Raw genomic sequence first — 56,020 nt, 5'->3', positions numbered from 1 at the left:
ATGGAACTGGACGAACTCGATGTCGGCCACCAGCGCACCGGCACGCAGGGCGAGCGCGAGCCCGTCACCGGTGGCGATCTCGGGGTTCGACGTCGCCTGGTAGAGCTGACCGAATCCGCCGGTGGCCAGCAGCACCGCTGGCGCGCGCAGGACGCCGGGCACGCCGTCCGGGTCGAGCACGGTCACGCCCGCGACCGCCCCTGCCGGGGTACGCAGTGCGTCGACGGCGATATGCCGCTCGAGCACGGGAATCCCGTGCTCGCCTGCCGCCGTGACCAGTGCCCGCTCGACCTCGGCGCCGGTCGCGTCCCCGCCGGCGTGGATCACGCGGAACGCGCTGTGCCCACCTTCACGGGTCCGCGCGAGGCCGGCCACACCCGCGTCGAACACCGCGCCGAGCCCGCGCAGCTTCGCGACCGCGGCCGGACCCGCCGTAATGATGTCGTGCACGGCGGTCGTGTCGCAGAGCCCCGCACCCGCGGTGAGGGTGTCGGCCGCATGCGCGGCGACCGTGTCGCCTTCGTCCCGTTCGCCATCGAGGACGACCGCGACCCCACCCTGCGCCCAGCGGGTGTTGCCATCGGCGACCGCCGCTTTCGTCACCACGAGCACGCGCAGGCCGAGCTCCCTGGCCCGCAACGCCGCCGTCAGCCCGGCCACACCACTGCCCAGCACCACCAGATCAGCGGCGGCTTCCCACTGCGTGGTTTTCGCCTCCTGGTCGCTAACCGGGTTGCTCATTCCCCGCCGCCAGGCTTGCCGATCTCGATCATCCGCTGGACCGAGGCCCGTGCACGGGCAGCCGTGTCCGGGTCGACGTGCACCTCGTCGGCGCCGTCACGCAAGGAGCGCAGCAGCGCGGCCGGAGTGATCATCTTCATGTACCGGCAGGACGCGCGGTCGTTGACGGCCCGGAAGTCGATCTCGGGTGCGGCCTTGCGCAGCTGGTGCAGCATGCCGACCTCGGTGGCGACCAGTACCGAGGTGGCACGCGTCTCCCTGGCCGCGTGCAACATGTCCCCGGTCGAGAGGATCTTCACCCGCTCCGGCGCGACAGTACCCTCGCCTGCCAGGTAGAGGGCCGAGGTGGCGCAGCCGCATTCGGGATGGATGAACAGGTCCGCATCCGGCGCCGCCGCGGCTCGCTCGGCCAGCTCGGGGCCGTTGATCCCGGCGTGCACATGGCATTCCCCTGCCCAGATGTGCAGGTTCTCCCGCCCGGTCACCCGCTTGACGTGCGCACCGAGGAACTGGTCCGGGCAGAAGAGCACCTCGCGGTCTTCGGGGATGGCGGACACCACGTCGACAGCGTTCGACGACGTGCAGCAGATGTCGGTCTCCGCCTTGACCTCGGCGGTCGTGTTGACATAGGAGACCACCACCGCGCCGGGATGCTCGGCCTTCCACTCGCGCAGCTGCTCGCCCGTGATCGAATCGGCAAGCGAGCAGCCCGCTCGCGCGTCCGGGATCAGCACGGTCTTGTCCGGAGCGAGGATCTTCGCGGTCTCGGCCATGAAGTGGACGCCGCAGAAGACGATCGTGGCGGCGTCACTGGCGGCCGCGATGCGGCTCAGCGCGAGCGAGTCGCCCGTGTGGTCGGCGATCTCCTGGATCTCGGGAAGCTGGTAGTTGTGCGCGAGCAGCACCGCGTCGCGTTCCTTCGCGAGCCGGCGCACCTCGTCGGCCCACGCCGCGTCCGCCTCGACTCCCCCATAGGGCACGAGTGCCTCCGCCTGCACTGTCATTTGGAGCCTCCGATTGCGTGCGTTAGTTTTCGCCTTATAATCGAAAACCGTGCGGTCTCATATTAACAGCACCAGCCCACTGGCACACGAGGTTCTTGCAGCCGTATTGCAGGTGCGTTACGACACACTGCAGGTGCTGCTGTGGCGCCGCGCGCTCGATCCGCACGTCGGACGCTGGTCACTGCCGGGCGGACGGCTGCGCCCCGACGAGGACGTGGAGACCTCCATCCGCCGCCAGCTCGCCGAGAAGGTCGACATCCAGCAGCTCAGTCACGTCGAGCAGCTCGCAGTGTTCAGCGATCCTCATCGCGTACCGGGGCCACGCGTGGTGGCGACAGCCTTCCTCGGGCTCGTGCCCGCAGGCGCCGATCCGGAGGTGCCCGAGGACACGGCATGGCATCCGGTCGACGCGCTCCCACGCACGGCGTTCGACCACGAGGCGATCGTGTTGCGGGCGAGGGACCGGCTGCGCGCGAAACTGAGCTACACCAACCTGGGTTTCGCGCTCGCGCCGCAGGAGTTCACCATCTCGGCCCTGCGCCGACTGTACTCCGCCGCGCTAGGTTACCGCGTCTCCGCGACCAACCTGCAGCGGGTGCTGTCCCGGCGCGGGCTGCTCGTGCCGACCGGATGTACCGCGCCCTCCGGCAAGGCAGGCGGCAGGCCGGCGGCGCTGTACTCGTTCGCGCACGGGGACATGCAGGTCACCGACCCGTTCGCGGTCCTCAAACCCCCGGCGCCCCCGGCGGGGGCCCGTTCGCGAGCGCGCGTATCCCGGCCGGACACCGTACCGTGAGACCGTGGCAGACACGAGACCGGACAGCATGCGGACGACGCTTCCCTTGTTCCCGCTGCAAACCGTGCTCCTGCCCGGCGCGCACCTGCCGCTGCACATCTTCGAACCGCGGTACCGGCAGCTGACCATCGACCTCGTCAACGAGACCCTGCCGGATCACCTTTTCGGCGTCATCGCCATCAGGACGCCACTGGTGCGGGAAGTGGACACCGTCGAGCACCTGCACCCGGTCGGCTGCGCAGCGCGACTACGGCAGGCAAAGCGCTTGCCCGATGGGCGCTTCGACATCGTCACCACCGGTCACCGTCGGTTCCGGTTGCTGGACCTCGACGCGCAGTCGGCGCCGTACCTGCTCGGGACCATCGAATGGCTCGACGACCTGCCGCTGCCAGAAGCCAGCGAGGAGCCGACCGCCCGGCTGAGCGAGCTGGCGATTGGCGCCTACCGCCGCTATGGCGAGGTGGCCTGGGAACAGGAGGGCTGGCGCGCACCCCCACCGGAGTCCACCACCGGCGAACTCGCCTACCTGCTCGCCGCCGACTGCCTGCTGCCGCTGGCCGACCGGCAGGCGCTGCTGGAGGATCGCCACCCGTTGCGGAGGCTCAGCACAGTGTGCCGTTTGCTGTACCGGGAAGCCGGTTTGCTCGCAGCGCTGCGCGCGGTACCAGCACCGATCGTGGAGATCAACAGCGACGCCAGGCCCAGCCTCAACTAACCCGCCCCGGCTGGGATCTCAGCCCAGTCGGCGCCCCAGGTCGTCCTGGCTGTTCCACATCGCCAGCAACCCGTAGGCCAGCGCCGTCGTCAGCGGCTGGGCGACGAGTACCCAGGCCGTCTCCAGCACGGGCGCCCGCTCGACGATGGCACCGAGCGCAGGCGCCTCGGTGACGGCGTAGCGACCGTCGGCGAACGCGATGCCCATCCGCGCTGTGAGCCAGGTGGCGAGCAGCGATCCGGCAACGGCGGCAAGCAGTATCACCGGGCCCCGCCGCTCGCGCAGGAACCACACCGCGACACCGACGATCAAGCCCGCGACCAGTGCCATCAGCACGAAAATCGCCAGATCGTCGAAACGGTGCCAGCTCTCCAGCTGCAACGGCACCATGGCGCCGTCGGACCGCACCACCCGCATTCGCTGCGGCGGCGCCACAACGGACCAGAGCCAGCCAAGAGGGATACCGAGCAGGCCCACCAGCGACAGCACACTCACCGCGGGTAACAGGTCGGCCTTGACGACCACCCTCGATTGCTCTCGCCGCACACCCGCGAACGCCTGCGCGAATCGCACTGATTCGGCCTGCTGCTCCGGCACCCGGGCCTCCCTTTCGCACCACGCCCGACGTTCGCCACACCCTAACCGGCCGGTGCCGCGCCGACGGAGGTGGAGTCGCCGTCTCGGTTACAACGGACCGTCACTGGGGCACCGACGTGCCCCGGCGAAGAGATCGGGGTCGAACTGCCCACCGAACCACGGCGAAAGCCCGCGCCGGGCCTCGATGAGGAACTCGTCCCGGCCCGCCCGCGCGAGCCCCGCGGGCAGCACCCCCAGCAGGGGCGCGCCCGCCGCGACCGGAAGGTCGGCGACATTGCTGCGGGCCGCGAGATCCGGCTCAGCGGGCCAGGAACCGATGACGATGCCGATGACGTCCAGCCCACGCCGCACGGCGACCTCGGCGGTGAGTGCCGTGGCGTTGAGCGTGCCGAGCCCGGCCTCAGCCACGATCAACACCGGCGCGCCGACAGACCAGGCGACGTCGGCGACGGTTCCACCCGTTGGGTCGAACCGCACGAGTAACCCGCCGACACCCTCGACGAGCACGAGGTCGTGTGCGGTGTGCAGTTCCGTGGCCGCCTGCGCGGCCTCCGCCGGGGTCACCGGTGGCAGCCCGTTGCGCCGGGACGCCGCTTCAGGGGACAGCGCGTCCGGATAACGGCGCAGCTCCCGGGTGGTGACGTCGCCCGCGAGGCGGCGTACCTCGGCGAGGTCACCAGGCTGGTCCGGGGCCACACCGGTCTGGGCAGGCTTGAGCACCGCGACGGCATCGCCGCGATCCCTGGTGAGCGCGGCAATAGCCGCGGTCACCACTGTCTTGCCGACGCCGATCCCCGTTCCAGAGATCACCAGCACGGTCACGTCACACGACATTAATACCGGCAGGCGATTCCGCATCACCCGGTCTTGACCACCCGTTCGGCTCCGGCGGGCACGAACGCGCCGGTTTCGGCGTCGAACAAGTACACCTGCGCGTTGCCGACGTCGAAGTACATCCCGGTCAGATGCAGCTCACCCTGGCTCTCGGCCCGCGCGATCATCGGGTATCGCCGCAGGTGTTCGAGCTGCTGCAGCACGTTGTGCAAGGCAAGCCGGTCGCCCGGCGTTTCCGGCTCCCGCCCGTCCAACGTCACGGCAGCCTGCGCGGCATGCCTGCGCAGGCTCGGCTCGCCGTGCCGCAGCCACTGGCTCAGCGACGGCAGGCCGCCGGGTGCGTCGCCGCTCAGCGCCTGCATCGCGCCGCACGACGAATGCCCGCACACCACGACCTCACGCACGCCGAGGAAACTCACCGCGTACTCGATGGCTGCGCCGACGGAGCTGTCCTCGCCGGCGAACTCCCCCTGCCGTTGCGGGACGAGGTTGCCGACATTGCGAACCGTGAAGAGGTCGCCGGGACCGCTCGTGGTGATCACGTTCGGCACGATCCGGGCATCGGCACAGGTGATGAACAGTGTGTGCGGCTCCTGCCCGGCGGCGAGCTTGCTGAGCGTCTCCTGCACCAGTGGCGCGGTGCGCGCCTGGAACTCCGAGGTACCCCGCCGAAGCGGGCCGGTGCGCTGATCGGGGATCTCGACACCGAAGTCCTTCGCCATCCACTCCGACCACGATGCGAGCCAGCGCGGCAGCGGCGGTTTCGCCTGACCTTTCCTGACAATCGGACTGTCCGACTTGCCACGGGCGAACCACGGGTGGCCGATCTCGTCCACGACGACCGTGCCACCGGCGCGCTCGTGAGCCTGCTGCCAGCCGGAGAGGCATTCGAAGGCGGCATGGTCGAGATAGTCGACGACGAGCTCGAGCGTCACGGTGCTGCGCCCGGGCAACGAGTTGAGCACAGTGGACAGACGCGGCACCGAAAGGAACGTCAGCGCACCCTCGATGACGACCCGTCGCTGCTGCCCGTCGCCCTCCGCGTGGATTCCCGACCACATCATGCGGCGCAGCATCAGGGCGAGGGACAGCGCGATTCCCATGAGGACGCCGCTGAGCAGATCGACCGCCACGACACCGACCAGTGTCACGAGGTACAGCGGCAGGTCACCGTGCTTGAGCACCTGCCGGATGTGCTTGATGTCGACGAGCTTCGCGCCGACGTAGACGAGCAGACCGCCGAGCGTGGCAAGCGGAATGCTCTCGATGAGACCGGCCAGCGCCACCGTGAACAGCAGGATCCACAGGCCGTGCAGGACCGCGGAGGCCCGGGTGCGCCCGCCGACGCTGACGTTGGTCGAGCTGCGCACGATCACGCCGGTCACAGGGAGGCCACCCAGCGCGCCGGAGGTCATGTTCGCCACGCCCTGGCCGACGAGCTCACGGTTGAGGTTCGCCCGCGGCCCGGTGTGCAGGCGATCCACGGCGACGGCGGAGAGCAACGTCTCGACGCTGGCGATGAGCGCGATGGTCAGCACCGCGACGCCGAAGTCGAACCAGCCGCCGGCGGGCAGCTGGGGCACCAGGTCGAGGGCAAGCACGTCACCCGGCAGGTCGACCCGCTCCGCCGACATCCCGAACACCGTGGCCAGCACGGTCACGACCGTGATCGCGGCCAGCGGTCCCGGCACCTTGCGCACGGCCGCGGGGAGCCTGGCCCACAGCAGCAGGATCGCGATGGTCAGGATGCCAAGGAACGCGGCCGTGTCGTGGTGGCTGACGATCTGACCTGGCAGCGCGACGATGTTGTCGATCGCCGAGCTCTGCGGGGTGCCGCCGAGCACGATGTGCAGCTGGCCGAGCACGAGTGTGACGCCGATGCCCGCCAGCATGCCGTGCACGATGGCAGGCGAGATCGCCAGCGCTACCCGTGCCACTCTGCTGAGTCCGAAAAGGACCTGCAGAAGGCCGGCGCCCACCGTGATGGCGCAGGTGACGACCCAGCCGAACTGGTTGATGGTCTCCGCCATCACCACAGTGAGCCCGGCGGCGGGCCCGCTCACCTGCAGTGGCGCCCCGCCGAGCAGGCCGCCGACAACGCCGCCCACGACGGCGGCGATCAACCCCGCGACGATCGGCGCTCCCGACGCGAGCGCGATACCGAGTGACAGCGGCACCGCCACGAGGAACACCACCAGGGAGGCAGGCACGTCGTAACGCAGGACGCTGCCCAGCTGCCGCGGCCGCACGCGTACGTCTTCACTCCTCTGTTTCTCGTGACCGACGTTCCGCGCCATACCTGACCCTCCAGCTTGGTGACGTGCGGCGGCGGGGACTTTCCCGCGCACACGCGGTTGACTTGTCACCAGATAACAGAAGAGTGCGTAGTTTGTCCGCTATGGAAAGGCGTTCTCACGTTCTCGGCACTGCCGCGTCACTACAAAGAGGACAGCCGATTGTGCACGGCGACAGCGTGACGTGTGCCAGCTCTCACCCGACTATTGACCGCGCACGAAGTTTCGATGGCGCCCCGTAGTCGCCGTGTGCACAAACCGGGGACGCCAGGCCGGATCAGGTGATCTTGATGTGGCCGCGTCACTCGCGACGCCACGACCTGTCGCTTCCGGTGCGTCCCGACGCCTGCGTGCCGCCCGGCGGCACACAGGCGTCTACTTAGGACGGATGGCTAGGGCCGCAGCGCGAGTGGCAGCGTCTCCAGCGCGCGCACGAGTGTGCTCTGCCGCCACCGCAGCTGCTCCGGTTCGGTCGCCAGGCGCAGATCCGGGAAGCGCTCCAGCAGCCTGCTGATCGCGATCTCGCCCTCCAACCGGGCCAGCGGAGCGCCGACGCAGTAGTGGATGCCGTGCCCGAACGCCAGATGCCCCGCGGTCTGCCGGGTGATGTCGAGCCGATCCGGATCGTCGAAGCGCTCACTGTCCCGGTTGGCGCCGTGCAATGAGATGAGCACGAACTCGTCCGCCGGGATCTCCACGTCGCCGACCTGGACCGGTTCGGTGGTGAACCGCAGGGTCGCGAGGTTGACCGGCCCGTCGTAGCGCAGGAACTCCTCGACCGCGTTGGGTAGCAGACCCGGATCGGCCCGCAGCGCGGCGAGCTGCTCGGGGTTGCGCAGGAGCGCGAGGAGCCCGTTGCCGATCAGGTTCACCGTCGTCTCGTGCCCGGCGACCAGCAACAGGAACGCCATCGAGATCAGCTCCGGCTCCGAGAGCTGGTCGCCGGCGTCGGTCACGTGTACCAGTCCGGAAAGCAGATCGTCGGCCGGCTCCTCCCGCTTGCGGGCGACCAGCTCCGAGAGGTACCCGGCCATCTGCTGCGAAGCCTGCCCGGCCGCGTCGGCCGACGTCGGCGCGATCACCATCGTCGACCAGGCCCGGAAGCTCTCCCGATCAGCGGCAGGGACGCCGAGCAGCTCGCAGATCACCGTGATGGGCAACGGGAACGCATAGGCCGTCAGTAGGTCCACCTCGGTGGAACCGGCCATGTCGTCGAGCAGGTCGGCGGCGATCTGCTCGATGCGGGGGCGCAGGCTGGCGACTGTTCGCGCGGTGAAGGCCTTGTTCACTAGCTTGCGCAACCGGGTGTGGTCCGGCGGATCGGTGTTGAGCATGTGCGCGGCGAGCATCTCCGAGAACGGCGTCGGCTCGCTCCCTTCGACGGTCAGCGGCGCCGCGAACAACGCAGGCCGTTTCCTCGCGTCCTTACTCAGGCTCGGGTCGGCGAGCAGCGTCTTGGCATCGGCATAGCCGGTCACCAACCACACCGCCAGCCCGCGCGGCAGCGTCACCGGGCGCACCGGTCCCCCGCCTCGAAGCAGCCGCACTATCGCGTGCGGGTCCTGGAAGAAGTCGTCGTCGAGCTGGGTCCGGTCGTACGCCGTCTGACTTGCCCCCATTGTGTCTCCCTGTCCGATTCCGGGGTCAATTTTCCCAGTGCCCATGGTTGGACAACGGCTCAGCGGCCGCGAGCGTGCCCGAACTCGCCGATTCACAGGTCTGACATTGGTCGAGACCACGGCGTCTGTCTAGGCTTGCCGGCATGGTGGGAGCGGATCGGTGAGCGTTCAGTTCCGACCGGTCAGTCCCGAACGGCTCGTCGACGAGCTGGCCGAGCGGATCAGCGAGCTGCCACAAGACACGTGGGCGCGGATCGCGGTGGACGGCGCCGACACCGCCACGGACACCACCGCGCTGGCCGACGCACTGACCGGCCCACTGCGCCTGCGCGGCCGCGAGGTCCAGCGCGTATCGGCACGGGACTTCCTGCGCGCCGCGTCGCTGCGGTTCGAACGTGGCCGGTACGACCCGGATGTGCGGTACACGGACTGGCTCGACACCGGTGCGCTACGGCGCGAGGTGCTCGACCCGCTGGCTCCCGATGGCAGCGGAACCATGCTCCCCGCGCTGTGGGACCCGGAACGCGACCGCGCCTACCGGCTGCCGCGGACGACACTGCCGGCGGGCGCTGTGCTCCTGCTGGACGGCGAGCTGTTGCTCGGCCGCGGGTTCGCCTTCGACCTGACCGTGCACCTGTGGCTCTCCGCCGCAGCGTTGCGCCGCCGGCTGCCCACGGAGCAGCAGTGGGCGCTGCCGGCGTACGACCGCTACGACCGGGAGGTCGATCCAGCCGGCACCGCCGACGTCGTGGTGCGCATGGATCATCCGCGCCACCCGGCCATCCGGAACAGCTAGCCGGCGAGGGTGATGGGATCGCCGTCGAGCATGGCGACGAGGCGCCGCGCGAGGATGTCCCACCGCCAGTGCTCACTCACCCACTGCCGGCCCGCCGCACCCATACGGCGTGCGCGCACCGGATCGGCGAGCAGCGCGGCGAGCGTTTCCACCAGCTGCATGAGCTGGCGCCCGTCGACGACGTGCCCCGTGACCTCGTCGAGCACCGTCTCCGGCGCGCCACCGGAATTGCCGGCGACCACGGGCAGACCGGTGGCCGACGCTTCGAGGAAGACGATGCCGAGCCCCTCGACGTCGAGCCCCTTGCCGCGTGTGCGGGCCGGCATCGCGAAGACGTCCCCGGCCGCGTAGTGCGCCGGAAGCTCCTCCCAGGGCACCGATCCGGTGAGGATCACGTGCTCCGCCACACCCGCCGCCTCGGCCAGCGCCGCGAGCTTCTGGCGATACGGGCCGCCGCCGACGAGCAGCAGGGTCGTGTCCGGGACACGCTTGCGCAGTTCCGGTAGCGCCAGCACCAGCATGTCCTGCCCCTTGCGGGGCACGAGGCGGGACACGCAGACGACTGTCGGCCGGTCGCCGAGCCCGTGCCGGGCCCGGATCTCAGCGCGCGCGGCGTCATCCGGGCGGAAGACCTCGGTGTCCACTCCGGACGGAAGGTGTTCCAGACCTGCCATCGGGCCGAACGCCGATGCGAACCGGCCACGTGTGTAGTTGCTGACGAACGTCACCACGTCCGCGGTGTCGCCGATGCGCCGCAGTGCCTGGCGTGCTGCGGGGAGCATCGACCAGCCGACCTCGTGGCCATGGGTGCAGGCCACCACGCGCTCCGCACCGGCCGTCCGAAGAGGACTACCGAGCAGCGCGAGCGGTGCTGCTGCGCCGAACCACACGGTGTCGCAACCGCGGGCACGCAGGATGTTCTTGGCGCGCCGCAACACCGCCGGGGTCGGCACCATGAGGGACGTCGGGTGCCGGACCACCTCGAACGGCGCCTTGGCGTCGAACTCCTGGTGCGAGCCGGACTCCCGCTCCCACGACGGGGCGTAGACCACCAGGTCGTCGGCGGGCAGCCGGGTGGCGAGCGCGTGCAGATAGGACTGGATGCCGCCGGGCCGGGGCGGGAAGTCGTTGGTCACCAGCAGAGTGCGGCGCATGCGTGGAGACTATCCCGCTCCGGTATGACGGCCCGCCCGCGTCATGCGACGCGGCGTGCCCCGCTGTACTGGTCCTGCAGCGGCGAGACCTTCACGACGTCACCCGAGGTCGGGGCGTGCACCATCATCCCGTTGCCGACGTAGATCCCGACGTGTGAGACCGGCGAGTAGAAGAACACCAGGTCGCCCGGCTGCAGCTGGCTGCGCGAGACCGGCGTGCCGAAGGTCGACTGCGAACCGCTCGTCCGGGGAATGCTGATGCCTGCCTGGGCGTAGGCCCACGACGTCAGGCCCGAGCAGTCGAACGAGCTGGGTCCGGTGGCACCCCAGACATAGGGGCTGCCCCGCTTGCCCAGCGCCGCGTTGACGGCCTGTTGCGCCGCCGCCCCGGGTGCCGTCACCGGACCGATGTCGGCACCGGTGTCCTGCTGTGCTGCCTGGTCCGCGGCGGTGAGCTGGTCGGCCTGGTCCTTGACGTCCGCGACCTGCTGGTCGAGCCGCTCCTTGCGGGTCTCCAGATCGGCGGTGAGGCGGGCGGCGGCGTCCTTGGCGTCCTGGGCCTTGCGCTGGGCGCCTGCGGCCTGCTTCTCGGCCGTAGTAGCCGCGTCGACGGCGCCCTGCAGCCTGGACAGCGCCCTGTTCCTGTCGTCGGCGAGCACCGCGAGCGCGGAGGAACGGTCCAGGAAGTCCTGGGCCGAGTCGCCGGTCAGCAGCGCCGACAGCCTGTTCAGCTGGGCGCCGCTGGTGAAGGACGCACCGGCGAACCGGTCGACGTCGACGCGGTAGCGGTCCTCGTCACCGGCGGCCCGAAGCTGGGCCCGCTTGGCGCCCGTCAGCTCGTCGTTGGCGCGCCTGAGCTCGCCTTCCTTGGCCTTGAGGTCCTCCTGGGCCGAGAGGTACTCCTCATTGAGCTTCTCAGCCTGCGCAGCGAGCTCACGGTACTTCTCGAGCGCCTCGGAGGCGGTGCTCGGGGGTTGCTGAAGGGCGGGGGTGGGAGCTGCTGTGGCGGGGGCCTGGGTGAAGGTGACGACGGCGATCACAGCGGAGGCCGCCAGCGCGCTCGAGACCACGCGCCTCACGGGATGCGACTGCACGTCGCCTGTGTCTCCTTTGCTTTCAGCCGCCTGCTGGAACTGACGCGCCTGAGGTCGGGGGCCCTCGTCGCGTTCCAACGACACAGGCAGGACGTACCGCAGGTACATCACAGTCCTGGTGTCGCGCACTTGTCCGGCACAGCTCCCCGACAAAGCTGCCACGGCGGCGACCCCGCGTCGCCGACCCGGTGGAACGGCTACCTGGCGCGAGATCTCGGCTAGGTTACGAAAGCTCGCGGCCCACGTCCACTAACGGCGTAAGGAAAATCGTTCACCGTCCGCAGTTCCCCCTTCGGACCAGCGCTTAGTTGATCGTTGTGACAGAGGTAACAACGCGGGACTGTACTGGTCAGGACCGTTCACCTGATCGGATGGACCGTTCGTCGCACGGTGTCTGCCTGAGTAGTCATCCGACACGCCGATGATGGCGCGGCACGCCGGGCACGAGCCGAAGCCGGGGCACCATTCCGGCCTCCGCGAGCGCGTCCACGGCACGCTGCTCGGCACCGTCCCACTCCACAGCGGACGGCGCGCCGAGCAGCACGCTCACCACGCAGTCGGAGCAGGCGTCCCCGCGAACCTGGCACCGGCCACAGTCGATGACCAGCGTGTCTTCGTCGATGTAGTCCATGTCCGGCACGGTAGGGACCACCACCGACATTTTCGGAACCCGCTACCGCGTGCCCACGAACTCCCAGTGCCACGGCTCCTCCCGGCCGTGCCCAGTCCGGGTTGACGCAGCCGAACGCGCGAGCGCGGGCCGTGAGCCAGCCGTGGTTGCTCGTGCCCGGTACCGCGGCCAGCGCGGGCTGCGAGCGGGCACGGCCTTGAGCCGTGAACTCGCCAGGACCACTGCCCTCATCCACGACACCCAGTGATCATCAGGTGCCGGGTGGTAACAATGGTTGCCGCGGTGTCACGGCGAGGAGACAAGGTCCTCGCTACACGCGGCCCAGCCTGGTGAGAAAGACGGCGGACGCCACCGCGTGCGCTCCGCCCGTACGCACGGACGTCGCAACAGCCTGGTCCGACGTCGCGACGAGCAGCGGGCGGCCCCGCGGCTCCGCGGCGACCAGAGAGCGGATGACGTCGTCGGCGAGCACGCCGGGATCGGAGAACAGCACACGCACCCCACGTGGCGACGTGGCTGGGATCGAGGTCACGCCCGCGCCGTCGAAGACCACGGTGATCTCGGCTCCGGTGCGTGCGGCGAGCGCGGAGAGCTGGCTGCTGAGCCGGTTGCGCTGCTCGGCCAGCGTCAGGTCGGGGTAGCCGGTCTTGGTGACGTTGTAGCCGTCGACGATCAGGTGAGTGTTCGGCAGCGTCAGCAGCCGGTCGAGCGCCGCCGCATCCGGCACCCGCCCGCCACCGCGGGGTCCCCCGCTCGCTCCACGCACGGTGTCGGCCGGCCTGCGCCGGGTCTCACCCACGGAGAGCTCGCGGCGCAGCCCGTCCACGGCTCCGCCGAGTGTGTCGAGCAGCAGTGCGAGCCGGACCTCGTCGGCGTCGCGTGCCTCGCGCGCCGACTGTCGTGCGACCTCGGCGTCTGCGGCGGCACGCTCAGCCCTGGCCCGTTCCGCGGCGACCCGCCCACGCTCGCGTTCCAGCTGCGCGGTCAACGCCTCGACCTCGTCGGCGCCCGCGCCACTTGCCCGCTCGGCCTCGGCCTTCGCCTGCGCTGCCGAGTCCTTGGCCTGCCGCAGCACCATGCCCTGCTCACGGAGCCGGCCACGCAGCTTGTCCAGCTCCGCGTCGCGCTCCCCCCGCGCCTGCTCCGCCGCCGTACGGGCCTGCTCCAGCTCCGCGCGGACACGGTCCAGCTCGGCCTCCAGCCTGCGGGCCCTGGCCAGCGCGGCGTCCCGTTCCGCGCGCAGCGCCGTCTCCTCGGCGTTCTTGGCAACCAGCCGGATCCGGGAGGATGCACTGGATTCGCCGAGCAGCACCGCGGCCGCGGCCGCGGCGACGGAGTCCTCGGCGTTCGGGTCGAGTGCGTCATGCCGGTGCTCACGCAACCACTCCAGCACGGCGGTCCGGAACCGAGCGGAATCCCGCAGGCCGGTCAGCAGGGCGTTACCGCCCACCTTGGCGCGTTTGGCAGGCGCGAACCGCGCCACTGGGCGCAGCTGGCGCGGCACATCGTCGGCTGGGAGCCTGCCGAGCGCGGCGGCGGCAAGCTCGGCGATCCGCTCCCGCACCGCCTCCGGAAGCCCGAGCCAGTCGAGCTGCTCGGTGTCCGAAATGTCGTCCGGCACACCGGCAGGCGGCCCGGGAACATCCTCCTCGGGCCGATCGGGGTGCGCAGTGGACGGCAGCATTCGTCAAGCTTACGGCGCGTCCGCGCCAACGGCCGAGGAGTGACCGCATGATTACGTTCGTGGCGACACCACAACGCGGCTCGCGACCGGGAGGTGATCCGATGCGGCCGGTTCGATGTGCAGCACGCGCGTCCAGACCGGGCGCACCCGGTCACCGGTGTAGACGTAGTCGATCCGCCGGTCCGGCGTCTCGGCGGGGTACGTGGCCGAACCGCCGATCCCGGCCGCGGTCCACGCGTCGGTGAACGCGGCGTCGAGGGTCTCGATCTCTGGGGCGCCCGGCAGCGCGTTGAGGTCGCCGACGAGCACGGCGGGCGTGGTGTCACCGATGAGCTCGACGATCTGCCGGGTCTGCTCGGCACGGTCGGTCTGCGAACTCGCAGCCAGGTGGGTGTTGTACACGTGGACGGGCACGCCGCGCACGTCGAGCTCGGCATGCAGCAGCCCGCGCTGCTCCTGGTTCGGTGAGCGGAAGAGGTGGGTGTTGGCCCAGTCAGTGATCGGGAACCGGGACAGGATCGCGGTGCCGTACTGGATCCGCGGCCGGTCAGCCGCGGGCGGATCGCGGTCGATGTTGGCGCCGAAGACCACGTGGTAGCCCAGCAGCGCGGCGAGCTCACCGGCCTGGTCGGCCCAGTCGCTGCGCGCCGAGTAGTGCCGGTCGACCTCCTGCAGCCCGACGACGTCGGCCCCGCTGTCCCGGATCACCCGCGCGATCCGCTGGAGGTCGAGCACGTCGTCGCTGCCCTGCGCGTGATGGATGTTGAACGACAGGACTGTGAGCACCCGCGCCCCTGGCGCGCTCGCTCCGGCCGGCCCGGTCGTCGCCGCGAGCATTCCGCACACCACCAGCACAATCGTCAGCAACCGCCGCATCGGTAGTCCTCCGTCCGCCCGGTTCATCGCAGTGATCATCGCGGGCGAAAACGCCGCGCGGGTGATGCTGCGGTGAACCGGTGGCGAAGGATTGTCGGTGGGCCTGCCTAGGGTGCCGATCATGCAGCTCACGTTCGACGAGCTGGGCACACCGCTGCGCGACACCACCTTCGTGATCGTCGATCTGGAGACCACGGGTTCGGCGCCGGGGCCCGCTGGGATCACCGAGATCGGTGCGGTCAAGGTGCGCGGCGGCGAGGTGCTCGGCGAGTTCGCCACGCTCGTCGACCCGCGCGCGCCGATCCCGCCGCAGATCGTCGCGCTCACCGGCATCACCACCGCCATGGTCCAGGCCGCGCCGCGGATCGAGCGCGTGCTGCCCGCGTTTCTCGAGTTCGCCGCGGGCAGCGTGCTGGTGGCGCACAACGCCGGTTTCGACGTCGGCTTCCTGCGCACCGCCTGCCAGGCACACGGCTACGCATGGCCGCGCACCTCGGTGCTCTGCACGCTGAAACTGGCGCGCCGCGTGCTGGCACCACAGGACACCCGCAGCTTCCGGCTGTCGGCGCTGGCGACGCTGTTCGGCGCCAGGACGAAGCCGACGCACCGGGCGCTGGCGGACGCACGGGCCACTGTGGACGTACTGCACGGGCTGCTCGAGCGCGTCGGCTCGGTGGGTGTGCAGTCGCTCGAGGAGCTGCTGGACTACCTGCCGGATGTCACGCCTGCGCAGCGGCGCAAGCGCGGGCTGGCGGCGCACCTGTCGGAACGGCCCGGCGTCTACCTCTTCCGCGGGCCGAGTGAGGAGGTGCTCTACGTCGGTACCGCGAGCAACCTGCGCCGCCGCGTGCGGCAGTACTTCACCGGGTCCGACAGCCGCGGCCGGATCCGCGAGATGGTGGGGCTGGCCGAGCGGGTCGACGCCATCGAGTGCGCGCACGCGCTGGAGGCGCAGGTGCGGGAGTTGCGACTGCTCGCCGCCCACCGGCCCGCCTACAACCGGCGGTCGAAGAACCCGCGGAAGGCATGGTGGGTGGCGCTGACGGACGAGGCGTTCCCACGGCTGTCGGTCGTCAGGCAGGAACGCGACGGCGCACTCGGCCCGTTCGGCTCGCAGGCGCGTGCGAAGGTGGCGGCCGACACCCTGGCCGGCGCGGCGGGCCTGCGGACGTGCACGCAACGGATCCCGGCGGCCGGCGCGGACGACAGGCCCTGTGTCCTCGCCGAACTGGACCGTTGCGGTGCGCCGTGTGCGGGCAGGCAGAGCGTCGACGAGTACGCGCCCGCGGTCCGGTTGGTGGCGGACCTGGTGGTGGGCACGGACAACGCCGCCCTGCATGCCGCGCGCCAGCACGTCGACGCGCTCGCCGAGGCCGAGCACTTCGAGCAGGCGGCACGGAGGCGGGATGAGCTGGTCTCGCTGCTGCGCGGGGTGGACCGGGCACATCGGCTGGCCGCGCTCGCCGCGATCCAGGAACTGATCGCGGCGGCGCCGGACGGCGCTGGCGGCTGGGAGTTCGCGGTCGTCCGGTACGGCAGGCTGGCGTCGGCGGGGGTGGCGCGGCGCGGTGTGCCGCCGATGCCGGTCGTCGAGGCGCTCGTGGCGTCGGCGGAGACCGTCCTACCCGGACCGGGCCCGCTGCGCGGTGCCCCCGCCGAGGAGACCGGTGTGCTGCTGCGCTGGCTGACCCGCCCCGGCGTGCGCCTCGTCCGTACCGCGACGCCGTGGGCGGAACCTATGCACGGAGCGGGCGCCTGGCGCCCCTGGCTGGACCGCGCCGCAACGGCAATAACCCTGGAAAACGTGGGCTGACACCTACCCCAGGCACGCGAGTCCCCCGCCCCAGCGCGCGAGTCCCCCGCCCAAGCACGCGAGTTGCCCGCTCGGGCGCGAGTCCCCCCGTCCGGTTCGCGAGTTGCCCGCACCTGCACGCGAGTCCCCCGCTCCGGTTCGCGAGTCCCCCGCCTAAGCACGCGAGTTGCTCACTCCCGCTGCGGCGAGCCGACAAGTCTGACGGCAAACCGAAAGCCCGCGAACAGGCAACCTCGTACACCCCGCCGGGCAATCCATGGCAGCTAAGCGGGCCACTCACGAACCGGAACGGGCCACCCGCGCATCCCAACAGGCAACTCGCCCACCTGGACGGGAGACTCGCCGACCCGAGCGCGCAACTCGCCGACCCGAGCGCGCGCCTCGCCGACCTGGACGGGCGACTCGGCGGCCTGGGCGGGGGACTCGCGGGCCGGAGCGGGGGACTCGCGCGATGTGCGCGTTACCATCACGGCGCACGTGCAACTCTCTCCAGGAGGCCACCGTTGATCACCGCGATCGTCCTCATCCATGCCGCCGCGGACAGCATTCCGGAGACCGCGCAGGCGATCGCGGACATCGAAGGCGTAGCGGAGGTCTACTCGTGCGCCGGTGATGTCGACCTGATCGCAATCGTGCGAGTGAAGGCGCACCAGGATCTCGCCGACCTGATCCCCACCCGGATCAGCAAGGTGCCCGGCGTACTCGACACCGACACCCACATCGCGTTCCGGTCCTACTCCCGTGCCGACACCGAGTCGGCCTTCGAGATCGGCATCGACGACAACTGACCCACCCGTCGGCGCCAGGGCCAGAAAACACCCAAGGCCACCTTGGTTGCGCTGAACGCAACCAAGGTGGCCTTGGGGGACGAATCGCCGGCTAGTGTTCGCGGGAGCCGGCAGGCGTGCCCGCGGCTTCCTCGCCCTCGGACGCTTCCCGCTCACCGTTGCCCAGCCGCGCGACCTCGCGGGCGCGCGCCGACTCGAGCGCAGCGGTCTCGTCCGCCGGGTCCGGCCCCAGCCAGCCACCCGGCACCGGGTGACCGGCCGACCCGAGCTTGTTCATCTTCTTCGGCACCGGAGCGCCCTGGTACTCCAGGGGCAACGGGTGGCCGTGGTCGTCCACCGGGCCGAGCGGCTGGTGGATCTCGATGAACTCACCGTGCGGGAGCCGCTTGATGATGCCGGTCTCCACACCGTGTTCGAGCACCTCACGGTCGGACCGTTGCAGGCCGAGACAGATCCGGTAGGTGATGAAGTAGGCCAGTGGCGGTGCGAGAAGCACACCAATCCGGCCCGCCCAGGTCGTCGCGTTCAACGAGATGTCGAACGTGTAGGCGATGATGTCGTTGAAGCCGGACATCTCGATCACCATGAAAAAGGTGATCGCCATGACGCCGAGGCTGGTACGTACCGGTGCGTCCCGCGGACGCTGCAGCAGGTTGTGATGCCCGGTGTCCTTGGACAGCTTCCGCTCGATGAACGGGTAGGCGATCAGCACCGTGAACAGGATGCCCATCCCGATCGCGCCGGCGAAGAACACCGGCGGAACGGTGTAGTTCCCGATATAGAGCTCCCAGGCGGGCCAGATCCGGAGTATGCCGTCCGCCCACGCCAGATACCAGTCTGGCTGTGAACCCGCGGACACCTGTGAGGGGTTGTACGGCCCGAGGTTCCACACCGCGTTGATCTGGAACAAGCCCGACATCAGCGCGACCGCACCGGTCACGACCGCGAAGAACGCACCGGCCTTGATGGCGAACATCGGCATGATCCGGACGCCGACGACGTTGGTCTCCTTGCGCCGCACACCCGGGAACTGGGTGTGCTTCTGGTACCAGACCAGCGCAAGGTGCACCGCCACCAACGCGAGCATGATGCCCGGAATAAGGAGGATGTGCAGCGCGTACATGCGCGGCACGATCACCATGCCGGGGAACTCCCCACCGAACAGTGCCCAGTGCAGCCAGGTACCGGCGACCGGGACCGACAGCACGATGCCCGACAAAGTCGCCCGGATACCCGTACCGGAGAGCAGGTCGTCCGGCAGCGAGTAGCCGAAGAAGCCCTCGAACATGCCCAGGATGAGCAGCAGCGCACCGATGATCCAGTTGGCCTCGCGCGGCCTGCGGAACGCTCCGGTGAAGAACACCCGGAACATGTGCACCATCATCGCCGCGACGAAGATCAGCGCCGCCCAGTGGTGCACCTGCCGCACGAACAGGCCGCCGCGCACCTCGAACGAGATCTCGAGCGTGCTCTCGAACGCCCGCGACATCTCGACGCCCTGCAGGTTCGTGAACGGCCCGTTGTAGACGACCTCCTCCATGGAGGGGTCGAAGAACAACGTGAGGTACACGCCCGAGATGATCAGGATGATGAAGCTGTAGAGCGCGATCTCCCCGAGCAGGAACGACCAGTGCGTCGGGAAGACCTTGTTCATCTGGTGCCGCAGGCCCTTGGCCAGCAGGTAACGCTGGTCCGCGTTGTTACCGGCCTCGGCGGCATGCCGCTGGAGTGCGGTAGAGCCCTTGGTCGGCGTCGTGAGTGAACTCATGACTTGCGCTCCCAGTAACCCGGTCCGATCGGCTCGATGAAGTCGTGCCGCGCGATGAGGTACCCGTCGCTGTGCACCGTGATGGGCAGCTGCGGCAGCGCGCGGGTAGCCGGCCCGAAGACGGGCTTGGCGTACTGCAACACGTTGAACTGCGACTGGTGGCACGGGCAGAGAATCCGGTTGGTCTGCTGCTCGTACAGCGACGTCGGGCAACCCACGTGCGTGCAGATCTTGCTGTAGGCGTAGTAGTCGCCGTAGTTGAAGTCCTCCTGGCCCTTGCGCTTGATGACGCGCGCGGCGTCGTCGGGCCGCAGGCGGAGCAGCATGACCGGGCTGTCGGACCGCTTGAGCGCACGGGCCAGCGTGTCGTGGCTCGCCCGGTCGGACTCCCGGAACGGCCAGACGGTCTCCATGCTGCCCGCGTCCAGCTCCTCGGGGCGGACCAACGAGACCTCGCCCGGGTCACCCGTGTTCCGGCGCAGGTAGACGACCTCACCGGGGACCCTCGGCTGCCACGCGGTGTGCGCGAGCGAGTCCTCGCCGTTCGCGTCCTTCCAGGGGTTCTGGATGAAGGACGCCACCGGCAGCGCCACCGCGCCGAGGCCGAGCACGCCGGCACCGAGGCCGGCGCTGCGCTTGATCATCGACCGGCGGCCGATCGTGCTGCGCTCGCCTGCGTCGGCGAGGTGCGCGACGATCGTCTTGCGGTCGATCTCGGCGGAGCCCCCGCCCATGTTGTCGGTGCGCTGCTGCACCGCGACCTCGGCGGGGATGAACTTCTTGCTGTACAGCAGCACGCCGATGGAGAGCGCGAGCACCGAGACACCGAGCGTGACGCCGAGGACCGGCGTGTACAGGCTGTACCAGAAGTGCCCGTTCTCGTTGTTGGCCGGCTCGTACTGCCACGGCCACCAGATGAGTGCGACCACGAACGCCAGGCCGGTGAGCGCCGAGATCAGGAACCACAGCGAGACAAGGCGCTCGGCGCGCTTCTCGGCCTTGGTGCCCTTGACCGGCCACGGGTCCGGATAGCTGACGAGCTCGACGCCGTCCAGCTTGCCGCCAAGGCGCAGGAGCTGCTCGCGGTCCATCGCCGCGAGCTCCTCGTCCGTCGGCCGCGGTTCCAGCTCTTTACCGCTGCTCATGACCCTATGCCCTCGATCCGATCCACAGGGTCGCGCCGATCAGCGCGCCGATACCCACGACCCACGCGATGACACCTTCGGAAGCCGGCCCGAACCCGCCCAGCGGGTTACCACCCGGGGAGTTGCCACCGGTCGACACCGACTTGATGTAGGCGATGATGTCCTCCTTCTCCTCCGGCGAGAGTTGCCGGTCGGAGAACTTGGGCATGTTCTGCGGCCCGGTGAGCATGGCCGTGTAGATCTCGTCCTCGTTCGCCGGCCCCAGATGTGGTGCGTACTTACCGGCGGACAGGGCGCCGCCCTGGCCTGTGAAGTTGTGGCAGGAAGCGCAGTTGAGCCGGAACAGCTCGCCACCACGCGCCGGGTTGGAACCCTGCAGCGCCGCGCCCGTCGCGGCCGGGCGCTCAGGACCGCCGCCGTGTGCCTGGACGTACGCGCCGAGCGCGTCGATCTCCTCGGGAGTCAGCTTGGCCGGCTTGCGCGCGGCCTGCGCCTCCTGGCGGACCATCGGCATGCGGCCGGTGGAGGTCTGGAAGTACACGGCAGCGTCGCCGACGCCGATGAGGCTCGGACCGCGCCCCTCGACGCCCTCCAGGTTGGCGCCGTGGCAAGAGATGCACGTGTTGTTGTAGATCTGCTCACCCTTGCGCAGCAGAGCCGGATCGGCCTGCGCCTGCGCGGTCTGCGGCTCGGGGGCGAAAACGGCGTAGAGCGCGCCTGCGCCGAGCAGCGCGAAACCGAGCGCGAGCGCGCCCGCGAGCCGCCTGCGGAACTTCGTGCGGCGGCCCGCGCGCCGCTTCGACGCGGTGGCGGGGTTCTTGCTGGTGGTCATCTTCTGCGGCAACCCTTGCTGTCAGTTCGGCCGAATGCTGTCGAGATCAGGGGACGATGTAGATCACCGCGAACAGGCCGATCCACACGATGTCGACGAAGTGCCAGTAGTACGAGACGACGATCGCTGACGTCGCCTGTGCCGGAGTGAACTTGCTCAGCCGGGTTCGGATGAGCAGGAAGACGAATGCGACCAGACCGCCGATGACGTGCAGACCGTGGAAGCCGGTGGTCAGGTAGAAGACCGTGCCGTAGGCGCCGGACGGGATGGTGACGCCCTCGCTGATCAGCGTGACGTACTCACCCGCCTGCCCTGCCACGAAGATCGCGCCGAGGATGAGCGTGACCAGGTACCAGCGGCGCAGCCCGAACACGTCGCCACGTTCGGCGGCGAACACGCCGAACTGGCAGGTGAACGACGACGCCACCAGGATGATGGTGAACGGCAGCGCGTACGGGATGTTCAGGTGGATCGGCTCACCCGTCACCGGGTTCGGCGGTGGCCAGTGACCCGAGGCGTTCTGAGCCTTGACCGTGAAGAACATCGCGAACAGCCCAGCGAAGAACATGAGCTCGCTGGACAGCCAGACAATCGTGCCGACACTGACCATGTTCGGCCGGTTCAGCGAGTGCACCCGCTGGCTGATGGTGGGAGCTGCCGTTGTCACGCGTCGCATTATGTCTCCCTGCGCCTCGGCCGCGCAGCTTGGGGTCCTACAGAGAGTCGTGGAACACGGAAGTCGTGCGTTACCCGCTGGGTACCGGGCCGGTTCGCCCGATAGCATCTGACCAATCCACCACCAACGGCGCGGAGGACGTGACCATGACCGAGCAGGCGATGAGGATCCTGGTTTTCAGCCACCGGCCCGAGGTACGGGAGGCGATCATCAACGCCATCGGCAGGCGACCCGCCACCGATCTCGGCAAGGTCCGGTACGTGGAGGCGTCCGGCGTCGCCGACGTACTGGTGGAGATGGACTCCGGTGAGATCGATCTCGCCATCCTCGACGGGGAGGCCCAGCCCACCGGCGGGATCGGCCTCACTCGCCAGCTCAAGCACGAGATCGAGGACTGCCCGCCGATCGTGGTCGCCGTCCGGCGCAAGGACGACCGGTGGCTGGCGACCTGGTCGCAGGCCGATGGGGTGCTGGTGCACCCGCTCGACCCGCTGACCGCCGCCGAGACCGTCGCCGATGTGCTGCGAACCCGGCGGGTGCCGCTCGTACGCGGCTGAGCCGCGGGCGGGGCGAGCGCGGCGGAATGATCGGAAGTGAGCGCGCTCAGCCTCTCGCACGAGGCGACGGCCGGGCGCTTGACCAGCGGAGATGAACATGGGTGAGCAGGCAGAGCCCCGGCAGCACGACTCCATGGCACACACGTGGCCTGCCGTTGTCGGGAAGCTGATCGAGCGCGTCGACCTGTCCGAGGCCGAAACCGAATGGGCCATGGACCAGGTGATGTCGGGTGCCGCCACGCCGGCGCAGATCGCCGGGTTCGCCGTCGGGCTGCGCGCCAAGGGTGAGACGGCCGCCGAGATCGCGGGGATGGCGCGCGCGATGCTCGGCTACGCACGCCGGGTGGAGATCGCGACACCGTCCGTCGACATCGTCGGCACCGGCGGCGACCGCTCGGGCTCGGTGAACATCTCCACCATGACCTCGCTGGTCGTGGCGGCGGCGGGCGCCCCGGTGGTCAAGCACGGCAACCGCGCGGCCTCGTCGAAGTCGGGCGCCGCCGACGTGCTGGAAGTGCTCGGTGTGACGATCGAGCTGTCTCCCGAGCAGGTCCAGCGGTGTGTCGCCGAGGTCGGTATCGGGTTCTGCTTCGCCCCGGCATTCCACCCCGCCTACCGGCACACCGGGCCCCCGCGGCGTGAGCTGGGCGTGCCGACCACGTTCAACCTGCTGGGACCGTTGACCAACCCGGCACAACCCGCGGCGGCGTTGATCGGTTGCGCCTACGCCGACAAGACACGGGTGCTGGCGGAGGTCTTCGCCGGCCGCGGGCACAGCGTGCTGGTGGTGCGGGGTGATGACGGTCTCGACGAGATCACCACCACGACCACGAGTTCGGCGTGGTTGGTCTCCGGTGGCGAGGTGCACGAGGAGCGGATCGACCCTGCGGCGCTCGGGATCCCGCGCTCGACAACGGCTGATCTGCGGGGCGGTGACGCGGCCACGAATGCCGAGGTGGTTCGCGAACTGGTGGCCGGCAAGGCCGGTCCGGTGCGCGACGCGGTGCTCATCAACGCGGCCGGCGCGCTCGCCGCGTTCACGGGGTTCTCCGGCGACCTCACTGCCGACCTGCATGCGGGGCTGAACCGCGCCGCCGAGGCCATCGACTCCGGCGCCGCGGCCAGCACGCTCGCCCGCTGGATCGACTGGTCACCCGCCGTGTGAGTCAGGAACCGGCGAAGGCTTTGCGGTAGGCGCTGGGCGAGGTGCCCCGCAACCGGCTGAACTGATGGCGCAAGGCCGCGGCCGAGGCGTACCCACACGCGACCGCAATCTCCTCAACCGAAAGCCCACCCGCCTCCAGCAACCCTTGTGCGCGATCCAGCCTGCGCTCGGTGAGCCAGCGGTGCGGGGTCGTGCCGGTCGCGGCTGCGAACCGGCGCAGGAACGAACGCTGCCCGAGCCCGCTGCGCTTGGCCAGCTCGGCCACCGTGACCGGCTGGTCGAGACGGCGCTCGATCCATTCCAGCACCTCGGCGACCACGGCATCGTCGGATGCCCGCGACTCGGGCACGGGCGCCGCGACGAACTGGGCTTGCCCACCGTGCCGATGTGGCGCGGCGACCATCCGGCGGGCGAGTGCCGTCGCCGCGTCCACCCCGCGCACTCGTCGCACGAGGTGCAGGCACAGGTCCACGGCGGCCACCGTGCCCGCACTGGTGAAGACGCCGTCGTCCTCGGCGTAGAGCGCCGTTGTATCGACGCGAGCGGCGGGGAAACGGGCGCTGAACTCACGCTGGTAGACCCAGTGCACGGCAGAGGCCCGCCCGTCGAGCAGTCCGGCGTAGCCCAGCGAGAACACGCCCGCGCAGAAGCCCGCGACCCACGCGCCACGGTCGTGCGCGGCCCGCAACACGTCCAGCACCGGTTCCGGCGGCGGGGCGGTGCGCGGTGCGCACGTCGGCACCACGACCAGGTCCGCCGTCGCCGCCCAGTCCAGCTGGGACAGCCCCGTCACCTCGAAGCCGGACCAGCTGCGGGCCGGTTTCCCATCGGGCGAGCAGACCGCGAAATCCCACCCGGGTATCCCGTCGGCGGCACGGTCGGTGCCGAACACCTCGCAGGCGACCCCGAGCTCGAACGGCGAGACCTCGTCGGCGACAACCACCGCGACCCTGTCGAGAAGCATCCGCGAAGTGTGTCACAAGCTTTGCGGCCGTTGTCATATCTGCCACTCGTCGCAACGTCAGGCCCACTCGATGCTGGAGCCCATGGCAACCAGCACCGCCAGCACACCGGCCCCCACGACCACGCGTGGCTCCCGAGACCCTCTGCCGCGCTGGACCGCGGCGATGGCGCTGTCCGGCACGATCGGCGCCGTTGTACTGGAGAGCGGCGCACAGGCACCCGCCGTCGCGTTCGCACGCTGCCTCGTCGGCGGGCTGATCCTCGCCGTGTGGTGCGCGGCGCGCGGCTGGCTCCGGCCCCGCGCCTGGACGCTGACCAAGCGAGATCTCGGCCTCGCCGCACTCGGCGGCGTGTTGCTGGTCGGCAACTGGGTACTGCTGTTCGCGTCCTATGCGCTGTCGTCGATCTCGGTCAGCACAGTCGTCTACCACACCCAGCCGTTGCTGCTGGTCGCATTGGCGGCGCTGGTGCTCGGCGAGCGGTTCACGCGCGGGCACCTCGCCCGGGCCGCTGTCGCATTCGGCGGCGTGACGCTGATCTCGCTCGGCGGCCAGGGCGTGGACGGTCAGCCGGTCAACGTCACCGGGATCGCGCTGGCTCTCGGCGCCGCGGTGCTCTATGCCGGGGCGTCACTCGTCGCGAAGCAGCTCAGCCACGTGCGGCCGCACCTGCTCGCTGCGATCCAGTTGGGCATCGGCACGGTGCTGCTGGCTCCCGCGCTGGCCATCACTCCCCTGCCCGCCGACCCTGGTGGGCTGGCGTGGCTGGTGCTGCTGGGCACTGTCCACACCGCACTGCTGTACGTGCTGATGTACAGCAGTATCGGCAAGTTGCCGACGGCCTCGGTCGCTCTGCTCTCCTACGTCTACCCCGTGGTCGCGGTCATCGTGGATGTGCTCGCCTATGGCCACCGCATCGGGGCCGCCGAGGGACTCGGTATGTGCGCGGTCCTGCTCGCCGCAATGGCGCCCGCGGTGAAACGGCGTTGAACTGCGCGATCGGAAGCCGGCGCGGATCTGAACAGAACCATTGTGGGAACCCAGAAAACACACAGGTTCTGCACAGCGCAGACCCAGGCCCACAGGCCTTGCCGGGAGTAGCGTCGTTGGTGTCGGAAGAAAATCCGAAACGAGCTGAGCAAAGGAGGCGGGAAATGACCTTCGATGGTAGGGGCCACCGTCGCCGCAGGCGTCGCCGTAGGCGTCGCAGCAGGCGGCGTAGGCACTGGTAATTGGTTGGTTGTTTACCCCTCGGGCCCAGCATCGGTGAGGTGCTGGGCCACTGATGTGTTCAGTGGTGGCTCGGCCCCGTGTGGTACTCGAAGACGAGACCGCCGATAGCGATGAGCAGCGCGACGATCGCCAGGATCAACAGCCACACCTGGAAGAACGCGAGTGCAACGCCACCGATGGCTGCGCATGCCGCGAGCGCCACCGGCCAGTAGCTGCCAGGGCTGAAGAAGCCGAGCTCACCGGCACCATCACTGATCTCGGCCTCCTCCCTGTCCTCGGGGCGCGGCTCGATACGCCTGGCCACGAACCGGAAGTAGCTGCCAACGAGCAAGGCCAGCGCGCCAGTGAGGATCAGTGCGACCGTGCCGATCGGCTCGACACCGTCGGGCGTCATGGTGCCGGTCATCACCGCGTAGACGATCGCTACGAGGAAAGCGAAGACCGTGACGATGTCGAAAACCCGGGCTTCGACCTTCATTGCCAGTCCTTACTCGTTCGCTGGAAGTTCTTCGCTGGGTGCGCCGCCGCGTCAGCCGGTCGCGGTCCGCAGCGTGCGGTCAGTGGCGAACGGCTGCGTGGTCGTCGCGGTCGGGCTGCACACCTCGCCACAGCCCTCACCCTGCATGATGCTGAGTGCTTCCGCAGTGGTGTGCGGCAGACCGGTTTGGGGGTTCACCTGGGTGCGCAGCTGCATGTAGCGGTCGAACTTGTCCGGCGACAGCGCGCGCACCTCGAAGTTCATCATCGCGTGGTAGGTGCCGCAGAGTTCGGCGCAGCGGCCGACGAAGGCACCCTCACGGTCGATGGTGTTCTGGAACTGGTTGTCCTGGTTGTTCTTCTCCGGGAAGGGCAGGACGTCCCGCTTGAAGTGGAACTCCGGCACCCAGAACGAGTGGATGACGTCGGTCGACCGCAGGTTGTACTGGATCTTCCGGTCGGTGGGAAGCACCAGCAGCGGGATCTCGGTCGAGCTGCCGACCGTGGCGACCGGCCGGCCGTCCGGGGTCTTGGCCTCGTCCGGGTAGGAGAACTCCCAGTTCCACTGGAACGCCGTCACGTCGACGCTCACATCGGGATCGGGTTCCTTGGCCAGCACCGAGTTCTCGGTGGTCGCGGTGAAGAAGAACAGCACGCAGACCATGACGACCGGAAGGACGACGCAGAACAGCTCCAGCGGCACGTTGTACTGGAACTGGCGTGGCAGCGCCTCGACGGCGCCCTTCTTCTTCCGGTGGAAGACGATCGTCCAGAAGATCAGGCCCCACACGATGACACCGACCGCGAGAGCCGCGATGACGGACCACGTCCAGAGGGTGCGCATGCGGTCGGCCTCGGGCGTCACGCCTTCAGGCCAGCCGAACCGCAGTACCTCTTCGCCGGAACATCCGGTCGCCAGAATGGCGACAAGTCCGGCAAGCAGGGCAACCTTGGCGACCTTGCCCCGTCGTTTGCCCCGGGTGCGCTCTGGAACGCCCACTCCGCGATGCCTCCTCGCCCGATCCATCTGACGCTGATGGACTTTAGCCGAGATAGCCGGGCTCGCTGCCCAAGGGGTGTCCGCCACCCGCTCGGCCCCCTCTCCCGGCATACTGCTCACTTCGGAACACTGTCTTCAGAAACAGTGACTTCAGAACACCGGCGACGAGCAATGAGGTGTGTGAGAACGCGTGTGCGGCCTGCTTGGACTGGTTTGTCCCAGTGAGAACGACACGGCGAGCGCGAGAACCGCGGTCGGCCAGGCACTGCGCTGTCAGCGGCATCGCGGTCCCGACGAGACCGACACCTGGGCCGACGCCGAGGTCGTCTACGGCTTCAACCGGCTCGCGATCATCGACGTCGAGCATTCCCACCAACCGCTGACCTGGGGCCCGCCGGAGAATCCGACGCGATACACCATCAACTTCAACGGCGAGATCTACAACTACCTCGAGCTGCGTGCGCAGCTGGCCGACGAGTACGGTGCGACGTTTGCCACAGAGGGTGACACCGAGGCGATCGTCGCGGCCTACCACCACCTCGGCCCGGCCGCCGTCGGGCGGCTGCGTGGCATGTTCGCCTTCCTGATCTGGGATTCCGAACGCAAGGTCGTGTTCGGCGCGCGGGACCCCTTCGGCATCAAGCCGCTGTACTACTCCGCCGGTCCCGGCGGCATCGCCTTCGCCAGCGAGAAGAAGAGCCTGCTGGAGCTGGCCGACGTTCTCGGCGTGGCCAAGGAACTGGACCGCACGGCACTACAGCACTACCTGGTGCTGCAATACGTTCCGGAACCCGAATCGCTGCACACCGGCATCCGCAGGATCGAGTCGGGCACGTCCTTCACGGTGACGCCGGGCGGCGAGCTGCGCACGGAGCGGTACTTCTCCCCCGAGTTCAGCGCCAAGCCGGTCTCCTCCGCCGCCGAGATCGCGGCGTTGCACGAGGAGATCGCCGAGGTGATGCGCGACTCGGTGGCCAAGCACATGCGGGCCGACGTCACGGTTGGGGCATTCCTTTCCGGTGGCATCGACTCGACCGCGATCGCGGCACTGGCCAAGGAGCACAACCCGAACCTGATCACCTTCACGACCGGGTTCGAGCGCGAGGGCTACTCGGAGGTCGACGTCGCCGCCGAGTCGGCGGCCGCGATCGGCGTCAAGCACGTCGTCCGGACCGTGTCCGCCGACGAGATGATGGACACGCTGCCGCTGATCGTCTGGTACCTCGACGACCCGGTGGCCGATCCGGCGCTGGTACCGCTGTGGTTCATCGCCCGCGAGGCACGCAAACACGTCAAGGTCGTGCTGTCCGGCGAGGGATCGGACGAGCTGTTCGGCGGCTACACGATCTACCGGGAACCGCTGTCGCTGGCGCCCTTCGAGAAGGTCCCCGGCAGTGTGCGCAAGCTGCTGGGCAAGGTGTCGACGAAGCTGCCGGAGGGCCAGCGCGGCAAGGACCTGCTGCGGCGCGGTGCGCTGACGCTGGAGGAGCGCTACTACGGCAACGCCCGCATCTTCCGTGACGACCTGCTGCGCGGCGTGCTGCGGACGTTCACCGACGGCGTGGGGCACCAGGACGTCACCGCACCGTGGTACCGGCTCTCGCAGGGCTGGGACCCGGTCGCACGGATGCAGCACGTGGACCTGTTCACCTGGCTGCGGGGCGACATCCTGGTCAAGGCCGACAAGGTGACGATGGCGAACTCGCTGGAGCTGCGGGTGCCGTTCCTCGACGCCGAGGTGTTCCGGGTCGCCGCCACCATCCCGCTCGACCAGAAGATCACCAAGGAGACCACGAAGTTCGCACTGCGGCGGGCGCTGGACGGCATCGTGCCCGCGCACGTGCTCAACCGGCGCAAGCTCGGCTTCCCGGTGCCGATCCGGCTGTGGTTGCGGGACGAGATGTACGACTGGGCGCGCGGCATCATCGCCGACTCGGGGACCGGCGAGCTGCTCGACAAGCGCGCGGTGCAGGCCATGCTCGACGAGCACAGGGCGGGCACCCGGGACCACAGCAGGCCTTTGTGGGCGCTGCTGCTGTTCATGCTCTGGCACGGCATCTTCGTGGAGAACCGCATCAAGCCCGAGATCCCGGAGCCCCATTACCCGGTCAAGCTCTGAGTTGTGCTTTCAGCCGGCGGTGATGGTTTCGCCCTCGCGGTAGGGCAACACGTTGTGCCAGCGGTTGAAAACGTTGTCCGGGTCGAACTCGGCCTTGATGCGGGACAGCCTGTGGTAGTTCTCCTCGCCGTAGCCGGCAACCACGCGGTCGAGGCCCTCGTCGCCGATGAAGTTGAGGTATACATCGCCGCTTGACCACGGCCGCATACCTGCGCGCAGGTCGCGTGCCCAGGCGATCGCCCGCTCGTCGTCGGCGGAGTCCTCCCACAGCCCCAGCGGATGCACCGCCCACGGCACGCTGCGGTCGAAGCCCGGCCACTCCCGTCCGCGGCTCACCGCTCCCCCGAACGGCAACAGGAGCTGCTGCGACGGCGATGGGACCACCATGTCCAGCGCGCATTCGCAGAACCGGTCCAGCGCGGCGTCGGGTAGCTCGGCGACGTGTTCGTCGGACCAGTAGTTCCGGTAACCGGGCGGGTCGTCGAGCATGCACTGCAGGTCGGCGTAGGGAACCTCGGTGATGAGCCGGCCGTGGGGCGCCAGTGCCAGCAACGGCGTGCTGAAGTCGGTGAGCGCGGCCACGCCGCCGACGTAGGTGACGAGGACCGCGCAGCAGTGCCCGCCGACCAGCCCCTCCGGGACGAACTCCTCGGGCGGACCGGTGATGTACAGCAGCGCGCCCCCGACCTCCTCCGGCGCGTCGGCGAGCAGGTCGCGATACGCCTCGGCCACCTGCCTGCCTTCGCCGGCGGGCCACAGCATGAGTGCGATCGAGAACTCCGGCAGCGGGTAGAGCCGGAAGGTCAGGGCGGTCGCGATCCCGAAGTTGCCACCGCCGCCGTGCAGTGCCCAGAACAGATCGGGGTTCTCCTGCTCGTTGGCGGTGACCTCCTGGCCGTCCGCCGTCACCAGATCCACCGAGACGAGGTTGTCGCAGGCGAGCCCGAACTTGCGTTCCAGCCAGCCGGAGCCGCCACCGAGGGTCAGGCCGGCGACCCCGGTCGTCGACACCCGGCCGCCGGTGCTCGCGAGGCCGTGCTGCTGCGCCGCCCTGTCGAACCGGCTCCAGTTGGCACCACCGCCGACTCGCACGGTGCGCAGCTCCGGGTCCACGGTGACGTCGTCCATCGGCCGGGTGTCGATCACCAGCCCACCGTCGACCAGGCTCGCCCCCGCGACGCTGTGTCCCCCGCTGCGCACCGCCACCTCGAGCCCATGCCGCCGCGCGAACGACAGCGCGGCGGCGACGTCGCTCGCGCTGGCGCACCGTGCGATCGCCTGGGGGCGCGCCGAGATCATGGCGTTGAACAGGCTCCGCACGTCCTCGTAGTCGCCATCACCGGGTGTGACCACTCCGCTGTGGATGTGCTGCCGCAGATCGTCCACCGCTGCCGGATCGAGCAGGTTTCCGGTCATGTTCAGCCTCCTAGACTCCGGGTCCGGGGCCGAAGGCACGAGCGTACTGACTCATCACGCGGAGCGAGAAGAATCCGACGCCGGCCGGTTTTCAACGGCAGGCGAACCGGTCAGGCAGGGAGTACGGCGCCGATCTCCTCAGCGGCGGCGGCACCGAAGGCATCGGCCAGCCTGGCGAGCGCGGTGTCGCGCTGGAACACCCACTCCTGCGTACCGACTGTCTCCAGTACCAGCACGGCGACGAGGGAACCGAGCTGGGCGGACCGCTGCAGGTCCAGTCCGTAGTGGCGGCCGGCGAGGAAGCCGGCACGGAAGGCGTCCCCGACACCGGTGGGGTCCGCCTTCGCGGTCTCCGGCACCGCGCCCACCTGCAGCGACGTGCCGTCGGAACCGACGATCTCGACGCCCTTCGCGCCGAGCGTGGTCACCCGCAGGCCGACCCGGTCGAGCACGTCGCGCTCGGTCCAGCCGGTCTTGCGCAGCAGCAGCTCCCACTCGTAGTCGTTGCTGAACAGGTAGGTCGCGCCCGCGACGAACCCACGTGTCTGCGCACCGTCCATCCTGGCGAGCTGCTGGGACGGGTCGACGGCGAAGGTGTAACCGCGCTGGCGGCACTCCTCGGCGTGCCGCAGCATGCCTTCCGGGTCGTCGGGGCTGATCAGCACCAGCCCCAGCCCGCCTGCCCTGTCCGCGATCGGCGCGAGCTCGATGTTGCGTGCCTCCGACATCGCTCCCGCGTAGAAGGTGGCGATCTGGCAGAGGTCCTCGTCGGTCGTGCAGACGAAACGCGCTGTGTGCGCGATCTCCGAGACATGGACGCCGGCAGTGTCCACACCATGCCGTTCCAGCCACGCCCGGTAGTCGGCGAAGTCGGCCCCGACCGCACCGACGAGAACCGGTGACACGCCGAGCACACCGAGTCCGAACGCGATGTTGGCGCCGATTCCGCCACGGCGTACGACGAGGTCGTCGGCGAGGAAGCTCAGTGAGATCCGATGCAGCTGCTCTGGGACGAGCTGCTCGGCGAACCTGCCCGGAAAGTGCATCAGGTGGTCGGTCGCAATGCTTCCGGAGACCGCGATTCGTGCCGTCCCTGTCAAGGGTCCTCCAGTCGGGTTGTGGTTCGCGCCCCGAGCGAGCCTACCGAGCGGTAAGGGTGTCGCGCACGTACCGGGGGCCCTACCGTGCTCGGGTGAGCATGACGACCGAGGCCGAGACCATTGCTGAGCTGATCGCGGACTGCGCGGACATCCCGCGGCCCGAGGTTCCCGAGGTCCGGCAGGCGGCGATCGCTCCGCCGTGGACTGTCGACGCCGCCTGCCATGCCCAGGTGGCCGAACTCGACGAGTACGTCTGACTCACACGAGCCACCCAGATGACTCAGGGGCCGCGATCAATGCCGATCGCGGCCCCTGAGTGCATTCGGGGGAACGCCCCCGCAACGACGATCTACAAACACAACGAGCGCTGGTCACAACAAGGTGACCAGCGCCCGCCAAGGTAAGAAGCTCGCACCGTGGGGCCTGCGGGGGTCGCCCCCCGCAACACCTCAGTGGAACGAGTCGCCGCAGGCGCAGGATCCGCCGGCGTTGGGGTTGTCGATCGTGAAGCCCTGCTTCTCGATGCTGTCGACGAAGTCGATCTCGGCACCCTGCACGTAGGGCGCGCTCATCCGGTCGACGGCGACACGCAGCCCGTTGAAGTCGCGGAACAGGTCGCCGTCGAGGGTGCGCTCGTCGAAGAACAACTGGTACCGCAGGCCCGCGCAGCCGCCCGGCTGCACGGCGATACGCAGGTGCATGTCATCGCGGCCCTCTTGATCGAGCAGCGCCTTCGCCTTGGCAGCCGCGGCGTCGGTCAGGATCACGCCGTGCGTGGCCTCGCCGGCCTCGGCGGCGGTGTTGCCGGTCTGCTCAGCGGTCGTCATGACTCTCCCTCGGGATCTGTTCGGCGGGGCGGTCACCGGTCCCAACACACCTGGTGCCCGTTCTGTTCCCACCGTCCATGGTGACACATCTTTCGACCGGCTGAACATGGACGGTGAGCGCTGCAATACCCTGGTGAGGTGAGGTTCCTGCGCCGTAACACTGCTGATGACGCCGGTAAGGCCGGCACCGCCGAGGCGGACGATGTCGCCTCGGGCGAATCTCACGCCCGGAAGGGGTACACGCCGAGCAAGGGCAAAGCGACCCCGAAGCGGCGGGAGGCGGAGAACAAGCGCAGGGGACCGGTGGCCCCGCCTCCGCGCACGACGCGCGAGGCGATGCGGCGTAACCGGGAGCTGCGCAAGCAGAACCCCGTGACGAAGGAAGAACGGCGCGAGGCCGCGAAGGAGCGCCGCGAGCGCATGATGGCGGGTGACGAACGTTACCTGCTGCCGCGCGACCGTGGTCCGGTCAAGGCCTACGTGCGCGACCTGGTCGACTCGCGGCGCAACGTGCTCGGCCTGTTCATGCCGCTGGCGATCCTGGTGTTCGTGTCGCTGCTCGTGCCGGTCCCCGCGATCCAGCAGTACGCCACGCTGGTCACGACGGTGCTGCTCATCGGCATGGTGGTGGAGGGCTTCCTCAACGGCCGCCGCATCGCGAAGCTCGTGCGGCAACGGTTCCCGAACGAGACGGTGCGCGGCGGCTCGATCGGCTGGTACGCGTTCGTCCGGGCGAGCCAGCTCCGCAGGCTCCGCATGCCGAAGCCGCGCATCAAGCCGGGCGACCCGATCCCGTAGGGAGCTGGAGTTACTCCAGGTCGTTAGCCTTGCGAACCATCTGTGACTAGGCTCAACGGCATGGAGTTTCGTCGTCTCGGCCGTAGTGGCCTTTCGGTCAGTGAAATCTCGTACGGCAACTGGCTCACCCACGGCTCGCAGGTCGAAGAGGAGCAGGCGCAGTCCTGCATCAAGGCCGCGCTCGACGCCGGCATCACGACCTTCGACACCGCCGATGTGTACGCGAACACGGCGGCGGAAGCGGTCCTCGGCCGCGGCCTCGCCGGCCAGCGCCGGGAGAGCCTGGAGATCTTCACGAAGGTGTTCTGGCCGACCGGTCCCGGTGGTCCCAACGACAAGGGACTCGGCCGCAAGCACATCATGGAGTCCGCGCACGCGTCGCTGACGCGGCTCCGCACCGACTACATCGACCTCTACCAGGCGCACCGCTTCGACCACACGGTCCCGCTCGAGGAGACCATGGCCGCCTTCGCCGACCTGGTCCGGCAGGGCAAGGTCCTCTACATCGGCGTCTCGGAATGGACGGCCGAGCAGATCACCAGGGGCGCGGCGCTCGCCAGGGAACTGAAGGTGCCGTTCGTGTCGAACCAGCCGCAGTACAACATGCTGTGGCGGGTCATCGAGGAGCAGGTCGTCCCGGCCAGCGAGCGCGAGGGCCTCAGCCAGATCGTGTGGTCGCCGATCGCGCAGGGCGTGCTCACCGGCAAGTACAAGCCCGGTCAGCCGCCACCTGCTGGCTCCCGCGCCACCGACGAGAAGGGCGGCGCGAACTTCGTCAAGCGGTTCCTGCGGGACGAGGTGCTGGAGCGGGTCGAGAACCTGCGCCCGCTGGCCGAGCAGGCGGGGCTGTCGCTGGCCCAGCTGGCTGTGGCGTGGGTGCTGCAGAACAGCAACGTGGCCTCGGCGATCATCGGTGCCTCCAGGCCGGAGCAGGTGCACGAGAACGTCAAGGCCGCCGGGGTGAAGCTCGACGCGGACCTGCTGACGAGCATCGACGCCACCTTGCTGGGCGTTGTCGAGCGCGACCCGGGCCTGACCGTCAGCCCCAGGGCCTAGGTGCCGCGCTGCTGGTGCCCGCCGGGATCCTCGCGGCGGGCACCGGCGGCGGCACCCCACACGAGCCGGATCTCCTCCAGCAGCTCCCAGGGCTTGACCACGGTGGTGCGCGGCAGGGAGCTGGCGAACCCGACAGGGTGTCTGCGGAGCCGCCGCAGCATGCGGCCCGGCTTGCTGACCATGCGGTGCCGCAGGTCCCTGAGGTACTGGCTGCGTACGTCGCGCTCGATGCTGTTGCCGCAGCGCGTGCAGGTGGTGACGACGAGCAGCCTGCCGGCGTAGGCGAGCTCGTGGCGCGTCTCCTGACCGCAGTCGTGGCAGACCAGCATGGCGTGCTCGACAGTGCCCATCATGCCCACTCTCACAGCTGATACTCCGCCGCCGCGAGCACCTGCTCGGCGATCACGAGGTCGTGCGGGTACGTGATCTTGAAGTTCTGCTGCTCGCCCCGCACCCAGTGCACGGGTAGCGCCGAGAACCGCTCCATACAGGACGCGGTGTCGGTGCCGAGGAACTCCTCCCGCGCGGCCTGCTCGTAGGCCGCCAGCAACGGTGCGGCACGAAATCCCTGTGGCGTCTGTGCCCGGATGACGGCACCCGGAGGCTGCTCGGTGAGCATGGCGCCGTCGGCTCCGACCTCCACGATGTCCTCGGCGGGCAGGCCGGGGATCGCCCCGCCGTGCTCGCGCGCCGAGTGCAGCACACCGGCGATCAGCGCCGGGCTCACCAGTGGCCGTGCCGCGTCGTGCAGCAGCACGGTGTCGACGACGCCGTCGTCGATGCGGCTGGCGAGGTGGCGCAGGGCTCGCAGTTCGGACTCCTGCCGGGTCTCGCCGCCGTAGACGACCTCGACCTCGGCACCGTCGACCTCGCGGTCCAGCACCCAGTTCACGAGCTCGCCGTCCTGCGGGCGTGCGACCAGCACGACCACGCCGATCTCCGGCACGCGGGCGAAGGCACCGAGTGACCAGGAGACAAGGCGGCGGCCCGCCAGCGGCAGGTACACCTTGTTGATCTCGGCGCCGACCCGGCTGCCCGCCCCGCTGGCGAGCACGACGCCCGCCGCGTACGGCCTTCGCCGTTCTCGCCAGCCGCGCCGCGCTTTCCGTTCCGCCACACGGAAATCATACGAGCTCGCCATCCAGCAGCTCCTGAACCGTCGCGAGCAGCCTGGCGCCGTCGGCACCGTCGGCCACACGATGGTCCACGCTGAGCCCGACGGTGCAGCGCAGGCGCACGCCGATTCCGCCGGGTACGGGAACGACCTTCGGCGCGATGGCCCCCAGCGCGAGGGCCGTGGCCTGTGGCGGGGTCAGCAGCGCCTGGAACGCATCGATTCCGGCTCCGCCCAGATTGGACAGCGTGGTGCTGGCGGGAGCCGACAGCTCCGCCAACTCGAGGCGGCCGGCGCGAGCCCTGCCGACAACGTCGCTGATCCGCCGGGCCAGCGTGGCCAGCTCCTGCCGGTCGGGATCGGTGACCACCGGCGCGAGCAGCCCGCGCTCGGTGTCCACGGCGAGCGCGACACCGACGTGGTCATGCCGTCGCACGCCGCCGTCCACCCAGCCGGCATTGAGCTCGGGGTGCCGGCGCAGGGCCGTGGCGAGCACCTTGGTGAACACCGCCGTCCAGCCGATCGCGCCACGCCGGGTGGCAGCGGTCGTCAAGTCGACATCGCGATACAGGACGAACTGCGGTACCTGCGCGCTGGCCGACATCCGGCGCGCGACAGCCGCCCGCCCACCCCGCACTCGCTTCACCGGTGCGGGCGGGGTGTCCACTGTGGGCAGATCGGCCAGCCGGATGGTTTCCCATGGCCCGGTCGGCGTGAGGGTGGCGAGGTCGATCCCCCGCTCGGCCGCGAGCCGCCGTGCCGCCGGTACCGCGGCCACCCCATTGCCTCGCGGAGCAGCTACCGCGGCGACGGGCTCCGGCTCCGGTTCGGGCTCCGGTTCCGCGGGCGCCGGCGTGTCGAACAGACCGTCCAGCAGGTCGTCGGCCTCGGAAGAGAGGTAGGCGATGGGCTCGCCGACGGCGATCACGTCCTCCGGCTCGGCGATCAGCCGGGTCAGCACACCGTCGACGGTCGCCTCGACCTCCATGTCGACCTTGTCCGTGGTGACCTCACAGACGACCTCACCCTGGCGCACCGGGTCACCCTCGGCCTTGCGCCAGGCGAGGAACACCCCCTCGGTCATGGTCATCGACATCTTCGGCATGACCAGGGCGACTTCCTTCGCTACCACCGGCGCACCAACTCACTCGCCTCACGCACGATGTCCTCGACCTGCGGCACCGCCGCGCGTTCCAGCTGCGGCGCGTACGGGATCGGCACGTCGAGCCCGCACAGCCTCGCGACCGGCGCCCGCAGGTGGCCGAAGGCGCTCGACTCGACGAGCTGCGCCGCGATCTCGGCCATGAAGCCGCCGGTCCTGGGTGCCTCCTGCACGAGCAGGGCCCTGCCGGTGGCGGCGGCACTGTCCACAATGGTCGCTGCGTCGAGCGGCCGCAGCGTGCGCGGGTCGAGCACGCTGGCCTGGATACCTTGCCCCGCAAGCTGTTCCGCCGCTTCGAGTGACCGGGACACCATGACGCCGGTGGCCACGATCGTGAGGTCGTCACCGGTTCGCCGCACCGCGGTCTCGCCGAGCCGCACCCGGGTGGACTCCTCCGGCACCGGAGCGCTCTGCTTGTAGAGCAGCTTGTGTTCCAGCACGATCACCGGGTTCGGGTCGTCGATCGCCGCGAGCAGCAACCCCTTGGCGTCGGCCGGGGTGGCCGGCATGACCACCTTGAGCCCTGGCACGTGGGCGAACCAGGCCTCCAGGCTCTGCGAGTGCTGGGCGGCCGCGCCGGTACCGGAACCGCCCGGCGCACGCAGCACCATCGGTACGCTCGCCGCCCCGCCGAGCATGAAGTGGATCTTCGCTGCCTGGTTGACGATCTGGTCCATGGCCTGTGCCGTGAAGTCGGAGAACTGGATCTCCACGATCGGCCGCATGCCGGCCAGCGCCGCGCCGACCGCGGCACCGACGATGCCCAGCTCGCTGATCGGGGTGTCCCGCACGCGTTCGGGGCCGAAGCGGTGGACGAGGTCACCGGTGACGCCGAACGCACCGCCGTAGGTGCCGATGTCCTCGCCGAGCAGGAACACCCGCTCGTCGGCGGCCATGGCCTGGGCGAGCGCTTCGCGCACCGCCTCGGCGTAGGTGAGTGTCCGTGTCCCGTTCAGTACGGCGGTCATCGGGATCCTCCCGCGTACACGGCGTCGGTCAGGGAGTCGGCCACGGCGTCCGGCGCGGCGTTCGCGGTCCGGATGGCAGCGCGCACCTGGTCGCGTGCCTGCTCGCGACAGTCGGCGATGTCCGCATCGGACAGTGTGCCTGCGACGGCGTGCTCGAACCGGACGATGGGGTCCCGCTCGCGCCAGTGCTCGATCTCCTCGCGCGTGCGGTAGAGGTTCTTGTCGCTCTTGGAATGTCCTTTCCAGCGGTAGGTCACGGCCTCGACGAAGGAGGGCCCCTCCCCCGCGCGGGCACGGTGCACGGCGTCGGCGACGGCGTCGTGCACGGCTTGCGGGTCGTTGCCGTCCACCGTCACGCCCGGAATGCCGTAGGCCGCCGCCCGCTGGGCGAGCCGCTCCACTTTGAACGCACCGGTCACCGGCATCGACATGCCATAGTGGTTGTTCTCGCACACGAAGACCACCGGCAGGTCCCAGATCGCGGCGAGGTTCACACCCTCGTGCCAGGCGCCCTCGTTGACTGCGCCGTCGCCGAAGAAGCTCACGACCACTTGGTCCCCGCCGCGGAGCTTGACCGCGAGGCCGGCGCCCGCGGCGATGGGCACGCCGCCCGCGACGATGCCGTTGGCGCCGAGGTTTCCGGTGGCGACGTCGGCGATGTGCATGGAGCCGCCGCGGCCGCGGCAGTAACCGGTCTCCTTGGCGAGCAGCTCAGCCATCATCGCGTCGAGCCTGGCGCCCCTGGCAATGCAGTGCCCGTGCCCACGGTGCGTCGAGGTGATGTAGTCGCCGTCGCGCAGGGCGAGGCACGCGCCTGCCGGAACTGCCTCCTGCCCGATCGACAGGTGCATCGTGCCGTGCATGAGGCCACGTGCGAACAGGTCGTCCACCGCCTCCTCGAAACGCCGGATCGTCCACATTGTCCGTAGCGTTTCCCTTGCCACGGCGGCATCTTTTGTCAGATCCATGCGCCGAGCACCTCCTCGCCCTCGAGCAGCCTGTCCTGCAGCCTGCGCAGCGTCGCGATCGTGGTGGTCTCGTCGACGGCGACATCGGCCGTGGTCAGCACGGTTCCCGCGGAGACGTCGCGCAGCACCCTGGCACCGGCCGCGAGGCCGAGCGGAACGTGCCCACCGGTGCGGGCGTTCGCAGCGCTGTCGGTCAGCCCGTACACCGTCTCGCCGCCGATGCCGTCGATCGACTCCCCCTGCCGGAGGTCGCGCTTGGCCACGGTCAGCACCTCGGCGTTCCACGCCTGTGGGGCCAGGCTCGGGGTGCGGTCCAGCACGGCCTGGGCGACCGTGAGCGGCGCCTCGACGCTGGCGAGGTGGTAGGGCCGGTAGAACGAGTAGTACGGACCCTTGCCCATCCCGAGGTAGGCCATCTCCTCGACGATCGCGGGATGGTCGCTGCGGCCGATGACGAACACGCCCGGCGCGACCGGGCCGGTGCAGTAGTCCACGACACCCGCGTCCGGCAGCACCCCGCCATCCGTGGCAGGCCGGAAGGTCTCCGCCAGTGCCTCGACAGTGCAGTGCGGCCCCGTCATCCCGCGCGCCGCCACGCGCAGGTTCGCCCCGTTGGCCAGCGCGGCCAGCTCGATCATGGTCTTGGAGCCGTCGACGAAACTCGCGAGCATGTGCGGGTTCATGCCCTTCGCGACGGCCTCGTCGGCGACCGAATCCGGCGTCGCGGCCGGGTTGAGAGGGTTGTTCTTGCCCTTCCCCGCGCAGACCACCTCGAAGCCGATGTCGCGCACGTAGTCCACGAGCGCCTTGCACTCGACGGGCTCGTCGCCGCGGCACACGGTGTAGACCCGGCCGAGTCCGTTCGCCAGCCGCGCCAGAAGGAGGCCGACGGTCACATCGCATTCGACGTTGAGCATCGCGATGTCCTTGCCGGCGAGCAGTCCCGCGAAAGCGAGCTGAGCACCGACCTCGGGGACACCACTGGCATCGACGAGCACATCGAGCGGCAACCCGGTGAGCGTCTGCGCGTCGTCGGTGACGACCGGCGTGCCGCTCTCGATGGCGCGCGCCAGCTCGGCGCGACTGCCGCCCGTGACGGCGTCGTCGCGACCGGCCTGCGCGAACGCCTGCCGCCCCCGCTCCGGTGCGATGTCGGCGATGGCCGCGACCTCCATGCCGGCGATACGGCTCGCCTGCACCACGAAGCCGAGCCCCATCTGCCCTGCACCGACGAGCCCCACGCGAACCGGGCGGCCCAGCTCCCGCTCGCGTGCCCGCAGCCGATCGACATAACTCATCCCGAGATCCTCCGGTCTCCCCGCGATCTGCACATATGTGCACGACATGTGCACCATGGTGATTTACTTGGTAGCACGGGATGTTGGCAGCACACAAGACCGAGGATCTGCACATTCGTGCAGGTCGCGTCGAACGCAGACAGGTGGCCCCTGTTCGGGGAGCTACTCCGCTCGTTGCGCGGGTGCCGAGCCTCGGACGGAGGCGGCCAGGTAGGCGCGCCCTCGCGCGGAGAGCAGGTAGCCGGCCGGCTGACTTCGTGTCAGTCCGTGCTCTTTGAGGGTGCGTATCCGGCGCTTGAGTGATTCCTTCCCGATTGGCAACCGGTCCGCCAGCGCGCCGGCGGTGATGCCGGGCTCCTCGGCAATGTGGTTCATGGTTGCGCGCGCCCAGGGTTCGCGGGCGTCAAGTCGATCCAGGAGCGCATCGATCTCGGCTATGTCGTCAGGGGTGAGGTCGTCGTCGGCCGCGATGTCCTTGCGACTGTCGGGACCGCCGCAGGAAAGAGCGATGCGATACACCGGATCGTCCGGCTCACCGCGGAAGGTGGCCTTCAGCTTCTCCCCGGAGTCGTAGCCGGCGGCTCGTGCTTCTGGGTCGCCGAGTCGATCGGAGTCGACCTGCTCGATCGAGTCGATGCGCACAATCCCGGCGACCGTGCGGAACGTCGCCCCTGCCCGAACGCGGGGCTTGCGCCAGCGGCGGTAAGCCACGGTCACGTCGCCTGCGGCGACGGCGTGGGCGATGCGGTCCGGCAGGATCATCCGGCCCCCTGGACGAACTCGACCTGTCGGCCGACCTTGCCGGTCGCGCCGGTCACCAGTGCCGTCACTCGCCGCTCCCGAGGGTGAAAGCGAGCTGGTCGAGCACCACGTCGCGATAATCCACGTCCGCCGACGTCCGGTGCCCCAGCACGATCGGGTAGAGGAGCCCGTCCATCGTCGCCACGACCACGTCCACGATGGCGGGCACGTCGAACCGCGGCGAGAACGCACCAGACTCGACACCACGTTGAACCGCGTCGGCGAACGGCTGCCGGTACTGCTCGGCCAGAGAGGCCGCATGCTCACATAGCTCCGCGTCGTGGGCCGCGGCGGTCCAGAACTCCATCAGCATCCGCCATGTGGCCACCTCCGTGGACAGACCTCGATCCACGAGCGCCACGAGTTGCTGCCACGGATCATCGAACCCAGCCGCCAACTCGCGCAACACTGCAATCTCGCTGGATGTCGCCCCGCGGAGGGCTTCGATCAGCATGTCCTCGCGCGAACCGAAATACCCCTGCAAGGTGCTGACCGCCAGACCGGCCGCCTGCGATACATCGGCGAACCGGGTACTGGCGTAGCCGCGCTCAGCCAGTACCCGGATCACCTGGTCGAGAACCCTGCTGCGATTAGCTCCGCCGGCACGTCGGCTGCGGACCACCTTCTGAGCACTCACAGTCATACCGTATCGCGATACGGTATGACGCGGCACCGGTCAGCATCGTCCTGCCCCGCAACAGCTAGGTACGCAGGGCGCCCGCGTTGAGACGGCTCGCCATGCGGAGCGCCTCCTGGACGGCGCGGCCGAGCGCCGTGGACCCGGCACGGTCCTCGGCGCCTTCGACCGGGCCCGCCAGCTCTGGGCGTTCCCGGAACGTCGCGAACACGGATCTGCCCTCCATCGCCCGCGCTCGCAGCACCTGCCCCTTGCGGCGGTCGATCACCAGCAGCACGATCGCTCCGCGCAGACGGCCTTTCGCCCGCCCGCTCACCAGCAGGACACCGCTGCGGTTCTCCTCGGTGGCCAGCTCGTTCACCGCCCGCTGGTACGCAAGGTGCTGGCGGTAGCTCAGCAGGCCGGCCGCGACGAAGGCGACCAGCAGCAGCGCGACCGCCTGCCAGCTCATGAGGTTCCCCCGCTCAGCGCCAGCCGGGCACCGGCGGCGGGCACGGAGATCGTGCCCTTGCCGTGCACCGCGCCGGGCAGCAGCGCGGCGCCCTCGTCCGGGTCGAGGTAGACGACGATGTGGCCGAGGGTCCGCAGGTTCTCGTGCGCCCGCTCCCCGACCGCGACGAGCTCCACCTGCTGGTCGCCGAGGGAGAAGACGTCGCCGGGCCGGATCTCCCGCTCGGGTCCCCGCGCGGGGCCGTGCACGACGCTCACGCTCTCGAGCGCGTCCGGGATCGGGTCGGCGTAGAGGATCACCACGCCTCCTTCGACCATGTCTCCGGCTTCGTCGCCGGCTCGCAGGACAGTGCTCTCGTAGTACACGTTCATCGTTCCTTGGTACCCCTCACTAGTTCTCGGCGACTTTGCGCGCGATCACAATCGCGTCTACAGGGCTCAACCACCCGAGCAAACGCACTCTGCCGCTGTTGGACGGCCCCGCAGCCGCGATCGCGAAGCCTTCGGCTGGAGCGCGCTCAGTGGTCGCCTTGAGTGCCGCCACGCAATGTCGCAACCCCTCACTACAGCCCAAAGCTGGCCGCCCACGCGATCAGGACCGCGAGTGGCGAGGTGATCATGCGGCTGATGAGCACGGCCGGGGTGCCGACCGCGACCGTCTCCGGTTTCGCCTCACCGAGCGCGAGCCCCACCGGCACGAAGTCACAGCCGACCTGGCCGTTGATCGCGAACAACGTCGGCAGCGCGTACTGCACCGGCAGCGCGCCGATCGCGATCTGGCTGCCCATGAGCGTCCCGATCACCTGTGCAATGGCCGCACCCGGTCCCAGGATCGGCGACAGGAATGGCAGCGCGACGACGAGGCTGATCGTGACCAGCCCGATCGGGTTGCTCGCGATCGGCGAGAGCACCTGGCCCATCCACTGCGCCACACCGGTGTAGATCACGACGCCGAGTAGCAGGCTCACGTACGCCATGAACGGCAGGATCGTCTTCAACGTCAGGTCGATGGTCTGCCGCCCGGCCGCGAGCATCGTGTTGACGAACGAACCGACGCCGGAGCCGAACTTCACGAACACGCCGGTGACCGAGTTGAAGGCCTGGCCGAACCGGCCATTGCCGGTGACGGTGGCCGCGACCTCCCGCGACGACGGACGCTCCTCACGCGGCGGGACAACGGGTTTCTTTGCCGGAGCGGCGGGGGCCGCGCTCTCACCGTCCGCTGTGGACTGTTCGATCTCGCCGACTCCCACCGCGGAGACGAACAGCTCCTCTGTGATGAACTTCGCCAGCGGCCCACCGGGCGCTCCCGGGTAGACGTCGACGGTCGGGATTCCCTTGCGCGGGTACACCCCGATCCGCGCGGTGCCGCCGCAGTTGATGACCGCGGCCACCACCTCGTCGTCGGGCACCGTGGTGGTGAAACCGTCGACGGCCTCGGCCCCGGTCAGTTCGGCGATCCGGGCAGCCACCGGGTGAATCCCGCCACCTGTCACCGAAAGCACCTTGTTGCGTTTGCCATCGACCCGCAGCAACAGGCCGCGACCCCAGCCGCCGGAGCCCGGCCGCGCGAACACCGCGGCCGAGGTGTGAGTCTCCATCTCGCTCATGCCCGTGCACCCGCCTTCGCTGCCTCGAACTCGCGGTCGAAATCGGCGAACACCTCGGTGCGGCCGGTCCGCTTGATCATGAACGCGGTGAGCTTCTCCGTGACGATGCCACGGATGAAGATCACCAGGATACCGACGAGGAAGTACCGCAATGCCAACGGAACCGTCGACTCGCCGAGCTGCGTGATGCCGTTGGCGATGCCGAGCCAGACGAACAGCTCACCCGCGTTGGCGTAGGGGAAGAACGTCGTCACCGGGTGCACGAAGGACACCGCGGAGTCGTAGAACGCCGGCTTGTGCCGCTCCGGCAGGAACCTGCCGAACGAGTAGCACATCGGGTTGGTGAGCATCAGTACCGCGAGCATCGGCATGATCGTGTACCTGGTGATCCACCAGCGCCCCGACCACTGCACCGCCCGCGTCACACGCTGCTCACCGATGAACATGGTGAGCGCGTACATGAACGTGAGCAGCACAATGAGCGTCGGCAGGATGCCGGTCACGAGTCCGACGAACTGCTTGCCCGATTCGTTGAACAGCCCAATGAAATGGGTGCCCAGCCACTCGAGGACGCCGAGCGCACCTCCGCTCGTATCCTGTTCTGGCTGCGCCGGCTGCTGCTGCGCCATTACAGCAAGCACTTGCATTGCTGGCCTCCTTCTCGGCCCCCCATATTCCGGCATTTGCACATTTGTGCTGACGTTCTTCACGTTTGCCAGTGATGTGTGTAACATGCCGTTCAAGCGTCGACAAGACCCAACCGCAGAAGGAGCCCGCATGCCGGAGATCCACGTCAAGATCGCTTCCAGTGTCGGCCTGCACGCCAGGCCCGCCAGCGTGTTCGTCAAGGCCGCGGCGCAGCATCCCGGCACCGTCTCGATCGGACGGCCCGGCACCGACCTCGTCGACGCACGCAGCATGCTGTCCGTGCTCAGCCTCGCGATCGGCCACGGCGAGGAGGTCGTGCTGCGCACCGAGGGCGAGGGCGCCGACAAGGCACTCACCGAGCTTTCCCAGCTACTGGTGACCGATCTGGACGCGTGAGCACATGCCCGCACCGCGCGATCAGCAGCTACTCGTCAGAGCGGCCCGGCTCTACTACGAGGAAGGCCGTTCCCAGAACGAGATCGCGACCACGCTGAACGTGAGCCGCTCCAGCGTGTCGCGGATGCTCACCGCCGCACGCGAGCGCGGCATCGTCCGGATCGAGATCAACGACCCCACCGGTCGCGACATGGACCTCGAAGCCGAGCTCACCACGAGGTTCGATCTGCGGGACTGCCGGGTCGCCGAGATCCACAGCGGCGACCGTCCACTGTCGAGGGTCGGCGACCTCGGCGCGCGCTGGCTACTGGAGAATATCCAGGCAGGGCAACAGATCGGCATCTCGTGGGGGCACGGGATGCAGGCCGTGGTGCAGCACATTCCCGACGAGGGCGGGCTCGACGTCGAGGTACTGCCACTGGTCGGCGGACTGTCCGCAGTGGACTCCGCGATCAGTGGTGAGGAGCTGGTGCGGGACCTGGCAGGCCGGGTCGGTGGCCGCTTCCAGCGGCTGCACGCGCCTGCCCTGCTCACCTCCAAGGCGGGCCGGGACGTGCTGCTGGCCGAACCCAGCGTGCAGGCGACCCTGGATGCCGCCCGCCGGGTCCAGGTCGCGATGGTCGGCATCGGCAGTGTCGGGCTCGGCTCCTCGGCCGCGCTGGTCGAGGCCATGAACCTCAGCCCGGCCGAACGGGCCGAGTTCGACGCGGCAGGCCCGGCCGGCGACATCTGCGCTCGGTTCTTCGACACCGACGGCAAACCGCTGACCGGGACCGCGGACGACCACGTGCTGGCCGTGTCGCTGGCCGACCTCGGGGCCATCCCGACCGTGACGGGCGTCGCGGCGGGCCCGGAGAAGGCAGGCGGTGTGCTGGGCGCGCTGCGCTCGACGGTGCTCGATGTGCTGGTCTGCGACAGTTCACTGGCCAGGGCGCTGCTCACGCGCGACGCCGGGTAGCTTGAGTGGCGTGCCCATCGAGTTCGCCGTAGTTCCGCATCCCGATGAGATCGCACGTGCCGAGGCGCTGCGCAGGCATGGTGCGCCCGCCACGCTCGGCAGGCTGGACGACCTCGGCGCGTGGGTCGCCGCGTGCCAGGGCCAGTACCCGCCGCGCCCGTTGCGCCGCATGCGGATCGTCGTGTTCGCGGGCGACCACGGCATCGCGGCGCGTGGCGTCTCCGCCGAGCAGCCGGGGACGACCACGGCGGCGCTCACCGCGCTGCGCGAGGGCGGCGGCATGCTCAGCGTGCTGGCCGAAGCCGCCGGCGCGACCGTGCGCTGCCTTGACCTGGCGGTGGACCGTGACGACGACGGCGTTGCCGACGCCGAGTTCAAGGTGCGGCGCTCCTCCGGCGCGATCGACGTCGAGGACGCGTTGACGGCGGAGCAGGCCGAGGCGGCGGTCGAGGCCGGCATGCGCGTCGCCGACGCCGAGGTCGACGCCGGTGCGGACCTGCTGATCCCCGCCGAACTCGGCGTCGGCGTCAGCACGCCGGCCTCGACGCTCGTGGCGACACTGACCGACACCGAACCGGTGGCGGTGATCGGCCGCGGCGCCGGAATCGACGACGCCACGTGGATGCGCAAGGCTGTCGCCGTGCGCGACGCCATGCGCCGCGCACACCCGGTGGTCACCGATCCGGTCGGTCTGCTGCGGACCGTCGGTGGTGCGGATCTCGCCGCGATGGCCGGCTTTCTCGCGCAGGCCGCGGTGCGGCGGACGCCGGTGCTGCTCGATGGGCTCGCCGTTGCCGCCGCCGCGCTCGTGGCCGAGGAACTCGCACCTGGTGCGCGCTCGTGGTGGGTCGCCGCGCACCGGTCGACCGAGCCAGCGCAGGTGCTGGCGCTGGACCACCTCGACCTCGAACCCATCGTCGACCTCGGCATCCGCGTTGGCCGCGGAGCCGGCGCCGCCGCCACACTGCCCCTGCTCGCGACAGCGGTCCGGCTCCTCGCCGAGAAGGCGAGCTAACCGGACCGCTGTCGTTGTCGCAGCAAGGGCTCAGGCGAGCGTGCGCATCCAACCGTGCGGGTCAGGGCGCGTACCCTCCTGGATCCCGGTGAGCTCGGCACGCAGGCGCATCGTCACCTCGCCCGGCTCGCCACCGGCGATCGTGAACTCGCCGCTCGCGTGCTTGACCCGGCCCACCGGCGTGATGACCGCGGCGGTGCCGCACGCGAACACCTCGGTCAGCTCGCCAGAGGCCGCCGCCTTCTCCCACTCGTCGGTGGAGATGCGCCGCTCCTCGACGCGGTGCCCGAAGTCGGACGCGAGGGTGAGCAGGGTGTCGCGGGTGACGCCCGGCAGCAGCGACCCCGTCAGCTCGGGTGTCACGACCCTGGCGTCGGCACCGGAACCGAAGACGAAGAACAGGTTCATCCCGCCCATCTCCTCGACCCACCGGCGCTCGACGGCGTCGAGCCACACCACCTGGTCGCAACCCTGCTCGACGGCCTGCGCCTGCGCCACGAAGGAGGCGGCGTAGTTACCGGCGCACTTCGCGAAACCGGTTCCGCCTGGCGCCGCACGCACGTACTCGGTCGACAGCCACACACTGACGGGCTTCACGCCACCGGCGAAGTAGGAGCCTGCCGGCGAGGCGATGAGCGAGTACAGGTAGGAGCTGGAGGGCCGGTTCACCCCGAGCCCCGCCTCGGTCGCGATCATGAACGGCCGCAGGTACAGCGTGTCGCCCTGGCCCGTCGGCACCCAGCGCCCGTCGACGGCGATGAGCTCATGGATCGAACCGAGGAACAGCTCGTCGGGCAGCTCCGGCATCGCGAGGCGGCGGGCCGACCTGCGGAACCGTGCCGCATTGACCTCCGGACGGAAGGCGCTGATCGAACCGTCTGGCTGCCGGTAGGCCTTGAGGCCCTCGAAGATCGCCTGGCCGTAGTGGAGAACGGCCGTCGCCGGGTCGAGGGACAGCCCCTCGTAAGGACGCACCCGCGCGTCGTGCCAGCCGTGCTCGTCGTCCCACGTCACCGTCACCATGTGGTCGGTGAAATGAGTCCCGAATCCCGGCTTCGCCAGTACCTCAGCTACGCGCTCCGCCGAGGCGGGAGTCGAGCTGAGGGTACGGCTGAAGGGGATCGCGGTAGTCATGCCAGGCAGCATAGCTCTTTGGTAGGACGTCAGAGTATCGAGCGGCCCCTACGATGACACCGTGAGCCATCAGCCTCAGCGCCCGTCCGGCCGCAACAGCGTGTCCGCGGGCACCGCCTCCGACGTCAAGACCTTTGCCGCCGCCGCGCTGCTCACCTTCGCCGCGGGCGCACTCACACTCGTCGGCTACGTCATGGCAGGCGGCTTCGGCGGGTTCCTCGGCATCATCGGCGCCGTGTTCGGCGTCGTGTGGTGGAAGAACCTGCACGGCAAGGTTTTTCCCCGTGATCTGCCCGGCCGGTCACTGGCCGGGCTGCTGGCCGCGGCGGCCGTCCTGTTCGGTTTCGCCTACCTGATCGCCTGACCCGGCAAGATCCGCCAGCAACCGCGCGGGGAGCTCTGGTGGCGCCCACGCCGGGTCGGGCCGGAACGCGGTCCAGGTGTCGTCGAACGGGAACGCACCGTTCTCCGCCAGCTGGGCACACCGCCGCCCCTCCACCCGCAGCCGGTCGAGCTGCTCCGCGGTGAGCCTGCCCACCCGCATGGCCTCCTCGGCCTCGTCCTCGTCGTCCCATGACCAGTTCCGGTCGGGGTCAACGACGAGATCCAGCACGCCGTCGATGCGCCGTGGTCCGAGACGATCGCGGCCGAGCGGGATCTCCAGGTTCACGTACCAGCCGGTGAACGCGCCTGCCGCATCGAAGAACCACCACACCGACGACCAGGTGTCCTCGGTGATCAACCGCAACGTCGACGTCCCATGCCATCGGTCGCGAATGCGTACCCGCGGCGTGACGAACCGTTCCGCCAGCGGCGCTTCCCGCAGATGCCTGCCATCGGCGAGGCGGCTGCCGACGATCGGCGTCCCGGCGGGGATCCAGCCGAGCAACTGCCTGCCGTCATCGGCCACCACGCGCAGCGGATGCTGCTGGCCGACGCTGGCGTCAGGGCGCTGGAAGGTAAGCACCACGGTCTGGCCTGCCACCCATCGCGGCCCGCTCACAGACCGAGCACCAGCCCGCCGAGTACGCATGCCGTGAGCACGACCGTCACGATAGCCGGGAAGCCGCGGCGCCGGGCCAGTACCGCGCCGGCGAGCACCTCACCGAGCGCGAACGCCGCCGCGATCAGCAGTGCGGTGGGCGGCGTCAGCACAACGGCGAGCAGCGCCGCCGCCAGCCCACCCACGAGTGTGCCGGCGAATGGCATGCGTGGCCTGGCGAGCTCGCGCGCTGCCGTGAACGCGAGCAGCGCCGCCGGCACCGTCGCCAGTGCGACCACCGCGGCCAGCACCGGTTCGAGCGCCTGCGCGTCGGCGGCGGCGAGTACCTCCCGCAGCGAGGTCACCGCGAGACCCAGCCGCACCGGGCCCAGCTGGTACAGCGCCGCACCAGCCACCGCGATGGCGAATGCCGTGCCGACCGCCAGCCGTGTGCGGTCCAAGCCCGCGAACAGTGGCAGGAACAGCGCAGCCGCAAGGAGTAACGTGCCCGGCCCCGGCGACTCCGCACCGCCGGGCCGCGGCAGCGGCGCGATCGCGAAGCTCACCGCCACGAAGCCGACCGCGGCCGCGATCAGCAGCCCGGTGATCCACCGGCGCCAGTAGGCGTTGATCCGCAAGCCCGCAGCGTCCGCGGCGGTGACCACGGCGACGAACACGGCTGCCGCCGGGCCGGGACGCTCCGGCACCAGGTAGGCGGCGAGGACCGTTGCGAAGAACACCATCCTGGCCAGCCGCGCGGCGCTGCCCAGTCCGCGGTACCAGCGCATGCCGATGCCGTCGAGATCGTCGAGATCGTCGGGATCACTGTCCCGCACCGTCCACTGCGCACAGAAGGCCAGCACCGCGGCGAGACCGAGCCCGGCGAGCAGCCACCATCCCGCGGACGACGCCGCCACGGCCAGCGCGCCCAGAATGCCCGCACCGACCTGCACGCCCGTACCTACCTCTCACACATCCCACCGCCGTCAATAGCATGGCGGACAGACCTGAGACCACAGCGAGGAGCATGATGTGAGCGTGCCGAAGCTTGCCCTGACCGAGATCACCGATGCCGCGCTCGGAAAGACCCGCGCCGAGGCCGTCGTGATCGGCACCGTGCAGGGCGCCGACGGCCTCGAACTCGCCCCCGGCGCGGAGGCGGTCGACGCGGCGCTCGGCGGCACCCTGCTCGACGTGCTGCGCACCCTCGGAGCGACCGGCAAGGCCGAGGAGATCGTCAAGGTACCCACACTGGGCAAGCTGCCTGCCGGTGTGGTGTTCGCCGTCGGCCTCGGCGCACCGGAGCCCACCCACGAGCAGGTCCGCCGCGCCGCGGGTGCGTCCGGCCGCGCGCTCGCCGGGACCGCGCACGCGCTGACCACACTGTCCGTTGTGGACCTGCAGGCGACCGTCGAGGGCACCGTGCTCGGCGCCTACGCCTTCACCGCGTACAAGTCCGCGCCTGGCGACGCCCCGGTGTCCGCGGTGGACGTCGCGAGCCCTGCCGAGGGCACCACCCGCCAGCATCGCGCCACGCTCAAGGCCGCCACCGCCATCGCCGAGGCCGTGATCACCGCACGCGACCTGATCAACACCCCGCCGAACGACCTGTTCCCCGCATCGTTCGCCGACCGGGCGAAGAAGCTGGCTGACGCGGCAGGGCTCGAGGTCGAGGTGCTCGACGAGCGGGCGCTCAAGCGCAAGGGCTTCGGCGGCATCCTGGGTGTCGGCGGTGGCTCCTCGCGACCGCCGCGGCTGGTGCGCATCAGCTACCAGGGCCCCAAGGCGAAGAAGAAGATCGCGCTCGTCGGCAAGGGGATCACCTTCGACACCGGCGGTATCTCGCTCAAGCCCGCCGCGAACATGGACCACATGACCTCGGACATGTCCGGGGCCGCGGCCGTGCTCGCCTCCGTGGTGCTCGCCGCGAAGCTCAAGTACCCGCTCGACGTGACGGCCTACCTCCCGCTCGCGGAGAACATGCCGTCCGGCACGTCCTACCGCCCCGGCGACGTCCTGACCATGTACGGCGGCACGACGGTCGAGGTGCTCAACACCGACGCCGAGGGCAGGCTCATCCTGGCCGACGCGATCGTGCGCGCCACCGAGGACGAGCCGGACTACCTGATCGAGACCTCGACGCTGACCGGCGCGCAGCTGGTGGCGCTGGGCAACCGCACGGCCGGGATCATGGGCTCCGACGCCTTCCGTGACCGCGTGGCCGCGATCGCGCAGGCCACCGGCGAGAACGGCTGGCCGATGCCGCTGCCCGAGGAGCTGCGCGGTGATCTCGACTCCAAGCTCGCCGACCTCGCCAACGTCACCGGCTCCCGCTGGGGCGGCATGCTCGCGGCCGGGATCTTCCTCCGCGAGTTCGTCACCGACGGGTTGCCGTGGGCCCACATCGACATCGCGGGCCCGGCGTTCAACACCGGCGGGCCGTGGGGCTACACCGGCAAGGGCGGCACGGGCGTCCCGGTCCGCACGATCGCCGCGGTGCTCGCCGACATCGCCGACAACGGGTGACGGCGGGTTTCGGCACCGACGCCGAGGCGGCCGTGCACACGGTGCTGACGGCCGCCGAGGACGGTGTCGACGAGGCCATCGGCAGGGCGGCGTTGCTGCTGACGTGCGCCGGTGCCGCGGCGGAGGCCGACCGGCTGATCCGGCACTGGCGCACCGTGACCGAACGGGGAGTGAGCCGGCTCGCCGCGCATCCGCTGACCGCGCGGGCCTGGGCGATGCTGCTCGCCGCCCGCGGCACCGATGTCGGCTGGGCGGCTGAGCTGGATCCGGTGGACCTCGATGCCGAAGCCGAGGCTCACCGCGCACACCTGGTCACCGCCGCGGACAAGGACCCGCTGGCCTCGGCGGCCGCCGAGGCCGAAGCCGCCGCTGCGGCCGGGGACCATGCGGCCGCCCACGCTGCGCTCGACCGGTGGGCGGCGCTGGTCGCGGGCGAGCCGGCCACGCGGGCACTCGCCACACTGGCGGGATGCCGGCACGTCGCCACGCTGCTCCCCGGCGCGCTCGCGCTCGCGCGGGACGAGGTCGAGGGCTACGCGGGCAGCCTGATCGCCGCGCTGCACGCGCGTTACCAACCTGAGCGGGACGAGCTTGACTGGCCGGAGGTGGTCGGCGAGATCATGCGACAGCGCGGCGAACCGGACGCGGCTCCGCCGCCCGCGACGCACCCCGCACTCGCGGAAGCCGAGCGCCGACTCGGGCTGCCGCTGCCCGCCGAGTACCGCGCGTTTCTGCTGACCTGCGACGGCCTGCCTGCCGACGTCGTGTTCCCCCGCCTGTTGGGCGCGGCCGAGCTGACGCTGACCGGCACCGTGGTGCCGATCAGCGAGCCACCGGTGCTCGTGCTACGGCCGGACACCGGCGAGATCGCCGAATGGGACCCGTTGTTCGGCACTACCGCACACCGGGGAGTCCGCGCCCTACTCGAAGAGCACCTGCGGCTGCTGACAGCGGCCGGGTGACCAGGCTGACCATGCCTCAGTCGCTTTCGGACCGCCGCTGATCGATGATCTTCTGTCGCTGCGTGTACTCGCGCATGCGCTTGGGGTAGCCGGTCCTGGCGACCTCGTAGACGGGGATCGAGCGCTTGCGGCCGAACTCCTGCGCCGCGCCGAGGCTGCCGATGCGCCTGCGGGTCCATTCGCCGTCATGTGCGACCAGCACCACAGTGGTGTCGGTGACAGTGGTCCGGGGCTCCACATACGCCTCGACCCCGCGCCGGGAGGCAGCCCACTCTTCGAGGTGCCGGGTATCCGCTGAGCTGGCCTTTCGCAGCGTTCCCGGCTTCGACGACCCCCTCCCTTTGCGGCGTAACGCGTCGAACAACCCCACCTCGACCACCTCTCCCTTCCTCAGTCCTCACGATCATTATTCCGTGGACGAAACGGTCACCGCGGCCTGTAACAGCACTAGGTCGCAAGCTTTTCAGGCGAGGTGACAAGATGAGGTGTGATGAGCGCACCACGGCGCCCGTGTACACCATCGACACTGCCTGCCGAGGAGTTTGAGAAGTGACCGACGCTGAAGCCGACCTGGTGATCCTTGGTGGCGGATCGGGTGGCTATGCCGCGGCATTCCGTGCCGCTGAGCTTGGCCTTTCCGTCACCCTGATCGAGAAGGACAAGCTGGGCGGCACCTGCTTGCACCGAGGATGTATCCCGACCAAGGCGCTGCTGCACGCCGCCGAGGTCGCCGACACGGCCCGTGACGGCGAGCAGTTCGGTGTCAAGACCCTCTTCGAAGGTGTGGACATCGCCGGTGTCCACAAGTACAAGGACTCGGTCGTCACCCGTCTCTACAAGGGACTGCAGGGTCTGGCGAAGGCCCACAAGATCAACTACGTGGAGGGCACCGGCACGTTCGCCGGTGGCACCTCCGTCGATGTCGACGGCACGCGCTACACGGGCAAGAACGTGGTGCTGGCCACCGGCTCCTACTCCAGGACGCTGCCGGGTCTCGAGCTGGGCGGGCGGATCATCGCCAGCGAGGACGCGCTGAAGCTGGACTACGTCCCGGCGAAGGTCGTCGTCCTCGGCGGCGGCGTCATCGGTGTGGAGTTCGCGAGCGTGTGGGCCTCCTTCGGGGCCGACGTCACCATCGTCGAAGCGCTGCCGCGGCTGGTGCCGAACGAGGACGAGTTCGCCTCGAAGCAGCTGGAGCGCGCGTTCCGCCGCCGCAAGATCGCCTTCAAGACCGGCGTGAAGTTCACCGGCGCCAAGCAGGACGACAACGGCGTGAGCGTCTCACTGGAGTCCGGCGAGACGCTGGAGGCCGACCTGCTGCTGGTGGCCGTCGGCCGCGGCCCCAACACCGCAGGCCACGGCTACGACGAAGCCGGTGTCCGGATGGACCGCGGGTTCGTGCTGACCGACGAGCGGCTGCGCACCAACCTGGCGAACGTGTACGCGGTCGGCGACATCGTGCCCGGCCTTCAGCTCGCGCACCGTGGTTTCCAGCAGGGCATCTTCGTCGCCGAGGAGATCGCCGGGCTCGACCCGAAGCCGATCGACGAGGCCGGTATCCCGCGCGTCACCTACTCCCACCCCGAGGTCGCCTCCGTGGGACTGACCGAGGCCGCGGCCAAGGAGAAGTTCGGCTCCGACATCACGACCTTCACCTACGACCTCGCGGGCAACGGCAAGAGCCAGATCCTCAAGACCTCCGGTGCGGTCAAGCTCATCAAGGCGCCGGATGGCCCGGTCGTCGGGTTGCACCTCGTGGGCGACCGCGTCGGCGAGTTGATCGGCGAAGCACAGCTGATCTACAACTGGGAGGCGTTCCCCGAGGACGTCGCCCCGCTCATCCACGCCCACCCCACCCAGACCGAGGCACTCGGCGAGGCGCACCTGGCCCTGGCGGGCAAGCCGCTCCACGTGCACGGCTGACGGATAACCAGACCACATCAGAAACAGTCAAGGGAGTCAGCGAACGATGGCGTACTCCGTCACATTGCCGGAGCTCGGTGAGAGCGTCACGGAGGGCACCGTCACCCGGTGGTTGAAGCAGGAGGGTGACCGGGTCGAGGTCGACGAGCCGCTGCTCGAGATCTCGACCGACAAGGTCGACACCGAGGTCCCCTCCCCCGTCGCCGGAACGGTCCAGAAGATCGTGGCGCGTGAGGACGAGACGGTCGAGGTCGGCGGCGAGCTCGTGGTGATCGACGACGGCTCGGGTGGCGGAGCCGCCGCACCTGCCGCCGCCGCACCGGCACAGCCGGAACCGCAGGTTCAGCAGCCCGCCCAGCCGGAGCCAACGCCCCAGCCGGTCGCGCAGGCCGCGCCGCCCGTCAGCGCGGCCTCCGGTACTCCGGTGACGCTGCCGGAGCTCGGCGAGAGCGTCACGGAGGGCACCGTCACCCGGTGGCTCAAGCAGGTCGGTGACCGGGTCGAGGTCGACGAGCCGCTGCTCGAGATCTCCACCGACAAGGTCGACACCGAGGTCCCCTCCCCTGTCGCCGGAACGCTGCTGGAGATCTCCGTCGGCGAGGACGAGACGGTCGACGTGGGTGGCAGGCTCGCCGTGATCGGCGACGCCGGTGCCGTGCCCGCGGCGCCCGCCGCACCGGCGCAGCCCGAACCGCAGCAGGCTGCACCGGCCCCCGCACCGGCCCCCGCACCGGTTCCGGCACCCGCACCGGTCGTCACCCCTGCGCCTGCCCCGGTTCCGGAGCAGGCGCCGCAGCCCGCGCAGCCGGTCGCCGCTCGCACCGAGCAGGCACCGAGCCGCGACGGTGCCGCGCCGTACGTCACGCCGCTGGTTCGCAAGCTGGCCGCTGAGCACGACATCGACCTGGACGCGCTGACCGGCACCGGTGTGGGTGGCCGCATCCGCAAACAGGACGTGCTCGCCGCGGTCGAGGCCAAGCAGCTGCAGCAGCAGCCCGCTCCCGCCGTGGAGCGGCCCGCGCCCGTGGCCGCGTCCGCACCGGCGGCCGCGCCGGTCTCGGTGTCCGACACCGAGAAGGCCGCGCTGCGCGGCACCGTGCAGAAGGCGAGCCGGATCCGGCAGATCACGGCGACGAAGACCAGGGAGTCGCTGCAGGTCTCCGCGCAGCTGACGCAGGTGCACGAGGTCGACGTCACCAAGATCGCCAAGCTGCGCCAGCGCGCCAAGGCGGCCTTCCGCGAGCGGGAGGGCGTCAACCTGACGTTCCTGCCGTTCTTCGCCAAGGCGACCGTCGAGGCGCTCAAGCAGCACCCGAACGTCAACGCCTCCTACAACGAGGACACCAAGGAGATCACCTACCACGGCGCGGTGCACCTCGGCATCGCCGTGGACACCGACCGTGGCCTGCTCTCGGTGGTGATCCACGACGCGGGTGAGCTGAGCCTGGCCGGGCTGGCGCACCGCATCGCCGACCTGGCGGCGCGGGCACGTAGCAACAAGGTGACCCCGGACGAGCTGACCGGCGGCACGTTCACCGTCACCAACATCGGCAGCAACGGCGCCCTGTTCGACACGCCGATCATCGTGCAGCCGCAGTCGGGCATGCTCGGTACAGGTGCGGTCGTGAAGCGCCCGGTCGTGGTGACCGACGTCGACGGCAACGACACCATCTCCATCCGCTCGATGGTGTACCTGCCGCTGACCTACGACCACCGCCTGATCGACGGGGCCGACGCCGGCCGGTTCCTCACGACGATCAAGCAGCGTCTCGAAGAGGGCAACTTCGAAGACGAGCTCGGCCTGTAAGAGCGCGTCTGGGAACCGTCCTCCGTGCGAGCGGTGATCCAGATGGATGCATCGCAAGGCGGAGGAGGGAGCCATGACGGAGTCATGGTGACTG

56 protein-coding genes and 1 pseudogene (1 of these 57 cut by a window edge) are annotated in these 56,020 nt (G+C 69.7%); 20 read left to right on the top strand and 37 right to left on the bottom strand.

Annotation, left to right across the window (positions count from 1 at the left end):
* Both ABZ863_RS15150 and nadA read right to left on the bottom strand, forming a co-directional pair.
* On the bottom strand, positions 1–741 hold the beginning of the coding sequence (locus ABZ863_RS15150) for an L-aspartate oxidase (RefSeq protein WP_358535509.1). It extends 900 nt beyond the left edge of the window; the window shows 741 of its 1,641 coding nt (coding positions 1–741); it begins with the start codon at positions 739–741; the stop codon falls past the left edge of the window.
* A pseudogene (gene nadA / locus ABZ863_RS15145) lies at positions 738–1,754 on the bottom strand (quinolinate synthase NadA); the annotation flags it as partial. The gene ABZ863_RS15150 and the pseudogene nadA, both read right to left, overlap by 4 nt.
* A gap of 103 nt (positions 1,755–1,857) precedes the next feature.
* Between nadA and ABZ863_RS15140 the strand changes: the two are divergent.
* A complete protein-coding gene (locus tag ABZ863_RS15140; protein WP_358535708.1) occupies positions 1,858–2,541 on the top strand; it encodes an NUDIX domain-containing protein in 684 nt (227 codons plus the stop codon).
* Between the two features lie 28 nt (positions 2,542–2,569).
* Positions 2,570–3,256, top strand: a complete 687-nt coding sequence (locus ABZ863_RS15135) for an LON peptidase substrate-binding domain-containing protein (RefSeq protein ID WP_358535706.1) — start codon at positions 2,570–2,572, stop codon at positions 3,254–3,256.
* Positions 3,257–3,274: 18 nt separating this feature from the next.
* Here the strand turns inward: ABZ863_RS15135 and ABZ863_RS15130 are convergent, their stop codons facing one another.
* From ABZ863_RS15130 to ABZ863_RS15115, 4 genes are all read right to left on the bottom strand, one after another.
* Positions 3,275–3,829 carry a DUF2567 domain-containing protein gene (locus ABZ863_RS15130; RefSeq protein WP_358535705.1) on the bottom strand — a complete coding sequence of 185 codons (555 nt, stop codon included), beginning with the start codon at positions 3,827–3,829 and terminating at the stop codon, positions 3,275–3,277.
* Between the two features lie 111 nt (positions 3,830–3,940).
* A complete protein-coding gene (bioD, locus tag ABZ863_RS15125) occupies positions 3,941–4,675 on the bottom strand; it encodes a dethiobiotin synthase (RefSeq protein ID WP_358535507.1) in 735 nt (244 codons plus the stop codon).
* A gap of 35 nt (positions 4,676–4,710) precedes the next feature.
* Positions 4,711–6,984: a bifunctional SulP family inorganic anion transporter/carbonic anhydrase gene (locus ABZ863_RS15120; protein WP_358535505.1), complete on the bottom strand. Its 2,274-nt coding sequence runs from the start codon at positions 6,982–6,984 to the stop codon at positions 4,711–4,713.
* A 389-nt stretch (positions 6,985–7,373) separates the two neighbouring features.
* Positions 7,374–8,600, bottom strand: a complete 1,227-nt coding sequence (locus ABZ863_RS15115; protein WP_358535503.1) for a cytochrome P450 — start codon at positions 8,598–8,600, stop codon at positions 7,374–7,376.
* 160 nt (positions 8,601–8,760) lie between these two features.
* Between ABZ863_RS15115 and ABZ863_RS15110 the strand changes: the two genes are divergently transcribed.
* Positions 8,761–9,396, top strand: coding sequence for a uridine kinase (locus ABZ863_RS15110; protein WP_358535501.1), 636 nt, complete (start codon positions 8,761–8,763; stop codon positions 9,394–9,396).
* Here the strand turns inward: ABZ863_RS15110 and ABZ863_RS15105 are convergent.
* The 5 genes from ABZ863_RS15105 to ABZ863_RS15085 all read right to left on the bottom strand — a co-directional run bounded on the left by ABZ863_RS15105 (position 9,393) and on the right by ABZ863_RS15085 (position 14,958).
* On the bottom strand, positions 9,393–10,550 hold the full coding sequence (locus ABZ863_RS15105) for a glycosyltransferase family 4 protein (protein ID WP_358535499.1): 1,158 nt from the start codon (positions 10,548–10,550) through the stop codon (positions 9,393–9,395). The two genes, ABZ863_RS15110 and ABZ863_RS15105, sit on opposite strands and share 4 nt — an antisense overlap.
* Before the next feature lie 41 nt (positions 10,551–10,591).
* Positions 10,592–11,644: an NlpC/P60 family protein gene (locus tag ABZ863_RS15100; RefSeq protein WP_358535497.1), complete on the bottom strand. Its 1,053-nt coding sequence runs from the start codon at positions 11,642–11,644 to the stop codon at positions 10,592–10,594.
* A 406-nt stretch (positions 11,645–12,050) separates the two neighbouring features.
* Complete coding sequence (locus ABZ863_RS15095; RefSeq protein WP_358535495.1) at positions 12,051–12,275, bottom strand: hypothetical protein; 225 nt, start codon at positions 12,273–12,275, stop codon at positions 12,051–12,053.
* A gap of 310 nt (positions 12,276–12,585) precedes the next feature.
* Positions 12,586–13,959 carry an NYN domain-containing protein gene (locus tag ABZ863_RS15090; RefSeq protein WP_358535493.1) on the bottom strand — a complete coding sequence of 458 codons (1,374 nt, stop codon included), beginning with the start codon at positions 13,957–13,959 and terminating at the stop codon, positions 12,586–12,588.
* Between the two features lie 51 nt (positions 13,960–14,010).
* The gene (locus tag ABZ863_RS15085) at positions 14,011–14,958 is read right to left on the bottom strand and encodes an endonuclease/exonuclease/phosphatase family protein (RefSeq protein WP_358535491.1); all 948 of its coding nucleotides are present in this window, start codon (positions 14,956–14,958) and stop codon (positions 14,011–14,013) included.
* Here ABZ863_RS15085 and ABZ863_RS15080 point away from each other — a divergent pair.
* Positions 14,957–16,648: a DEDD exonuclease domain-containing protein gene (locus ABZ863_RS15080; protein ID WP_358535489.1), complete on the top strand. Its 1,692-nt coding sequence runs from the start codon at positions 14,957–14,959 to the stop codon at positions 16,646–16,648. The genes ABZ863_RS15085 and ABZ863_RS15080 overlap by 2 nt on opposite strands.
* Positions 16,649–17,151: 503 nt before the next feature.
* The gene (locus tag ABZ863_RS15075) at positions 17,152–17,436 is read left to right on the top strand and encodes an Lrp/AsnC ligand binding domain-containing protein (protein ID WP_358535487.1); all 285 of its coding nucleotides are present in this window, start codon (positions 17,152–17,154) and stop codon (positions 17,434–17,436) included.
* Positions 17,437–17,527: 91 nt separating this feature from the next.
* Here ABZ863_RS15075 and ABZ863_RS15070 read toward each other — a convergent pair whose 3' ends face one another.
* The 4 genes from ABZ863_RS15070 to ABZ863_RS15055 are packed head-to-tail and all read right to left on the bottom strand — an operon-like array spanning position 17,528 to position 21,857.
* Positions 17,528–19,204 carry a cytochrome bc complex cytochrome b subunit gene (locus ABZ863_RS15070; protein WP_358535485.1) on the bottom strand — a complete coding sequence of 559 codons (1,677 nt, stop codon included), beginning with the start codon at positions 19,202–19,204 and terminating at the stop codon, positions 17,528–17,530.
* The gene (locus ABZ863_RS15065; protein ID WP_358535483.1) at positions 19,201–20,349 is read right to left on the bottom strand and encodes a ubiquinol-cytochrome c reductase iron-sulfur subunit; all 1,149 of its coding nucleotides are present in this window, start codon (positions 20,347–20,349) and stop codon (positions 19,201–19,203) included. Before ABZ863_RS15065 ends, ABZ863_RS15070 begins: the two co-directional genes overlap by 4 nt.
* A gap of 4 nt (positions 20,350–20,353) precedes the next feature.
* On the bottom strand, positions 20,354–21,181 hold the full coding sequence (locus ABZ863_RS15060; RefSeq protein ID WP_358535481.1) for a cytochrome c: 828 nt from the start codon (positions 21,179–21,181) through the stop codon (positions 20,354–20,356).
* A gap of 46 nt (positions 21,182–21,227) precedes the next feature.
* Positions 21,228–21,857 (bottom strand): heme-copper oxidase subunit III, encoded by a 630-nt coding sequence (locus tag ABZ863_RS15055; RefSeq protein ID WP_358535479.1) that lies wholly within the window; start codon positions 21,855–21,857, stop codon positions 21,228–21,230.
* Between the two features lie 146 nt (positions 21,858–22,003).
* Here ABZ863_RS15055 and ABZ863_RS15050 point away from each other — a divergent pair, with 146 nt between their 5' ends.
* Together ABZ863_RS15050 and trpD are read left to right on the top strand one after the other, a co-directional pair.
* Complete coding sequence (locus ABZ863_RS15050; protein ID WP_358535477.1) at positions 22,004–22,414, top strand: hypothetical protein; 411 nt, start codon at positions 22,004–22,006, stop codon at positions 22,412–22,414.
* Between the two features lie 97 nt (positions 22,415–22,511).
* The gene (gene trpD / locus ABZ863_RS15045) at positions 22,512–23,579 is read left to right on the top strand and encodes an anthranilate phosphoribosyltransferase (protein WP_358535475.1); all 1,068 of its coding nucleotides are present in this window, start codon (positions 22,512–22,514) and stop codon (positions 23,577–23,579) included.
* Position 23,580: 1 nt separating this feature from the next.
* Here the strand turns inward: trpD and ABZ863_RS15040 are convergent, their stop codons facing one another.
* On the bottom strand, positions 23,581–24,543 hold the full coding sequence (locus tag ABZ863_RS15040) for a helix-turn-helix domain-containing protein (protein WP_358535473.1): 963 nt from the start codon (positions 24,541–24,543) through the stop codon (positions 23,581–23,583).
* Positions 24,544–24,625: 82 nt separating this feature from the next.
* Here ABZ863_RS15040 and ABZ863_RS15035 point away from each other — a divergent pair, with 82 nt between their 5' ends.
* Positions 24,626–25,531 carry a DMT family transporter gene (locus tag ABZ863_RS15035; protein WP_358535471.1) on the top strand — a complete coding sequence of 302 codons (906 nt, stop codon included), beginning with the start codon at positions 24,626–24,628 and terminating at the stop codon, positions 25,529–25,531.
* 301 nt (positions 25,532–25,832) lie between these two features.
* Here the strand turns inward: ABZ863_RS15035 and ABZ863_RS15030 are convergent, their stop codons facing one another.
* The gene (locus ABZ863_RS15030) at positions 25,833–26,252 is read right to left on the bottom strand and encodes a cytochrome c oxidase subunit 4 (RefSeq protein ID WP_358535469.1); all 420 of its coding nucleotides are present in this window, start codon (positions 26,250–26,252) and stop codon (positions 25,833–25,835) included.
* 51 nt (positions 26,253–26,303) lie between these two features.
* Positions 26,304–27,251 (bottom strand): cytochrome c oxidase subunit II, encoded by a 948-nt coding sequence (gene coxB / locus ABZ863_RS15025; protein ID WP_358535467.1) that lies wholly within the window; start codon positions 27,249–27,251, stop codon positions 26,304–26,306.
* Between the two features lie 190 nt (positions 27,252–27,441).
* On the opposite strand from coxB, the gene asnB reads away from it, so the two are divergent.
* A complete protein-coding gene (gene asnB, locus ABZ863_RS15020; protein ID WP_358535465.1) occupies positions 27,442–29,370 on the top strand; it encodes an asparagine synthase (glutamine-hydrolyzing) in 1,929 nt (642 codons plus the stop codon).
* Positions 29,371–29,379: 9 nt separating this feature from the next.
* Here the strand turns inward: asnB and ABZ863_RS15015 are convergent, their stop codons facing one another.
* Complete coding sequence (locus ABZ863_RS15015) at positions 29,380–30,786, bottom strand: FAD-binding oxidoreductase (RefSeq protein WP_358535463.1); 1,407 nt, start codon at positions 30,784–30,786, stop codon at positions 29,380–29,382.
* A gap of 110 nt (positions 30,787–30,896) precedes the next feature.
* Positions 30,897–31,886 carry a carbohydrate kinase family protein gene (locus tag ABZ863_RS15010; RefSeq protein ID WP_358535461.1) on the bottom strand — a complete coding sequence of 330 codons (990 nt, stop codon included), beginning with the start codon at positions 31,884–31,886 and terminating at the stop codon, positions 30,897–30,899.
* Positions 31,887–31,978: 92 nt separating this feature from the next.
* On the opposite strand from ABZ863_RS15010, the gene ABZ863_RS15005 reads away from it, so the two are divergent.
* A complete protein-coding gene (locus tag ABZ863_RS15005; protein ID WP_358535724.1) occupies positions 31,979–32,143 on the top strand; it encodes a hypothetical protein in 165 nt (54 codons plus the stop codon).
* Positions 32,144–32,335: 192 nt separating this feature from the next.
* Here the strand turns inward: ABZ863_RS15005 and ABZ863_RS15000 are convergent, their stop codons facing one another.
* On the bottom strand, positions 32,336–32,713 hold the full coding sequence (locus ABZ863_RS15000; protein ID WP_358535459.1) for an iron-sulfur cluster assembly accessory protein: 378 nt from the start codon (positions 32,711–32,713) through the stop codon (positions 32,336–32,338).
* Positions 32,714–32,851: 138 nt separating this feature from the next.
* Here ABZ863_RS15000 and ABZ863_RS14995 point away from each other — a divergent pair, with 138 nt between their 5' ends.
* Both ABZ863_RS14995 and ABZ863_RS14990 read left to right on the top strand, forming a co-directional pair.
* Positions 32,852–33,511 carry a DUF3043 domain-containing protein gene (locus ABZ863_RS14995; protein WP_358535457.1) on the top strand — a complete coding sequence of 220 codons (660 nt, stop codon included), beginning with the start codon at positions 32,852–32,854 and terminating at the stop codon, positions 33,509–33,511.
* Positions 33,512–33,571: 60 nt separating this feature from the next.
* Positions 33,572–34,567: an aldo/keto reductase family protein gene (locus ABZ863_RS14990; RefSeq protein WP_358535456.1), complete on the top strand. Its 996-nt coding sequence runs from the start codon at positions 33,572–33,574 to the stop codon at positions 34,565–34,567.
* Here ABZ863_RS14990 and ABZ863_RS14985 read toward each other — a convergent pair.
* The 12 genes from ABZ863_RS14985 to ABZ863_RS14930 form a co-directional block, all read right to left on the bottom strand.
* Entirely contained in the window at positions 34,564–34,917 is a 354-nt protein-coding gene (locus ABZ863_RS14985) for a hypothetical protein (protein WP_358535454.1), read from the bottom strand. The two genes, ABZ863_RS14990 and ABZ863_RS14985, sit on opposite strands and share 4 nt — an antisense overlap.
* 11 nt (positions 34,918–34,928) lie before the next feature.
* Positions 34,929–35,684: an IspD/TarI family cytidylyltransferase gene (locus tag ABZ863_RS14980; protein ID WP_358535452.1), complete on the bottom strand. Its 756-nt coding sequence runs from the start codon at positions 35,682–35,684 to the stop codon at positions 34,929–34,931.
* 7 nt (positions 35,685–35,691) lie between these two features.
* A complete protein-coding gene (locus ABZ863_RS14975; RefSeq protein ID WP_358535450.1) occupies positions 35,692–36,813 on the bottom strand; it encodes a dihydrolipoamide acetyltransferase family protein in 1,122 nt (373 codons plus the stop codon).
* Positions 36,807–37,811 carry an alpha-ketoacid dehydrogenase subunit beta gene (locus tag ABZ863_RS14970; protein ID WP_358535448.1) on the bottom strand — a complete coding sequence of 335 codons (1,005 nt, stop codon included), beginning with the start codon at positions 37,809–37,811 and terminating at the stop codon, positions 36,807–36,809. The genes ABZ863_RS14975 and ABZ863_RS14970 overlap by 7 nt, the downstream gene beginning before the upstream one ends.
* The gene (locus ABZ863_RS14965) at positions 37,808–38,779 is read right to left on the bottom strand and encodes a thiamine pyrophosphate-dependent dehydrogenase E1 component subunit alpha (protein ID WP_358535446.1); all 972 of its coding nucleotides are present in this window, start codon (positions 38,777–38,779) and stop codon (positions 37,808–37,810) included. Before ABZ863_RS14965 ends, ABZ863_RS14970 begins: the two co-directional genes overlap by 4 nt.
* On the bottom strand, positions 38,770–40,077 hold the full coding sequence (locus ABZ863_RS14960; RefSeq protein ID WP_358535444.1) for an SAF domain-containing protein: 1,308 nt from the start codon (positions 40,075–40,077) through the stop codon (positions 38,770–38,772). Before ABZ863_RS14960 ends, ABZ863_RS14965 begins: the two co-directional genes overlap by 10 nt.
* A gap of 162 nt (positions 40,078–40,239) precedes the next feature.
* Positions 40,240–40,839, bottom strand: a complete 600-nt coding sequence (locus ABZ863_RS14955; RefSeq protein ID WP_358535442.1) for a hypothetical protein — start codon at positions 40,837–40,839, stop codon at positions 40,240–40,242.
* 64 nt (positions 40,840–40,903) lie between these two features.
* A complete protein-coding gene (locus tag ABZ863_RS14950; RefSeq protein ID WP_358535440.1) occupies positions 40,904–41,515 on the bottom strand; it encodes a TetR/AcrR family transcriptional regulator in 612 nt (203 codons plus the stop codon).
* Between the two features lie 64 nt (positions 41,516–41,579).
* Entirely contained in the window at positions 41,580–41,966 is a 387-nt protein-coding gene (locus tag ABZ863_RS14945) for a transcriptional regulator GutM (RefSeq protein ID WP_358535438.1), read from the bottom strand.
* Complete coding sequence (locus ABZ863_RS14940) at positions 41,963–42,337, bottom strand: PTS glucitol/sorbitol transporter subunit IIA (protein WP_358535436.1); 375 nt, start codon at positions 42,335–42,337, stop codon at positions 41,963–41,965. The genes ABZ863_RS14945 and ABZ863_RS14940 overlap by 4 nt, the downstream gene beginning before the upstream one ends.
* 191 nt (positions 42,338–42,528) lie before the next feature.
* On the bottom strand, positions 42,529–43,575 hold the full coding sequence (locus ABZ863_RS14935) for a PTS sorbitol transporter subunit IIB (RefSeq protein ID WP_358535434.1): 1,047 nt from the start codon (positions 43,573–43,575) through the stop codon (positions 42,529–42,531).
* Entirely contained in the window at positions 43,572–44,222 is a 651-nt protein-coding gene (locus ABZ863_RS14930; RefSeq protein WP_358535432.1) for a PTS glucitol/sorbitol transporter subunit IIC, read from the bottom strand. The genes ABZ863_RS14935 and ABZ863_RS14930 overlap by 4 nt, the downstream gene beginning before the upstream one ends.
* Before the next feature lie 130 nt (positions 44,223–44,352).
* Between ABZ863_RS14930 and ABZ863_RS14925 the strand changes: the two genes are divergently transcribed.
* The 3 genes from ABZ863_RS14925 to ABZ863_RS14915 are packed head-to-tail and all read left to right on the top strand — an operon-like array spanning position 44,353 to position 46,592.
* A complete protein-coding gene (locus ABZ863_RS14925) occupies positions 44,353–44,619 on the top strand; it encodes an HPr family phosphocarrier protein (protein WP_358535430.1) in 267 nt (88 codons plus the stop codon).
* A gap of 4 nt (positions 44,620–44,623) precedes the next feature.
* Positions 44,624–45,577 carry a sugar-binding transcriptional regulator gene (locus tag ABZ863_RS14920; protein ID WP_358535428.1) on the top strand — a complete coding sequence of 318 codons (954 nt, stop codon included), beginning with the start codon at positions 44,624–44,626 and terminating at the stop codon, positions 45,575–45,577.
* 10 nt (positions 45,578–45,587) lie between these two features.
* Positions 45,588–46,592: a nicotinate-nucleotide--dimethylbenzimidazole phosphoribosyltransferase gene (locus ABZ863_RS14915; RefSeq protein WP_358535426.1), complete on the top strand. Its 1,005-nt coding sequence runs from the start codon at positions 45,588–45,590 to the stop codon at positions 46,590–46,592.
* A gap of 30 nt (positions 46,593–46,622) precedes the next feature.
* Here ABZ863_RS14915 and ABZ863_RS14910 read toward each other — a convergent pair whose 3' ends face one another.
* Positions 46,623–47,726 carry a branched-chain amino acid aminotransferase gene (locus ABZ863_RS14910; protein WP_358535424.1) on the bottom strand — a complete coding sequence of 368 codons (1,104 nt, stop codon included), beginning with the start codon at positions 47,724–47,726 and terminating at the stop codon, positions 46,623–46,625.
* A gap of 61 nt (positions 47,727–47,787) precedes the next feature.
* On the opposite strand from ABZ863_RS14910, the gene ABZ863_RS14905 reads away from it, so the two are divergent.
* Positions 47,788–48,090: a hypothetical protein gene (locus ABZ863_RS14905; protein WP_358535422.1), complete on the top strand. Its 303-nt coding sequence runs from the start codon at positions 47,788–47,790 to the stop codon at positions 48,088–48,090.
* Here ABZ863_RS14905 and ABZ863_RS14900 read toward each other — a convergent pair.
* On the bottom strand, positions 48,028–48,729 hold the full coding sequence (locus tag ABZ863_RS14900; RefSeq protein ID WP_358535420.1) for a DUF402 domain-containing protein: 702 nt from the start codon (positions 48,727–48,729) through the stop codon (positions 48,028–48,030). The two genes, ABZ863_RS14905 and ABZ863_RS14900, sit on opposite strands and share 63 nt — an antisense overlap.
* Entirely contained in the window at positions 48,726–49,661 is a 936-nt protein-coding gene (locus ABZ863_RS14895; RefSeq protein ID WP_358535418.1) for a hypothetical protein, read from the bottom strand. Before ABZ863_RS14895 ends, ABZ863_RS14900 begins: the two co-directional genes overlap by 4 nt.
* 79 nt (positions 49,662–49,740) lie before the next feature.
* Between ABZ863_RS14895 and ABZ863_RS14890 the strand changes: the two genes are divergently transcribed.
* Complete coding sequence (locus ABZ863_RS14890; RefSeq protein ID WP_358535416.1) at positions 49,741–51,234, top strand: leucyl aminopeptidase; 1,494 nt, start codon at positions 49,741–49,743, stop codon at positions 51,232–51,234.
* Positions 51,231–52,196 (top strand): SMI1/KNR4 family protein, encoded by a 966-nt coding sequence (locus tag ABZ863_RS14885; RefSeq protein ID WP_358535414.1) that lies wholly within the window; start codon positions 51,231–51,233, stop codon positions 52,194–52,196. Before ABZ863_RS14890 ends, ABZ863_RS14885 begins: the two co-directional genes overlap by 4 nt.
* A 16-nt stretch (positions 52,197–52,212) precedes the next feature.
* On the opposite strand, the gene ABZ863_RS14880 is transcribed toward ABZ863_RS14885, so the two are convergent.
* Positions 52,213–52,575 (bottom strand): oxidoreductase, encoded by a 363-nt coding sequence (locus tag ABZ863_RS14880; RefSeq protein ID WP_358535412.1) that lies wholly within the window; start codon positions 52,573–52,575, stop codon positions 52,213–52,215.
* A gap of 170 nt (positions 52,576–52,745) precedes the next feature.
* Between ABZ863_RS14880 and lpdA the strand changes: the two genes are divergently transcribed.
* Together lpdA and sucB are read left to right on the top strand one after the other, a co-directional pair.
* Positions 52,746–54,119, top strand: a complete 1,374-nt coding sequence (lpdA, locus tag ABZ863_RS14875) for a dihydrolipoyl dehydrogenase (protein WP_358535410.1) — start codon at positions 52,746–52,748, stop codon at positions 54,117–54,119.
* A 46-nt stretch (positions 54,120–54,165) separates the two neighbouring features.
* A complete protein-coding gene (sucB, locus tag ABZ863_RS14870; RefSeq protein ID WP_358535408.1) occupies positions 54,166–55,926 on the top strand; it encodes a 2-oxoglutarate dehydrogenase, E2 component, dihydrolipoamide succinyltransferase in 1,761 nt (586 codons plus the stop codon).
* Positions 55,927–56,020 lie beyond the last annotated feature (94 nt).

This window comes from Saccharomonospora sp. NPDC046836 (assembly GCF_040645195.1).
In the GTDB taxonomy this organism is placed as follows: Bacteria; Actinomycetota; Actinomycetes; order Mycobacteriales; family Pseudonocardiaceae; genus Prauserella_A.
The sequence above is the reverse complement of the archived record's forward strand: the minus strand, read 5'-3'. Positions and strand labels throughout refer to the sequence as shown.

What these genes read in the sequence shown, in the direction of transcription:
- ABZ863_RS15095 (WP_358535495.1), bottom strand. Translation starts at nt 12,275, where the DNA reads ATGGACTACATCGACGAAGACACGCTGGTCATCGACTGTGGCCGGTGC.
- ABZ863_RS14920 (WP_358535428.1), top strand. Translation starts at nt 44,624, where the DNA reads ATGCCCGCACCGCGCGATCAGCAGCTACTCGTCAGAGCGGCCCGGCTC.
- trpD (WP_358535475.1), top strand. Translation starts at nt 22,512, where the DNA reads ATGGGTGAGCAGGCAGAGCCCCGGCAGCACGACTCCATGGCACACACG.
- ABZ863_RS15060 (WP_358535481.1), bottom strand. Translation starts at nt 21,181, where the DNA reads ATGACCACCAGCAAGAACCCCGCCACCGCGTCGAAGCGGCGCGCGGGC.
- ABZ863_RS15080 (WP_358535489.1), top strand. Translation starts at nt 14,957, where the DNA reads ATGCAGCTCACGTTCGACGAGCTGGGCACACCGCTGCGCGACACCACC.
- ABZ863_RS15115 (WP_358535503.1), bottom strand. Translation starts at nt 8,600, where the DNA reads ATGGGGGCAAGTCAGACGGCGTACGACCGGACCCAGCTCGACGACGAC.
- ABZ863_RS15055 (WP_358535479.1), bottom strand. Translation starts at nt 21,857, where the DNA reads ATGCGACGCGTGACAACGGCAGCTCCCACCATCAGCCAGCGGGTGCAC.
- ABZ863_RS14910 (WP_358535424.1), bottom strand. Translation starts at nt 47,726, where the DNA reads ATGACTACCGCGATCCCCTTCAGCCGTACCCTCAGCTCGACTCCCGCC.
- ABZ863_RS15135 (WP_358535706.1), top strand. Translation starts at nt 2,570, where the DNA reads ATGCGGACGACGCTTCCCTTGTTCCCGCTGCAAACCGTGCTCCTGCCC.
- ABZ863_RS14990 (WP_358535456.1), top strand. Translation starts at nt 33,572, where the DNA reads ATGGAGTTTCGTCGTCTCGGCCGTAGTGGCCTTTCGGTCAGTGAAATC.
- ABZ863_RS15090 (WP_358535493.1), bottom strand. Translation starts at nt 13,959, where the DNA reads ATGCTGCCGTCCACTGCGCACCCCGATCGGCCCGAGGAGGATGTTCCC.
- ABZ863_RS15040 (WP_358535473.1), bottom strand. Translation starts at nt 24,543, where the DNA reads ATGCTTCTCGACAGGGTCGCGGTGGTTGTCGCCGACGAGGTCTCGCCG.
- ABZ863_RS14935 (WP_358535434.1), bottom strand. Translation starts at nt 43,575, where the DNA reads ATGAGCGAGATGGAGACTCACACCTCGGCCGCGGTGTTCGCGCGGCCG.
- ABZ863_RS14960 (WP_358535444.1), bottom strand. Translation starts at nt 40,077, where the DNA reads ATGAGTTATGTCGATCGGCTGCGGGCACGCGAGCGGGAGCTGGGCCGC.
- ABZ863_RS14985 (WP_358535454.1), bottom strand. Translation starts at nt 34,917, where the DNA reads ATGGGCACTGTCGAGCACGCCATGCTGGTCTGCCACGACTGCGGTCAG.
- ABZ863_RS15120 (WP_358535505.1), bottom strand. Translation starts at nt 6,984, where the DNA reads ATGGCGCGGAACGTCGGTCACGAGAAACAGAGGAGTGAAGACGTACGC.
- ABZ863_RS14970 (WP_358535448.1), bottom strand. Translation starts at nt 37,811, where the DNA reads ATGACCGCCGTACTGAACGGGACACGGACACTCACCTACGCCGAGGCG.
- ABZ863_RS15050 (WP_358535477.1), top strand. Translation starts at nt 22,004, where the DNA reads ATGACCGAGCAGGCGATGAGGATCCTGGTTTTCAGCCACCGGCCCGAG.
- ABZ863_RS14940 (WP_358535436.1), bottom strand. Translation starts at nt 42,337, where the DNA reads ATGAACGTGTACTACGAGAGCACTGTCCTGCGAGCCGGCGACGAAGCC.
- ABZ863_RS15030 (WP_358535469.1), bottom strand. Translation starts at nt 26,252, where the DNA reads ATGAAGGTCGAAGCCCGGGTTTTCGACATCGTCACGGTCTTCGCTTTC.
- ABZ863_RS15105 (WP_358535499.1), bottom strand. Translation starts at nt 10,550, where the DNA reads ATGCGCCGCACTCTGCTGGTGACCAACGACTTCCCGCCCCGGCCCGGC.
- ABZ863_RS15065 (WP_358535483.1), bottom strand. Translation starts at nt 20,349, where the DNA reads ATGAGCAGCGGTAAAGAGCTGGAACCGCGGCCGACGGACGAGGAGCTC.
- ABZ863_RS15070 (WP_358535485.1), bottom strand. Translation starts at nt 19,204, where the DNA reads ATGAGTTCACTCACGACGCCGACCAAGGGCTCTACCGCACTCCAGCGG.
- ABZ863_RS14930 (WP_358535432.1), bottom strand. Translation starts at nt 44,222, where the DNA reads ATGCAAGTGCTTGCTGTAATGGCGCAGCAGCAGCCGGCGCAGCCAGAA.
- ABZ863_RS15015 (WP_358535463.1), bottom strand. Translation starts at nt 30,786, where the DNA reads ATGACCGGAAACCTGCTCGATCCGGCAGCGGTGGACGATCTGCGGCAG.
- ABZ863_RS15000 (WP_358535459.1), bottom strand. Translation starts at nt 32,713, where the DNA reads ATGACGACCGCTGAGCAGACCGGCAACACCGCCGCCGAGGCCGGCGAG.
- ABZ863_RS15035 (WP_358535471.1), top strand. Translation starts at nt 24,626, where the DNA reads ATGGCAACCAGCACCGCCAGCACACCGGCCCCCACGACCACGCGTGGC.
- ABZ863_RS14955 (WP_358535442.1), bottom strand. Translation starts at nt 40,839, where the DNA reads ATGATCCTGCCGGACCGCATCGCCCACGCCGTCGCCGCAGGCGACGTG.
- ABZ863_RS15085 (WP_358535491.1), bottom strand. Translation starts at nt 14,958, where the DNA reads ATGATCGGCACCCTAGGCAGGCCCACCGACAATCCTTCGCCACCGGTT.
- sucB (WP_358535408.1), top strand. Translation starts at nt 54,166, where the DNA reads ATGGCGTACTCCGTCACATTGCCGGAGCTCGGTGAGAGCGTCACGGAG.
- ABZ863_RS14965 (WP_358535446.1), bottom strand. Translation starts at nt 38,779, where the DNA reads ATGGATCTGACAAAAGATGCCGCCGTGGCAAGGGAAACGCTACGGACA.
- ABZ863_RS14945 (WP_358535438.1), bottom strand. Translation starts at nt 41,966, where the DNA reads ATGAGCTGGCAGGCGGTCGCGCTGCTGCTGGTCGCCTTCGTCGCGGCC.
- ABZ863_RS14925 (WP_358535430.1), top strand. Translation starts at nt 44,353, where the DNA reads ATGCCGGAGATCCACGTCAAGATCGCTTCCAGTGTCGGCCTGCACGCC.